Below are 55,479 nucleotides of genomic sequence, written 5' to 3'. Positions count from 1 at the left end.
GGATCTGCACCAGCGCGGTGATCGGCAGGCCGGCCCGGGTGAGGTCGACGTGGGCGTGGTAGCCGGCGATCACCCCGTCGGCCTCCAGCCTCCGGACCCGTTCGGCCACGGCGGGTGCGGAGAGGCTCACCCGGCGCGAGAGTTCGTTGTAGGACAGGCGGGCATCGGCCTGCAGCTCGGCCAGCAGACGGCGGTCGACGGTGTCCACGGCGGGCTCCCGAGGGTGTGTGCGGGTGTCCTCCGGTTGGCCGGATCCCACCGCTTTGCGATCGTGAAGAGGATCAGGAAAACACCTCTTGTACGACAGGCGCGACCGGCGTTGCCGTGCCCGCCGCCCATTCAAATGCGGGACCGGGCCACCGCACAATGGGGCCCCGGCGAGGACCGGGGCGACGGGACCGGATCCCGGGCCCGTCCGGTGGTCCCGCCGCCGGTGACTTCAGGAGGGATCGGTATGGGGCACGACACGGTGGAGAAGCCCAACCTGTCGTTCGGACGGACCGGGGAGCCGGTCCGGGGCACCCCGTACGCGCGCTACGCCCGGCTGGACGAACTGCACAGCCTGCAGCACCCGCTCAGCGAGGCCCCGGCCGAGCTGTCGTTCATCGTCACCACCCAGGTGATGGAGCTGCTGTTCGGCCTGCTGCGGCACGAGTGGACACTCGCCCAGCGGGCGCTGCGCGCGGACGACCTGCCGGGCGCACTGGCCGCGCTGCGCCGGGGCACCCACGTCCAGGACGTGCTGACGGAGTCCTGGGACCTGCTGGCCACGATGACCCCGCAGGAGTTCAACTCCTTCCGCTCGGTGTTCGGCGAGGCCTCGGGCTTCCAGTCCTCGGCCTTCGTGCACCTGGAGTTCCTGCTCGGCAACAAGAACGCCGCGCTGCTGCGGATGTACGACGACAGCCCGGCCGCGCTCGCCGAGCTGACCGAGGTGCTGCGCTCCCCCGGTCTGTACGACGACGCGCTGGCGCTGCTGGCCCGGCGCGGCCTGGAGCTGCCGGACACCGTGTCCGAGCGGCGCCACCAGAGCGACGAGGCCGTGGCGGCGGCCTGGCGGCGGGTCTACGCCGAGGACGGGTACGCCGAGCTGCGGCCGCTGGCCGAGGCACTGCTGGACGTCGCCGAGCGGGTGACCCGCTGGCGCCACCGCCACCTGATGGCGGTCAAGCGGGCGATGGGCGCCAAGCCCGGCTCGGGCGGCTCCAGCGGCCTGAGCTGGCTGCGCCGCTCCGCCGAGCAGGACGTCTTCCCCGAACTCTGGGAGATCCGGGACGGGATGTGACCGGCACCGGCCGGGCAGGAACCGGGGGGACGCCGAACGGCGCGGACCCCCGCGGGCCGCGGACACGGACGAGGAACGGGAAAGGGCAGGGCATGATCACTCGCGAGGAGTGCGCGGCGCTGGACGCCGCCGACCCGCTGGCGGCGTTCCGCGGGGAGTTCTCCCTGCCGCCGGGGGTGATCTACCTGGACGGCAACTCGCTCGGCGCGCTGCCGGTCCGCACCCCCGAGCGGGTGCGGACCGTGGTCGAGGAGGAGTGGGGCCGGGAGCTGATCCGCAGCTGGAACGACGCGGGCTGGTTCGAGCAGCCGTACCGGCTGGGCCGGCGGATCGCCCCGCTGGTCGGCGCCGCGCCCGAGGAGCTGGTGGTCTGCGACACCACCTCGGTGAACCTCTTCAAGGTGCTGGCGGCGGCGCTGCGACTGCGGCCGGGCCGTTCCACCGTGCTCGGCGACCGGGCCGCGTTCCCCACCGACCTCTACATCGCCGAGGGCGTGACCGGGCTGGTCCCCGGCGCCCGCAGCCTGCTGGTCGACCCGGCCGAGCTGGACGCGCACCTGGACGGGGACGTGGCCGCGGTCGTGCTCTCGCACGTCGACTACCGGACCGGTGAACTCCTCGACATGCCCGGGATCACCACCCGGGTGCGGGCCGCCGGGGCGCTGATGATCTGGGACGTCTGCCACTCGGTGGGCGCACTGCCGGTCGAACTCGGCGCGAGCGGGGCGGACTTCGCGGTCGGCTGCACCTACAAGTACCTGAACGGCGGCCCCGGTTCGCCGGCCTTCCTCTACGTCGCCGAGCGGCACCTGGCGGCCGGGCCGCCGCAGCCGCTGAGCGGCTGGTTCGGGCACGCCCGCCCGTTCGCCTTCGAGCCCGGCTACGAGCCCAAGGACGGCATCGGCCGCTTCCTCACCAGCTCGCCGTCGCTGCTCGGCCAGGCCGCGCTGGAGTCCTCGCTCGACATCTGGGAGCGGGCGGACCGGGACGCCGTCCGGGCGAAGAGCCTGGCGCTGACCGATCTGTTCATCGCCCTGGTGGAGGACCTCGAGGGGATCGAGGTGGTCACCCCGCGCGAGCACGGGCGGCGCGGCAGCCAGGTGGCACTGCGGCACGCCGACGGGTACCCGGTGGTGCAGGCGCTGATCGCCCGCGGGGTGATCGGGGACTTCCGCGCGCCGGACCTCATGCGCTTCGGCTTCACCCCGCTCTACCTCTCCCACACGGAGGTGTGGGACGCCGCGCGGCACCTCGCCGAGGTGCTGGCGAGTGGCGAGTGGAAGGACGAGCGCTTCGCCCGCCGCGGCGAGGTGACCTGAGCCGCCGGGGTGACACGCCCCACAGCGCCGGAGCGGTTCGCCCTCGATCCGCCCGGAAAAGATCCTCCTTGACCGATCGTCAGCTCGAAGGAGGTCGCATGGACCTGGAACTCGGACCGCTGAAGCCCGAGCCCGCTGAACTCATCCTGGGACTGGCCTTCTTCTTCCTGGTGCTCCTGACCCTCGGCCGGGTGGTACTGCCGCGGGTCGAGCGGGTGCTCGCCGAGCGGCACGACGCCACCGAGGGCCGGCTGGAGCGGGCGGCCGCCACGGTCGCCGAGGCCGAGCGGACGCTCGACGAGTACCGGCAGGAGCTGGCGGCGGCGCGGCACGAGGCGGCCCGGATCCGGCAGCAGGCCGCCGAGGAAGGCGCGGCGGCCGTCGCGGCGGCCCGTGAAGAGGGCCTGCGCGAGCGCGATCTGCTGCTCGCCGAGGCCGACGCGCGGCTCGCCGTGGACCGGGCGTTCGCGGAAGCGGCGCTCCGGGAGGACGTCGGGCGGCTGGCCACCGAGTTGGCCGGCCGAGTGGTCGGCGAGTCGGTGGCGGCTGTCTCCGCCGAGCGCCGCACGGTGGAACGCTTCTTCGACCGGCCCACCACCGAGGAACGCTGAGCCGACACCGCGGCGGTCCCGCACCCGGGTTCCGGGTGCGGGACCGTTGGCGTCACGGCGCCGTTCGCGTCACAGCGCCGTTCGCGTCACGGGGCCCGTCAGCTCCTGGACCAGCCGCCCGTAGACGGCGAAGGCCGGCTTGGGGGTGTAGTCGTCGCGGAGCAGGCCGAAATGGTGGAACAGGCCCGGCCCCGCGCTGTCCGCGTCGCGCAGGCCGAAGTGGCTGTAGCCGGTGAGGTTCAGCTCCCCGGCGAGCCCGGCCACCGTCCGGACCACCTCCTCGACCACTTCCGCCTGCCGCTGCTCGGGGCGGTCCGGGCCGGTCGGCCAGCCGTGCTCGCACACCCTGACCGGCACCGCCGCCCCGATCCCGGCCCGGACCACGACCTCCCGCCGGAAGCCGGTGAGCACCGCCGCGACCGCCGCCCCGAGCCGCTCGGCCGGGACGAGGCGGAAGACGTCCGGGAAGAAGTCCAGGCCGACGTAGTCCAGCGCGCGGTGGAACCGCTCGTCGGCCAGCTCGCCGAGCGCGGACCAGAACGGCTCGGCCGGGTCCGGGCTGAAGGCCGCGTTGAACCCCACCGCGAGACCCAGGCCGAGGGCGAGCGCCTCCTCCTTGGCCGCGACCACCCCGTCGACCAGCGCCCGCAGGACGCCCGGGGCGGAGCCGTCGAGCACCGGTGAGTCGACGTTCGGCTCCTCGCAGATCTGCAGGGTGCCGATCCGTCCGCCCCCGGCGCGGACCGCGTCCCGGACGAAGTCGGTCCAGCCGTCCGGCCGGTCGCCGGGACCGCGGTACTGGAGCACCAGGTCGAGCCGGCGCCCCTCGCCGAGGTACCGCTCCGGCTCGGCCGGGGTGGGCGGCAGGTCCGGGCCGGGCGGGTACGAGCGGTAGGCGCGGACCAGCAGGGTCGGTGCGGTGCCCTGGAGTTCGCGCAGCGCGGCGGTGATCCGCGCCGGGTCGTCCGGGCTGACGGGGGTGATCACGCCGCTCTCGTCGCCGAGCAGGCCGCCGGGGTAGACGCCGAAGGTGAAGGTCATGGCTCCACCGTAGCCGAAATTATTGGTGTCACTGCAAGTTTGGTGCGGCACTATGATTCCCGTATGGGACTTCGCGAGGAGAAGAAGCGGCAGACCCGGACCCTGCTCGCCGACACCGCGACCGCGCTGTTCGCCGAGCACGGGTTCGAACGGGTCACGGTGGCCGAGGTGGCCCGGGCCGCCGGCGTGGCCGTCAACACGGTCTTCAACTACTTCCCGACCAAGGAGGACCTCTTCTTCGACCGGCAGGAGGAGGTGGTCGCCCGGCTGGCCCTGGTCGTGCGCGAGCGGCCGCCCGGCACCTCCCCCGTGGACGCCGTCCGGGCCGAGCTGCTCGCCGGGCTGGACGCGACCGAGCCCACCTACGGGCTGGACCCGCGGGCCGCGGCGTTCTGGCGGACGATCGAGGACAGTCCGGCGCTGCGGACCCGGCTGCTCGACCTCGGCGAGCGCGCCGAGGAGGCACTGGCCGGGGCGCTGGCCGAGGAGGCCGGCACCCCGCCCGGCGATCCGCTGCCCCGGCTGGTGGCGGGCGCGCTGGCCGGGGCGCACCGGGCGGCGCTGGCGGAGGTCCGCCGGGGCATGGTGGCGGGCGAACCGGTGGACGCCGTCCGGACCCGGGTCGTGGCCGCGGTCACGGCGGCCTTCGGCCTGCTGGCGGCGGGCCTCGACGACTGGCCGGGCCGGGCCGGGGGCCGAACCGCGCGGCACGGGAGCACGCACGGGGCCGCCCGGTCGGAGTGACCGGGCGGCCCGGGAGAGCACCGCGAGGGGTCGCTAGCTGTGGCGGCCGCGGCGACGGGCGGCCAGCACGGCGAGGCCGCCGAGAGCGAGCAGACCCGCGCCGGCCAGACCGAAGACCACCGGGGCGTTGCCCGCGCCGGTGGAGGGCAGCTGGCCGCCCCCGCCGCCGTGGGTGGGCCCGGGGTGGTGACCGGTCGGGCCGTGGCTGCTCGGACCGTGGCTCGACGGGCCGTGGCTGGTGGGCGCCGCACTGGAGGAGCTGGGCGAGGTGGTCGGGGTGGTCGGCACGGCCGAGCTGGTGGTCGGCGTCGGCGAGGTCGGGGTCGGGGTCGGGGACGTCGTGGTGGGCGTCGGCGAGGTCGGCGCCGGGGAGGTGGTGGTCTCGGTCGGGGTCGGCGTCGGGGAGGTCGGCGAGGGCGACGGCGAGGTGGGCGAGGGGCTCGGCGTGACGTCGCACTCCGGCAGGTCGCCGTCGAACGGGTAGCTGTGGAGCTCGTACCCGCCCGTCCCCGTGTGGATCAGGTTGCCCGCGAGGTACACCCGCCCGTTCATGCCCGGCTGGGAGATGGTCGTCGTGCCGCCCGGGTTGCCCGCCAGCACCGAGCCCTGGAACTGCGCGCTGCCGAGGATCTGCGCGTTGGTGGCGGTCGGGAAGTTGTACATCAGCTTCGACCGCATGTCGGTGGTCTGGTCCCCCGCCAGGCCGGTCCCCGTGTAGGTGTTGATGATCGGGCTGTCCCCGAGCATGTTCACCACGACGGTGGCGCCGGCCGGGATGTTGGCGAAGACCAGGCCGATCTGCCCGCCGGTCGGCGAGGCAAGATTCTGGGAGACGTTGAAGACCTGCTTCATGCTGGTCCCGTCACCGGTGAAGGTGGCCTCGCTGGAGGTGACCGCGACGGTGCCGGTGGCGGCGGCCCGCCCGACGCAGTCGGAGACCTCCTCGATCTGGGTCAGCACGGTCTGGTAGGGCGCGGCGGCGTTCGGGTCCGCGATCGACTCACCGGTGGGGTCGATGCTGACGGTGCCGGTGACGGTGCCCGCGTGGCGCAGGTTGCCGAAGGCCGGACCCTTCGAGTCGCTGCCGCCGATCAGGATGCTGTTGCCGGCCACGGCGTCGACGTTGCCGCCGGTGGTGACGAAGTCGCTGCCGTTCGGCGGCACCACGCGCGAGCCGACGCCGACCACGCCCATGTTGTAGATGCCGCCGCCGTTCTTGTCGACGGTCAGGTTCCCGAGCGTGACGATCTTGCCCTCGGCCTCGGCCGCCCGGCCGTTGACGGTGAAGTTGCCGCCCGTGAAGACGTTGATCGTGGCGTCCCGCCCGGTGAAGTCGCCGTTGTTCGGCTCCGGCCAGGTCGCCGGGCAGTCCGGCCCGGTGCAGGCACCCAGCGGCGGGGTCAGCGGCGCAGCCGAACCCACCGTCAGTACCGCCGCCAGCGGCAGTACCGCGACGGCGGTCGCCACCGCGACCCGGACGGTCGTCCGCCCCTGGGGGGACGACTGACGCTTCACGGCGGTTCTCGTGTGTCCCGGCGCACCGGTTCCCTGATCCTGACCCATCGGCACATTCCTCCGCACAGCGAAAAAGGCAGGTGGAGCAGCACCTGCCGGGTTCCAGTTGATCCTGGATCATTCCTGGAGATTTCCAGAGAATCCAGAGATTCGTGATATCCGATACCAAATCGGACTATCCATACCCTACAGACCATCAGCTTCGAGCCGAAAATCCCCCGCCCGGGCGAACCGACCGTGTTCTCCCGGCCCGGGCCCGGCCCCGCTAGGTTGGGGGCATGACTTCCGCGCGCATGACTTCCGACGCGATCGCCACCGTCGCCGCGAGCGCCGACGTGCTGCGCCACCCCGAGGCCGGCGAGCACCTGCTCACCGCCGTCGAGAAGGAGCGCGCCGCCCGCTTCCGGTACGAGTCCGGGCGGGCCGACTTCACCGCCGGGCACGTCCTGGTCCGGCTCTGCGCCGCCCGGCTGCTCGGTGTCCCGGCGGCCTCGCTGACGCTCGCGCAGCACTGCCCCGACTGCGGCAAGGGCGACCACGGCAAGCCCTACCTGCCCGAGCACCCCGGTATCTCGGTCAGCCTCTCGCACACCAAGGGCGTGGTCGCCGCCGCCGCCGCGCACGCCCCGATCGGCGTCGACGTCGAGCTCACCGACCGGGGCGGCACCCTGCTCGACGTCGCCCCCCGGGTGCTCGCCGAGGAGGAGCTGCGGCAGGTCCGGGCGCACAACGACCCGGCGCGCGCCTTCCTGCGCCTCTGGGTCCGCAAGGAGGCCCTGATCAAGGTCGGCCGGACCACCCTGGACGGCCTCGCCGCCGTCGACCTCTCCGGGCTCCCGCTCGACCTGCCCGACGACCGTCCGCTGCTCGGGCGGTTCGAGGACCTGGAGCTGCTCGACTGGGCCGACGAGTCGCACGGCGCGGCCGTCGCGGCGGTCTGCGAGCTGCCGCCGCGGGTGGTGGAGCTGGCCTCGCTGTAGCCGGGAGTGTGGTGGCTGGGAGCGTGGCCGCCGGGGGCCTGGTCGCGGGGGGCGTTGCAGCCGCGACCTGGGTGGATGCCGGTCGGATAAGCGGTGTTAGCGTCCTGGACGGGGCGCTGAGAACCGTCCGCCCCGGCGTGCCCGCGCCGTGACCGCCGCCGGGCCGCCCCGCTGAAAGTCGCAAGGGTGCCCCGCCATGGCCAAGTTCCTGCTGAGCCTGCACGTCCTCGCCTCGGTGCTGTTCATCGGCCCGGTGGCCGTGGCCGTCAGCATGTTCCCGCGCCGGGCGGGCACCGCGCTGGCCGGCGGGCCCGAGCAGGCGGCCGACGCCGGCATGCTGCGGCAGCTGCACCGGATCACCCAGGTCTACGCGCTGCTCGGGATCGCGGTGCCGGTCCTCGGCATCGGGCTCGCCCAGGTGATGGACGTGCTCGGACAGTCCTGGCTGATCGCCTCGATGGTGCTGACCGCCGTCGCCGCCCTCTCGCTGCTGCTGTTCGTGCTGCCCGCGCAGCAGGCCGCGGTCGACGCGCTCGCCCTGGAGTCCGGCTCGGAGGAGCACGGCAAGGCCGTCCGCGGGCTCAAGCTGCTGCCGATGACGGCCGGCGTGTTCAACCTGCTCTGGGCGGTCGTGGTGGTGCTGATGATCGTCCGGCCGGGATCGACCACCGGCGCCTGACGCCCCGGCGCCCGCGGTAGTACTGTCCGGCCATGACGATCATGGCGGGGATGGGGCCCGGCACCGGGACGGGAATAGGGCCGCTGCTGCGCGGCTGGCGCGAACGGCGACGGCTCAGCCAACTGCAGCTCGCCCTGCTGGCCGACTCCTCCGCCCGGCACATCAGCTTCGTCGAGAACGGCCGCTCCCGGCCCAGCCAGGACCTCGTGCTCCGGCTCGCCGAGCACCTCGACGTCCCGGTCCGCGAGCGCAACGCCCTGCTGCTGGCCGCCGGCTACGCACCGCTCTACCCGGAGAAGCGGCTGGACGACCCCTCGATGGCGGCGCTGCGCTCGGGCATGGAGCGGCTGCTCGCCGCGCACGACCCGTACCCGGCGCTGGTCGTCGACGGGACCTTCCAGGTGCTCGCCGCCAACCGCGCGCTCGGGCTGCTGCTGGCCGGGGTCGCGCCGCACCTGCTGGAACCGCCGCTGAACGCGATGCGGATCACCCTGCACCCGGAGGGGCTCGCACCGCGGATCGTGAACCTGCGGCAGTGGCGGCGGCACCTGCTGGAGCGGATGGAGCAGCAGCTCGGACTGGTCCGCTCGGCACCACTGCGGGCCCTGCTGGACGAAGTCAGGGCCTACCCGGAGCCGCCGGGCGCGGCGGAGGAGGCGGCCGAGGACCTCACCGAACTGTTCCCCTTCGCGCTGCCGCTGCGGATCGCGCACGAGGGGCGGGTGCTGTCGTTCCTGTCGACCATCGCGACCTTCAACACGCCGATGGACGTGACCGTCTCCGAGCTGGCCCTGGAGGCGTTCCTCCCGGCCGACGCGGAGACGGTCGCGTACCTCCAGGCCGCCGTGGGGGCGGAGCGGTAGGACCTTCCGGCCGGCGGGGCGACCGGCGGGGCGACCGGTGGGGCGACCGGTGCCGGGCGGTCAGGCCGGGATCCGGCGCAGGGTCGTGAACTGGAGGACGCCGAGGAGCGCGACGGTGCCGGCCTGCAGCGGGATCCAGACGTAGCCCGCGGTGGTCGGCCCGAACCACAGCTCCATCGCCACCAGGCTGAGCACCGTCCAGCCCAGGTTGATGTCGATCACCGCCCGCACCGCGGTCCGCGGCGGCTGCGGACGGGCGGCCAGCAGGCCGACCGCCAGGCCGAACACCGTCAGCACGACGCCGAGTTCCAGCAGGGTCGAGCGTCCCACCCCCAGCAGGTCGCCGAGCGGGCCGGAGAAGGCGAGGTAGGCGAGGCCGTTGCCGCCGCTGACCACGGCGTCGACGGCGAGGAGCCGGCGCAGCGCCGTCCAGGAGGCGGGGGCGGTCCGGCGGGCGGTGGTGACGGTGTGGGCGGACATGGCGGATCGGCCTCCGGCGGTGGGGTGGGATCCCGGTCGGCGCTCCGCCGCCGGGTGGACACCACTGTGCCGGGCGGTCGGACGGCCGTCGATTACCTCCGGGGTCATCCCCCGTCCCCGTCCCCGGCGCCGCGCCCCGGGCCGAGGGCGCGTTCCGGCCGGGGGCGCGCCGGAGGTCGTGCCACGGGTCAGGACCGCAGGTCAGAGCCGCGGGTCAGGGCCGCAGGTCAGGGCCGGAAGGCGCGCGGCCGGGCGGCCTCGGCACCCGGCGGCCGCAGCGGCACGCCCGCGCGCTTGACCGCCCGCGCCACGATCGCCGTCTCGGCGCGGCCCACCCCGAGCGGGCCCAGGGTGTCCGTGACGAACCGGTACAGGCCGCCGTGGTCCGGGCAGAACACCGCGGCCATCAGATTGGCCGGCCCGCTGGTCGCGAAAACCCCGTGCACCTGCGGGTGCCGGCCCAGTGCCGCGCCGACGGCCGCGAGCCGGGCCGGCGGCACGTCCAGCCACAGGTTGGCGTCCACCGCGAGCCCCAACAGCCTCGGGTCGACGGCGACATGGGTGCGCAGCAGCCCGGTCCCGTCCAGCCGGTGCAGCCGGCGCCGGACGGTGGACTCGGGGGTGCCGGCCGCCGCCGCCAGCATCGCGTGCGACTGCCGGGCGTCCTCCCCGAGCCGGGCCAGCAGCTCGCGGTCGAGCGCGTCCAGCGACACGCCCCCGGGAGCGGGGCGGGCGACCGGCGGTTCGGCGAGCGCGGCCGCCTCCGTCTCCTCCAGGTGGCCGGAGCGCCAGTGGCCGGCGTCCGCGAAGGCGTGCAGCACGGCGTGGACGGTGGTCTCGGTGACCGCGGCGGTGGCGGGCAGCTGCCCGTGCAGCAGCCGGTCGCGCGCGCCGGCGCCCGCAAGCATCACCGCGCCGACCTCCTGGCCGCCGAGCATGACATCGACGAAGGGCACGTCCGGCCGTTCGGCCAGCGCCCGGGCGACGGCGTCGCCCTTGCCCTGCAGCACCCGGATCCGCAGCAGCAGCGCGCCGACCGCCGCGTCCTCGACCTCGGGCATCCGGACCACCCGGACCAGGCCGGTCTGCTGGAGCCGGACGAGCCGGCGGGTGACCGTGCGCGGGGAGACGCCGAGCACCTCGGCGATCCTCCCGGCCCCGGCCCGGCCGTTCACCTGGAGCGCGCAGACCAGCCGGCGGTCCAGGGTGTCCAGCACGGTGTCCGGATCAGCAGCAGCGACGTCCATGGTGTCCGATCTCCGTCGTCCTCCCGCACCGGACGTCCCGTCCGGGCGCTCCGACGGTACTCCTTGACCGCACGAGCACGAGCACGAGGAACGGGAGCGGGACGATGGACGACATCGAGGTGCGGGAACTGCGGACGCTGCTGCCGGAGGTGGAGGCGGCGGTCCGGGAGGTCGGCGCGCGGCTGGCCGGACAGCGGCCGGCCGACCCCTGCCCGGAGTCCGGCCTGGCCGGGGCGATGGCGCGGTTCGCCGCGTTCGACGACCCGGCCGCCGCCGAACTCCGCGCGCGGCTGGCCGCGTTGCGCCCGCAGGCGGGTCTGCCGGCGGACGAGTTCGACGGCGCGGTACCGACCGGGGGCGAGTGGTGGCTGTGCGACGCGATGGACGGCGCGGTGCAGTTCCTGCTCGGACTGCCGCACTGGGCGGTGACCGCGACCCTGGTGCGCGACGGCGCGGCGGTGCTGTCCGTGGTGCACGCGCCGCAGCTCGGCGCCCGCACCTACCGCGCCGTGCGCGGCGGCGGGGCGGAGCTGGACGGGCGGTCGATCGCCCCCGTGGAGCGGGAGTTGGCGGCGACGGTGGCCGGGACGAGCCAGCCGCCCGGGGTCGGCGCCGACCCGGTGGCGCTGCGCCGTGCGGGCGCCTCGCTGTCGGCGGTGGCGGGCGCGGTACTGGCCGTCCGGAACCTGGGGCCGACCTCGCTCCAGGTGGCCCAGGTCGGCTCCGGACACCTGGGCCTGTTCTGGGAGTTCGGCGCGGACGCAGCGAATCTGCTGCCCGGCGCACTGATCGCGACGGAGGCGGGCGCGGCCGTCACGGACGCCACCGGGGCCGCCTGGAAGCCCGCCGCGGACGCCTTCCTGGCCGCCGCGCCGGGCCTCCACAGGCTGGCCCTCCCCCTGCTGAACGGTCTTGACTGACCGTCAGAGCCCGAACAGCGCGGCCGCGTTGTGGTGGCAGACGGCGCGCAGCCAGTCCTCTCCCAGTCCGAGCCGTTCCAGCGCGTCGAGTTGGTGCCCGTACCGGTAGGGGATGTTGGGGAAGTCGCTGCCGAGCAGGACCCTGCCCCCGAGGGCACGCAGCCGGGGCAGCTCGGCGGGCGGGAAGGGGGTCTCCCGCTCGGAGAAGTCGGTGAACGCCATGGTGGTGTCCAGCCGGACACCGGGGTACCGCTCGGCGAGGTCGAGGAAGTCGGCGTACTCGGGCAGACCGAGGTGGGCCACCACCAGGACCAGCCGGGGGTGCCGGGCGAGCACCGCGCCGATCGGGCCGGGGCCGGTGTGCTTGCCCGGGACGGGCCCGGAACCGCAGTGGGTGACCACCGGTGTGCCGCTCTCCGCGAGCAGGCCCCAGACCTCGTCGAGTTGTGGGTCCGCCGGGTCGTAGCCGCCGACCTGGAGATGCGCCTTGAACACCCGGGCGCCGTCGGCGAGCGCCCGGGCCACATAACCGGGCGCGCCCGGCTCGGGGTGGAAGGTCGCGGTGTGCAGGCAGTCGGGGGTGCGGGCGGCGAAGTCCGCGGCCCAGGCGTTCAGCCACTCGGCCATCCCCGGCTTGTGCGGGTAGAGCATCGCGGTGAACGCCCGGACGCCGAACTCCCGAAGCCGGGCGACCCGTTGCTCCTCCGCCTCGCGGTAGGCGATCGGCCAGGGGCGGCCGGTCAGCGGACCGGCCGCGTCGAAGTACGCCCACACCTTGTCGAGCACGTTCTTCGGCATGAAGTGCGTGTGGACGTCGATCAGGCCGGGCAGACCGAGGTGCCGCCAGAAGGCGCGCACCCCGGCCGCCTCGGCGGCGGGGTCGGGGGCCGGTCCGGACAGCGGGCCGTTCAGCGGGCCGTTCAGCGGGCCGTTCAGTGGGCCGGGCGCGCTCATGCGGCCGGTACCGGCCGGGCGCGGTCGATGATCGCCGCGACGTCCGGACCGGGCGGCAGGGTGCCGAACGCGGCGCCGTGGTCACCGCCGAGCCGGGAGGCGCAGAACGCGTCGGCGACCGCCGGGTCCCCGTACCGGACCAGCAGCGAGCCCTGGAAGGCCAGCGCCATCGCCTCCACCAGCCGGCGGGTGCGGTACTCCAGCTGGTCCAGGTCGGTGAGCTGCTTGCGCAGCCCGGCGACCGCCGCGTCGAGCCTGCGGTCGGCGCCCGCCGCCGCATCCAGTTCGCCGAGGAAGGCGTCGACGGTCTCCGGGTGCTTGGCCATCGCGCGCAGCGCGTCCAGGGCGGCGACGTTGCCGGAGCCCTCCCAGATCGAGACCAGCGGCGCCTCCCGGTAGAGGCGGGGCATGCCGGACTCCTCGATGTAGCCGTTGCCGCCCAGGCACTCCAGGGCCTCGGCGGCGTGCGCCGGACCGCGCTTGCAGACCCAGTACTTGGCCACGGCCAGGCCGAGCCGGCGGACCAGCGCCTCCTGCCCGTCCCCGGCGAGGGCGGCGTCGGTGGCCTGGGCGAGCCGCATCGCCACCGTGGTGGCCGCCTCGGACTCCACCACGAGGTCGGCGAGCACGTTGCGCATCAGCGGCTGGTCGACCAGCGCCCGGCCGAACGCCCGGCGGTGCAGGGCGTGCTGGACGGCCCGGGTGGCTCCGAGCCGCATCCCGGCGGCGGCCCCGATCGTGCAGTCCAGCCGGGTCGTGTTGACCATCTCGATGATGGTCCGCACCCCGCGCCCCTCCTCGCCGACCAGCAGGCCGTACGCCTCCTCGTACTCGATCTCGGCGGAGGCGTTGGACTTGTTGCCGAGCTTGTCCTTGAGCCGCTGGAGGCGGAGCCGGTTGCGGCTGCCGTCCGGCAGCACGCGCGGCAGCAGGAAGCAGCTGAGCCCGCCCGGCGCCTGGGCGAGGGTGAGGAAGAGGTCGGACATCGGCGCCGAGGTGAACCACTTGTGGCCGGTGAGCCGGTAGCTCCCGTCGGGCTGCGGCACGGCGGTCGTGGTGTTGCTGCGGACGTCCGAACCGCCCTGCTTCTCGGTCATCGACATGCCGGCGATCAGGCCGCGCTTGCCGTGCGGCTCGCGCAGCCCGAAGTCGTACTCGGTGGCGGCGAGCAGCGGTTCGAGCTCGGCGGCCAGCGCGGGGGTCGTGCGCAGCGCGGGAACGGCGGCGTAGGTCATCGAGACGGGGCAGGTGTGGCCGGCCTCGACCTGGCTCCAGACGTGGAACCTGGCGGCGCGGGCGGTGTGCGCGCCGGGCCGGTCGTCCCGCCAGGGGGCGGCGTGCAGACCGTGGCCGACGGCGGTGCGCATCAGCTCGTGCCAGTACGGGTGGAACTCGACCTCGTCGATCCGGTGGCCGAAGCGGTCGTGGGTGCGCAGCACCGGCGGGTGCTCGTTGGCCAGCCGCCCCCACTCGGCGGCCTGCTCGGAGCCGGCCAGCCGGCCGAGGGCGCGCAGTTCGGGCTCGGCCCAGCCGGCGCCGGCCCGGTGCAGGGCGGCGAGCAGCGCGGGGTCGGCGGCGGTGTCGTGCCCGTACGGGAGCGGGGCCTGGTTGGTGACCTCATGCGTCGCTGTCATCGCGTTCTCCAAGCGCTCGGAGGGTGAAGGAGACGAGGGCGGGGACCACGGCGCCGGGGGCCGCCCCGGCACCGTTCGGGGGTACCGCGGCGAGCGGGCCGGTGAGGGCCTCGGCGGTGGCGCCGACGATCGCGGCGGCGGTCAGCTGCGGGTCCTGGGGCGGCAGCCGTCCGGCGGCGAGCGCGGTGGCGATCTCGGCGGCGAGCACGTCGCGGAAGGTGCGGCGGAAGACCAGGCGCTCGGCGTCCACCACGGTGTCGGCCGGTTCGACCAGCAGCGCGTGGGCGAGCCGGGGGGCACGCAGGGCGCGGGCGGCGAAGGTCTCCACGACGGCGGCGATCCGGTCCCTGGGGGTGTCGTGCCGGGCGACGGCCTCGTGCACGGCGGCCACCTCCCGGGTGACCACCCGACGGAACAGCTCGACCGAGAGTTCGGCCTTGTTGGCGAAGTGCCCGTACATCGAGCCGGTGGCGATACCGGCCCGCTCGGCCACCGCGGCCATGCTGCAGCCGCCGTAGCCGCGCTCGGCGAGCAGGCCGACCGCGGCCTGGAGCACCGCCTCGCGCTGGGCGTCCAGTCGGGCTTGCACGGCGGGGGTGCGACGGTAGGCCATGGAAGCATTGAAGCACTGATTCACTGCTTCGGGGAGGGTTCCGCGAGGGTCCGGGCGGGTCCGGGCGGGAACGCGTGTCCGCCCGGGCGCGGGAACGGCGGAGGGCCGCCCGACGGACGGGCGGCCCTCGCTTCGTACGGTCCCTCGCTTCGCACGGTCCCGCGAACGCGGGCGGTCCGGACTACAGCCGGACGCGGTCCTGCTTCAGCCCCTCGATGTCCAGCGGGCCGATCGGCGGCACCTGGTACTGCCCCTTCAGCGCGCGGGCCGAGGCGTCCGGGCCGAGGCCGGCCCACTCCAGCACCTTCGCGGTGGCGGCCGCCGACTCGTCGGCCGGCAGCTTGGCGATGTTGGAGCCGTGGTTGCCCCCCGGCACCGTGTAGACGTAGCTGTCCTCGCTGCCCCACCCGAGACGGAACGGCTCGGCACCCCAGGGGTCGTTCTGGCCGTAGACGTAGATGATCCGCTCGGCCGAGTTCCGCACCCAGCGGTCGATGTCGCGCATCGCGGACGGGTCGAAGCGCATCGGGATGGACCGCGGCACGTAGGTGCGCGGCGCGTACAGCTCCTTGTAGTCGTAGTGCAGCAGGCCCTTGAGAGCCGAGACGTCGAAGGAGGGCGAGCCCAGCTCGGTGCCGGCCTGGTAGTAGTACGCGGTGTACCCGGCGAGCGACTGGTCGCTGTTGCCGGTGATGCCGGACTGGGTGTCGAGCCAGGCGTACAGCGCGTCGTCGGTGCCGGCGGCGCCCGGGACGTTCACGCAGTCGGCCGCCAGGCTGTACTGCCAGAACGCCCAGACCGAGTCCAGCACGGCCAGCTCGTACGCCTTGTCCGCGCTGCCGATGGTGGTGAAGGTGGAGCCGGCGGCGGCGTTGTCCGCGGCGTAGCGGGGCTCCAGCCGGTCGCGGCGGGCCAGCAGTTCACGCTGGGTGGCGGTCAGCGCGGCCCGGCACTCGGGGGTGCCGACGTTGCGGAAGAACTTGCTGTAGGCGGAGTCCTCGCGCTCGTCGACGTCGTTCGGGGCGACGTAGGCGATGGTGCCGGCCACGTCGTCCGGGAAGAAGCGCCGGTGGTAGGTGGAGGACATGCCGCCCTTGGAGGCGCCGGTGGACAGCCACTCCTGGTGGTAGATCCGCTTCAGCGCGGTGATCAGCCGGTGCGCGTCGGTGGCCGCCTGCTTGATGCCGGCCTTGCTCCAGTCGGCGGGCTCGGGGCGGGACGGCGTGAAGTAGCGGTACTCGATGGACACCTGGTTGCCGTCGACCAGCCGGGCCGGCTCGGTGCGCGAGGGGGTGGTGCGCAGCGTGTAGCCGTTGGTGTAGAACACGGTCGGCCGGTCGTAGCCCTTGTGCAGCACGCTCAGCCGCTGCTGGAAGGTGCCCAGCCAGGGGCGGGCGTGGTCGATCGGCTGGGTGTAGGTGAGCAGGAAGTAGCGGTGGCCGGTGGTGGTGGGCTGCTCCTCGGTGACGGTCATCCCGGGGATCCCGGCCAGCCGGGCCTTGATGTCGGCCGACGGGTCGTCGGCGACGGACGCCGCGGCGTCGGCCGGGCCGGTCGCCCCGGCGGACCGGGCCAGCGCGGTCGGGGCCAGGCCGAGGCCCAGCAGCGGTATCAGCAGAACGGCGACCAGCAGCCTTCTGATCTTGGTGGTCATCAACTCTCCATCGGGTCAACGGAACTGTGCGGTGCTCTGGTCCGAACTCTCCGGCAGTCGGCGCGCCGCCGCCGGGCGGACCGGCCGTCCGGTAGACGGCCGAATGGGCCACCCGCCGGTCGCGGATGGCCCATCGGGGAGAAAGTGCCGGTCAGGGGCGCGGCAGGGTGCAGCCGGCCCTGGTGAGGTCGAGCTTGTTGCCGGGCCCGAAGCAGGCGGGGATGATGTACGTCTCCTGGGCGTAGCCGATGCCCCGGCGGACGGTCACCGCGCCGTTCTGGTCCACCTCGCACGGGTTGTTCAGCGTGCAGCGCTGGCCGTCCTCGTTGATGGTGTTGTTCACCGCGACGACCTGCCCGCTGTTGGCGTCGACCACCGGGGAGCCGGAGGTACCGCCGATGACGTTGCAGGTGGAGGTGTAGCGGAGCGAGTCCTTGAAGGTCCAGTCCGCTTCCTTGAGCCGGTAGGCGAAGCCGTCGGCCGAGCAGGAGTAGATCTTCTTCCAGTAGCCGGAGACGACCTTGATCGAGCTGCCCTGGACGGGGTGGGTGGCGGCGACGGTCAGCGGGGCGATCCCGTAGCGCGACTGGATCGCGGCATAGGTGGTGTTCAGCTGGTAGATCGACACATCGGTGTCGGTCATCGTGCCGTAGACCATCTTGCTGGCCTTCACCGTGCCGAGCGAGCCGCCGCTCGCGTTGAGCAGGGTGAAGCTGCGGCTGGAGGTCTGGTTGGTGACCACCTGGCCGGGGCCGGGCATGCCGGTCTCCAGGCAGTGGCCGTTGGAGAGCACCAGGGCCGGGTCGTTGGCGGTCGAGGCGGGGAACCGGACCAGCGAACCGGAGCAGTTGCTCAGCGCCACCGTCCCGGCGAACGTGACGGCGGCGGCCTTCCCGGCCTGCGGCGACGTCACGGTCGTCGTCGTGGTGGCGGTGGACGCGGTCGCGGCGGGGGCGCCCGCCAGGGCGGTCGCCCCGGCGAACAGCAGCGCGGCGGCCGTGCCTATGAGCGGCTTCTTCATGAGAGACCTCTCGGTGTGTCTCGGCGTGGGGGTGCCCCAAAGCTGGCGCGGACATGACGCCCTGTCAAGGGTCCTGTCACCGGCCCCCGGACCACAGGGCCGTGTTCCGGCCGCCGGACCCCGGTACTGTGACCGGGACGGCAGGAAGACCATCTGGGGGGCTGACATGACCGGCGATCACCGCGACCGCGGCGACCACGGCGACCACGGCGACCACCGCACGGACGACGCACGACGCGGACCGACCGGAGGCCGGCTGCTCGCGGTCAGCGACCTGCACGTCTCCTACCAGCAGAACCGTGACCTGGTGGAGCAGTTGCGCCCGGACTCCCCCGACGACTGGCTGATCGTGGCCGGCGACGTGTCCGAGTCCACCACCACCATCCGCTGGGCCCTGGGCCTGCTCGCCGAACGCTTCGCCAAGGTGATCTGGGCCCCCGGCAACCACGAACTGTGGACCCACCCCAACGACCCGGTCCAGGTGCGCGGCGTCGAGCGCTACCAGCACCTGGTGGAGATGTGCCGCGAACTCGGCGTGGTGACCCCCGAGGACCCGTACCCGGTGTGGACCGGCGCCGGCGGCCCGGTCGCGGTCGCCCCGCTGTTCCTGCTGTACGACTACACCTTCCGGGCCCCCGGCACCTCCACCAAGGAGGAGTCACTGGCCGCCGCCTACGAGACCGGCGTGGTCTGCGCGGACGAGCGCTTCCTGCACCCCGACCCGTACCCGGACCGCGACTCCTGGTGCCGCGAGCGGGTCCGGCTGACCGAGAAGCGCCTCGCCGAGCACGACCCCGGACTGCCGCTGGTCCTGGTCAACCACTACCCGCTGGTCCGCCAGCCCACCGAGATCCTCTGGTACCCCGAGTTCGCCCAGTGGTGCGGCACCGAGCTGACCGCGGACTGGCACCGCCGGTTCAACACCGCCACGATGATCTACGGGCACCTGCACATCCCCCGGCGGACCAGCTACGACGGGGTGCCGTTCGAGGAGGTGTCGCTCGGCTACCCGCGCGAGTGGGGCCGGCGCGGCCTGCCGGACCCGCTGCTGCGCGAGGTGTTCCCGGACGCCTGAGGCGCGGTGCGCCGGTGGTGGCCGCTACTCCCCTTCGCGTCCCGCCACCGGCTCCGGCTCCGGGCCCGCGTCCTACACCGGGCCCGCGTCCGCGTCCGCCACCGCGTCGGCCACCGGCTCCGGCTCGGGCTCCGGGTGCCTCGGCGCCACCGTGAGCTTCCCGTCCGACACCTCCGCGACCAGCGTGTCCCCCTCCCGGACCGTGCCGTCCAGCAGCAGGTCGGAGATCCGGTTGTCCAGCTCCTGCTGGATGGTGCGGCGCAGCGGCCGGGCCCCGAACGCCGGCTGGTAGCCGAGGTTCACCAGCAACTCCTTGGCCCCGTCGGTCACCTCCAGGTCGACGTCCTGGGCCTTCAGCCGACGCCGGGTGCGGTCCAGCAGCAGGTCGACCACCTGCAGCAGGTCCTTGCGGGTGAGCGCGTGGAAGACGATCACCTCGTCGATCCGGTTGAGGAACTCCGGCCGGAACTGCGTGCGCAGATCCCGCATCAGATCGTCCCGGATCTCGTCGACATCACCCGCGTGGTCGAGGATCCGCTGCGAACCGATGTTGCTCGTCATGATCAGCACGGTGTTGCGGAAGTCGACCGTACGCCCCTGGGAATCCGTCAGCCGGCCGTCGTCGAGCACCTGGAGCAGCAGGTTGAAGACGTCCGGGTGGGCCTTCTCCACCTCGTCGAAGAGCAGCACGCTGTACGGCTTGCGGCGCACCGCCTCGGTGAGCTGCCCGGCCTCGTCGTAGCCGACGTACCCGGGCGGCGAGCCGACCAGCCGGGAGACGGTGTGCTTCTCCTGGAACTCGCTCATGTCGAAGCGGATCATCCGGTCCGGGTCGCCGAACAGCAGCGCGGCCAGCGCCTTGGCCAGCTCGGTCTTGCCGACACCGGTCGGGCCCAGGAACAGGAAGGAGCCGGTCGGACGGTCCGGATCGCCCATCCCGGCCCGGCCGCGACGGACCGCCTGGGCCACCGCGGTGACCGCCCGGTCCTGCCCGATCACCTTCTCGTGCAGATGCTCCTCGAGCCGGAGCAGCCGCTCCCGCTCGGTCGCGTTCAGCTCGGCCACCGGGATGCCGGTCCGGCCCGAGAGCACCTGCGCGATGTCGTCCGCGGTGACCGCCACGACCTCCTCGCGGGCCTCGGCGACCGCCGCCAGCTCGTCCTCGGTCTGCCGCAGCTCGGTCTTCAGATTGGCGGCCCGGACGAACTCCTCGTCCGCCACCGCCTCCTCCAACTCCCGGCGCAGCTTGGTGATCCGGTCCCGCACCGGCACCGCGGCGGTGGAACCTCCCAGGCTGCGCAGCCGCACCCGCGCGCCCGCCTGGTCCAGCAGGTCGATCGCCTTGTCCGGCAGGAAACGGTCGCTGACATAGCGGTCGGACAGGGTCGCGGCCGCGTCCAGCGCCTCGTCCGTGAACCGCACCTGGTGGTGCGCCTCGTAGGCGTCGCGCAGCCCCCGGAGGATCTCGACCGTCTCCTCCACCGTCGGCTCGGGCACCAGCACCGGCTGGAAGCGGCGCTCCAGCGCGGCGTCCTTCTCCACGTACCGGCGGTACTCGTCCAGGGTGGTCGCGCCGACCACGCTCAACTCACCGCGGGCCAGCGCCGGCTTCAGGATGTTGCCCGCGTCCATCGAGCCCTCTCCCCCACCGCCCGCGCCGACCACGGTGTGCAGCTCGTCGAGGAACAGGATCACGCTCTGCTCGGCCGCCGTGACCTCGTCGATCACGTTCTTCAGCCGCTCCTCGAACTCGCCCCGGTACTTGGAGCCGGCCACCAGCGCGGTGAGGTCGAGCGTGACGACCCGCTTCTCCTTGAGGATCTGCGGCACGTCCCCCGAGACGATCCGCTGCGCCAGCCCCTCCACGATCGCCGTCTTGCCGACCCCCGGCTCACCGATCAGCACCGGATTGTTCTTGGTCCGGCGGGACAGGATCTCGACCGTCTGCTCGATCTCCTCGGCCCGGCCGACGACCGCGTCCAGCCGGCCCGCCCGGGCCTCCTCGGTGAGGTCGCGCCCGTACTCGTCCAGCGTCGGCGTCGCACTCGGCTGCCCGCCACCGCCGCCCCCACCGGCACTGCGCCCGTCCAGCACCGAGCGCAGCGCGTCCTGCGACGGCGCCGCGTTGCGCACCGCCGCCCCCGCCCCCGACCGCTCCTCCTCCAGCAGCGCGCCGAGAATGTGCTCCGGCCCGATGTACGAGGCCCCCGCCGCCTGCGACCGCGCGTGCGCCGCCAGCAGCGCCCGCTTGGCCGCCGGCGTCAGCGCCGGCCGCCCCTCCTCCCCCGCCACCTGCGCCCCGGCCGGCAACGCCTTGTCCAGCTCCCCCGCCAACCGGTCCGGATCCACCCCCGCCCGCTCCAGCATCCGCCGCGACGGATCCACCCGGGTGGCCGCCCACATCAGATGCCCGGTGTCGAGATCACTCCCCCCGCCCTCGGCCGCCCGCCGCGCGGCCGCCGCCAGCAACTCCTGCGCCGACTCGCTCAACAGCCGCCCGATCGGCACCCGTTGCACCGCGGGCGGCGAGGCCAACGGGCTCATCCCGAAGAACCGGCTGAGCAGATCCGAAAACGGGTCGTTCGACCCGAACGGCGGCATGGTCACGGAGGATCACCTCTCCCGAGCGTTGTGCGCCCACCCAAACACACCCCACCCCACCCCGCCTCCCGGTGCCCTTGTGCGGGTGACGACACGACGGAGGCCACGCCAGGAGCAAAAGCTGTCAAAAGTTCACATGCTTCAATCCATTCATTGTCAATCATCTAATACTAACTAGCAATTCTGTCGAATAATCATCAATTATGTTCACTATTAAGATTTTACTGAGCCAATTGCCGTGTTAGCCGTAGCTTCAAGTCGTTGCCGCGCCGCTCAAGTGCGTGGCCGAGCGACTCGGAGGACTACCGTGAGCATCACCGTCGACCCGCTGCGGCTCTCGAAGCCCCAGGACTCCAGCACGTACTTGGCGATCAGGACGACCCAGGGGGGACGCTCCGTCTACACCACCCGCGTTCCGCTGCTGGACCTCCCGACCATCCTTCCCGTGCCCGACCCGAACAACGTCGACAAGGACAACAGGAAGGTGGACCGCCTGCACGCCAAGCAGTTCGGCGAGTATCTCGACGCCAAGCAGGACTGGGTCGCTCCGGCCCTGCTGGCTCGCGACGGCGGCGGCTGCACCTTCGAGAAGGTGGACGAGCACGGAGCGGTCGGCTACCTCACCGTGCCGTGGGCGATCGGCGGCATCTCCTCCCTGCGCACGATCGACGGGCAGCACCGCGTCCTCGGTGTCGCCATCGAGAAGCAGCGCATCACGGACGCCATTTCCGCCATCGACCGCGAGGTGGCCCGCAAGGTCAGCGTCGACAAAGCGGCGAAGCTCGAGGCCGAGCGCATCAAGCTCATCGGCCAGATGAATCGCCTGAAAGCCGAATACATCGGACTGGACATCTACGTCGAGCCCGACCCGATCAAGTCCCAGCAGATGTTCGTCGACGTCGCCGACAACGCCAAGGGCATCAGCAGCGCGGTCCGGGCGCGGTTCGACAGCTACAAGGTGGCCAACCGGACCCTGTCCGACGTCATCGACCATCCGCTGCTCAAGGGCCGGGTCGACGCCGAACAGGACCGGATGACGCTCAAGAACCCGAACTTCATGGGCGCCAAGCACGTTGCCGACATCACGCGGTCCGTCATCGCAGGAGCCGGCGGCCGGATCAGCAAGAAGGCCGAACAGACCGTCACCGACGGCGAGGTCATCGAGCAGGTCAAGGACTTCCTGGACGTGCTCTCCAATGCCTTCACCGACCTCGCGGCCATCACCGAGGAGGACCCCGAGGCGGACCGCAAGCCCGGCGAACTCACCGCGGCCCAGGAGGTGAGGCGCACCTCCCTGCTCGGCTCCGTCGGTATGCTGCGCGTCCTGGGCGGCGTCTTCCACGACCTGCGCGCCGGTGAGAACCCAGCCGAACTGGACGACATCACCGAGTTCTTCAAGCGCCTCGACCCGCACATGGCCGCCCCCGTCCTGGAGACAAGCATCTGGCGCACCACGACCGCCAACGTGGACTTCGAGCCGATGGCTTCCGCCCCGATCATGCGCACCCAGAACATCGTCCACCTGGTAGGCGCCATCGCCGGCTGGTACAGGAAGGCCCCCACCTCCCTGTAACCCCGACGCCACCCCACCGGCCACCCCGGTCTCCCGCCCCCTGGGAACACCGGCCCACGACGAACAGTTCCAGCAGAACGATCAAGGGCCAGTTCGGGAGGATCCTGCCTCCGAACTGGCCCTTCTCTGCTGGTGGGCGCGGACGGTTTCGAACCGCCGACATCTGCTTTGTAAGAGCAGCGTCCGCCTGCTGGCCCCGACCTGCACCTTGCCCACCCTGCCCGCTCCCCAACCAGCACCCCGCCGACACCCACGACGCACCGTCACGTACCGCCCGATCTGGCACGGCGATGGCACGAGATGGCTATGCCTCAACGGGGCACTAGTTGCGAGCCGCCTTCCAGCCAGCCCGACCCCTTTTCTAGATAAATATGGTCATAGTTACCCAAAATATCTACCGAGTGTCGTTCCTTGGCAACTCGGCACATCCTGCCCCCAACACTGGATCTGCACCGACCTGACGCTCGCACAGATCATCCAAATGGAACTTATGTTCCAGTAGTCACCTGCATGTTCATACGATGGCCATCACGGCAGCTGTGAGTGCTAACGTCATACTGCCGAAGTGTCGCCGAGCTGTGCACACAACGACACGTTCCGCATGCGCGGACAGCGAATCCCAGTGGCCGTGCCATGTGGAGCGGAGGATTGAATGGCGACACTTCGAAGCCTACGTGAGCGAACTGTTTCCTTCTTTGAAATTGTCAAGGCGCAATCAGTCGAGCACGAGCGCATGACGCAGATCGATTGGGACACCGCACTGTCCGCCCTTGCCCGTGCCAGCCTGGAGGACAGGAGGGTCGAGAAGGAGCACATCCTCGTCGGCTCGGTGGTGACTGCAAACGACCAGGATCACCTCCTGTTGCACCGCGTCAAGGACAACTCCGAGTGGCTTTCAGTAATGAACTGGAATACAGGCGAGTGGCACGAACTCGAGCAGAATGCAAGTCAGGGGTTCCTTGACACCTCGGCAATCTGCTTCCTCCCCTTTGGAAACATCATAGGGCTGATGCAAGGGGCGACTTCGGCGCCGACTCACAAGGCCTTGGAGCAGTGGCTCAATGAGCTTAAGCTATTTCCTGGTGTAAACCTGGCAATTCGGCCGGTCATGTCGCACGCCGAGATAGATAAGCTGAAAAGCGCCCACGGCGCAAGCAAGATTGAGGTTCGAATTGGAAGCAGTCGAATTTCAGCCTTGAGCAACAAGACCGGCAGGCTCGCCAGCTTCCTTAAGCTCGCTAATGAGTCATATGGTGATATTAAGGTCACTATGATCATCAGCGTTCCGAGGGGGCGCGGGAGGGGCGAAGACCGCCAGGCCCTCCTTGAGGACCTTCGCGACATCGCAGAGGTGGCGCCCAACGCTGCGGAACGTGCGCGCGCCAGTCTCGTCTACGCAGATGCCGACGGCCCCGAGTACACCAGGCTCGTGGAGCTCGTAGAACACCACATTACAGCCAAACGGCGCGTTTCGGCTGTCGACAACGAGGGCAACTCCATTCGGATCTTGTCGGCGGTAGATGCCATCCTGGAGGTAGCAGCAGAACACGAGGACGAGCTGCGCGCGGCCGTGGAGGCCGTGTCGAGTTGACATCGAGGGGTGGATGGCATGAGCGCTCGGCAGTCGCTGGTGGATCGCTGGTCCGAAGCGCCATGGTGGGACTATGCCTTTTCTACTGCCCTAGTTGCCATTCATCTCACAACAGTGCAGGCGCTTCACTGGGGTGATTGGCTTTCCTGGCTTGAAAGCTCTCAGCGAATCACTGTTTACGGGACGGCAGCAAGCATTGTCTCGGCGATTGGCGGACTGAGCGCCATCGCCATCTCAATCTACTCAACCGCTGGCGGGGCTCGGGCGCGATCAATCCGGCAGCATTACCCAATTGAGTTGCGGCGAAACTTCAAAGGCCTACTAGTTGGAATCGCAATAGCGTGCGGCCTCTTCCTGCTAGCCCAAGCACTCGACATTAAATCCGATCCCCGATTTGCTAGGTTCATTTTTGAGTTTGGAACCCTTCTGGCGATCTTTAGATTCATTCGCCTAATTTGGCTCTTCGGAGCCATGATGGAGGTCTCCGACAACGACTTGGCCGATAATTCGTTGACCCCCGCTCCAGCTATTGACCCTTCCTGGCTGAGGGCTCGCAGCACAAACCCAGAGCACTCTCAAGATGATGAGTCGGCCGCAATTTCGTAACCCGGGCGGTGGAGCGGTTTTGGCCGGTGTCCTGTCTGGTCTGGGGTCGAGCATGATCGGGGGGCCGTAAGCTGTTGCGACTCGGTCAGGGCTTTTGGGCCTGACCGCAATTTGGCCGAGTGGCCCCCCGGTCTTGCTCGACGCGGGTCCCGGTCCGGAGAGGTGGGTAAAACCGCGGAGCCGCCCGCCCCAGCCATCGCAGGCTCTGGCCTCAGCCGCCCTGCGCGGCCGGCCGCCGCCGGAGCGGGGCGAAGACAGGAGCGGCGGCGAGCGGCTGGGCCGCGCGCTGGCGCGCTGTGCGCGCCCTTGATGAAGTAGAGAAAGTCGTAACAACTCCCTCCCACACTCCGCCTCGTCGTCAGAATTCTAACGCTCGCCAGGGCTCAGCCTGCGGCCTGTTCACCAAGCAACTGCCGGCCGTCGTGGGTCCGGATGCTCGGGGTTGCGTCGCTCCGGAGGGCGTCCAGCACACGCACGGCGAAGACCTCGCCCATGCGGTCCTCGACCTCGGCCGGGGTGAGCCAGTCGACCGCAGTGGACTCGTCGGAGAGCTGTTCAGTGCCCCCTTCGGGATGGCAGCGGAAGACCAGGGCGACGACGCCGCGCGTCACGTTCTTGTAGACGCCGGTGAGCCGTTCGACGCTCACCTTGATGCCGGTCTCCTCGAAGATCTCGCGGCGCACGCCGTCCTCGACGGTCTCCGTCAGCTCCAGCACTCCGCCCGGTGGCTCCCAGGTGCCGTTGTCTGCACGGCGGATCGCCAGGACCCGGCCGTCCTCGCGCACGACCGCCCCCGCCACGGACACGGAGTGGAGCGGCATTGAAACTTCTCGCGCGGGACTGGTACTCATGTAGAGGAGAATAGGAGTCTTACAGGACCATGGCGAGTGACGACGTGGCCTCCTCGGCCAAGGCGAAGTACCTGCAGATCGCGGACGACCTCGCCGCCCAGATCAAATCGGGGACGCTCGCCCCTGGTGCGGCCGTGCCCAGCGAGGCCGAGCTGATGCAGCGCTACGGCGTCGCCTCCGGCACCGTCCGCAAGGCCATCGCGGAGCTCCGGACCTCACAGCTGATCGAGACGCACCACGGCCGCGGCTCCTTCGTCCGCTCCCGCCCACCGGTCCAGCGCAAGTCCTCAGATCGGTTCCGCCGGGCCCACCGGAACGCCGGCAAGGCGGCCTACCTCGCTGAGGCCGAGGTGTCCGGCGGCGTCCCGTCCGTGACCGTGCTGTTCGTCGGCCCCGCGGAAGCTCCCCCGGAGATCGCCGAGCGCCTGGACGTGCCAGCCGGTGCCCAGGTGCTCGCCCGCAAGCGCCGGTACTTCCGCGACGGGGTGCCGACTGAGGAAGCGACGTCGTACCTGCCGTGGGACGTGGTCAAGGACATCCCCGAGGTCTTCGCCGAGAACCCCGGTGGCGGCGGTATCTACGCCCGGCTTGAGGAGCACGGCCACGTCCTGGCGGAGTTCGTCGAGACGGTGCGGGCCCGGCTCGCAACCAAGCCCGAGACCGCCGCGCTCGCGCTGAGCCCCGGCTCGCCGGTGATCCACCTCGTTCGTGACGCCCTCACCGCAGCCGGCCGCGTCGTCGAGGTCTGCGACACCGTCATGGCCGCTGACCAGTTCGTTCTGGACTACAGGTTCGCCGCGCGCGACTGACACTCGTTCAACTCCCTCAGCCCGTCGCAAGATTCTTTCTCGCGGCGGGTTGACTCATATACAGGAGTGCGCCACTCTTCTACCCATAACTCCTGTACATGAGTGCAGGAGATCACCTCTTCTAGAGGAGAAGCAGCCATGGCTGTGTTCAAGGTCGACACGTCCACCGCGTTCGTGTTCGTCGCCGTCCCGCCGGCGCCGAAGGTGGTGAACCGGCAGACCGGGGAGATCGCGGTCGACAAGGAGACGGGCGCCCGGATGATGACCGTCGGGCTGACGATCGCGGACGACGGTGAGGCCAACCTCTACACCGTGTCCGTGCCGGAGACCGGGATCTCGGACGGGCTGGGCGTCGGTATGCCGGTCGCGCTGACCGGGCTGAAGGCGCGGGACTGGGAGAACGAGTTCAACGGCCAGAAGCGGCACGGGATCTCGTTCCGCGCGGCGGCGGTCACCTCTCTCGTTCCGGTTCAGGGCTGACGGCCGTGTCCTCGGGGGTTCAGTTCCTCACCGAGGTGGCCGCACCGGTCGCCGCTGTCACGGGTGGAGCCGCGCTCGCTCGGACCAAGGCACCGGCGCTGTACTGGTCGGCGATCGGTCTGCCGGTCACCGCGGCACGGCTGTCCGCGACCTACGGCAGCACCATGGACGCCTGCGGGCTGACCGTCCCGCCCTCGCGGCTGCGGGTGCTGGTGACCCGGGCGACCAGCCACCGGGAAATCCGGCCGGTACCGCCGCGCATCCGCCGGGCCACCCCGACCACGACCGGGCTGCGGCTCCGCCTCCGGCTGGCGCCGGGCCAGGAGCCGGCCGACGTCGCCGCCTCGGCGGAACGGCTGCGGCACGCCTGGGGTGTGCACAGTGTGCACGTGATCGTCATCCGGCCGGGTGTGGTGGAGCTTCGGATGACCGGCTTCGACGTGCTCAAGCGGGTGCGGATGCCGCGCCGTCGACCGGCCGGGGCGCTGGCCGTGCCGGTGGCGATGAGGGAGGACGGGACGGCGTTCGTCCGCGACTACCTGGCCGTGCCGCACGCGCTCACGCTGGGTACCACGCTGTCCGGCAAGTCCGTCTACATGCGCAACCTGATCAGCGGACTCGCCCGGCTGAACGTGGCGCTGGTCGGGATCGACTGCAAGCGCGGTGTCGAACAGGCCCCGTTCGCTCCGCGGCTGTCGGCGCTCGCCACCGATCCGCAATCGGCCGGCGGTCTGCTCGACGCGATGGTGGAGGTGATGGAGGAGCGCTACGACCTGCTCCGCGACCACCAAGGGATCGCCGGGCCGGTGGCCTCGCACGAGATCACCTCGGACATCTGGGGCCTGCCGCCGAAGCTGCGGCCGGTGCCGGTGGTCCTCCTCGTGGACGAGGTGGCGGAGTTGTTCATGGTCGCCACGCGCAAGGACGAGGAGCGGCGGGACCACATGGTCACCCAGCTGATCCGGCTGGCCCAACTCGGCCGGGGCGCCGGGATCTTCGTGGAGGCGTGCGGTCAGCGCTTCGGCTCGGAACTGGGCAAGGGCGCGACCATGCTCCGCGCCCAGCTGTCGGGCCGGGTGGTCCACCGGGTCAACGACCGCCCGACGGCCGAGATGGGCCTCGCGGACGTCTCGCCGGAGGCGGTGCTGGCCGCAACTCAGATCGCGCCGGACATGCCGGGTGTCGCGGTCGCCGGGGACTCCTCGGGCGGCTGGTCCCGGATCCGCACGCCGCACCTGTCGCTCGCCCGCGCGGCCGGGATCTGCCGCGCCAACGCGCACCGCACTCCGATGCTGGCGGGCCTGGAGCGATTCCGGCCGACGGTCGTGCCGGTCCTGGCCGTCCCGCCGATGCCGTCGACGCCGCCGCGCTTCACCACGGCCCCGATCTCCGAGTAGTAGCTGCTCCCCCCGGCCAGCGCGACCGTCCCCGCGCCAATTCCCTACCCCGCCATGCCCCGAGTGCTCAGAAGGAGCCTGCCATGGGCCTGTTCAGCCGCAAGAGCCCCGAGCCCCCGTCCGACCGTCACCGCGACTCCCTGACCGAGCGGGGGTTGGCCGCACACAAGGTCTACGAGACCGCTCACGGCAAGCGGAACAACGCAGCCGCGGACCTCACCCACGCGCTCGACCACGGCACCGCCCAGGACATCGAGCGGACCAACGCGGCGTTCGTGCGGGCCGACGACGCCATGTGGAAGGCGCTCGCCGACTCCACCTTCTGGCACGACCGCCGCTCCGCGAGCTGACGCCCCACGCCGGAGCGGGCGGTAGCTCGACGCCCGGTCCGGCCCGATCCCTGGAGGAGGAGCAACGATGCGCTTGCCCCGCCCCGACGCCGTACTGATCCAAGCCGCCATCGCCGGCGCCCTCTCCTTCGCCCACCTGCACGACCTGGCCGCAGCGGCCGGGCAACACGACTGGAAGGCGTGGGCCTATCCGGTCTCCGTCGATCTGCTGCTGGTCGCCGCGTGGCGCAGGATGCGGATGCTCCGCACCGCCGGCGAACCGGCCCGTGCCGCCTGGATCTGGTTCGCCATCGCCTTGGCTGCCTCGCTCGGCGCGAACGTGGCCACCGCCGGACTGCTCGACCTCGGGCACGTCCCGACCTGGCTGAGGATCCTCGTCGCCGGGTGGCCCGCCCTCGCGTTCTTCGGCGGCACCCTGCTGGCCCACAGCAGCGGGGAGCCTGCCTCCGCCCCGGCCGTCGTCGATGACGCACCACCGCCGGTCTACGAAGAGCCGGCCGCCGTCGCGGAGCCGGAGACCGTATCCGTCCCCGAGCCGCTGCCCGTCGCCGAGGAACTGCCCAGCCTTCCCCCGACTCCGGCTCCGGTGCCTGCTCCACCTGCCCCCGCCCTCCCCGCCGCGCTGGTCGACCACGCCCGAAAGGTCGCCGACGACCACCGCGCCCGCACCGGCGAGCCGATCGACACCGACACCCTCGGCTCCCGCCTCGGCGTCCCGCCGCAGCTCGCTTCCGCCATCGCCGTCCAGCTCGCCTGATCCGACAGGAGGCCCGAATGCCCCGCCCGATCCGCCCCCGCAACGTGATCCGCATCGGCCCGGTCCACGTCGCCACCTTCTACGACGGCCGTGGCCGGGAGCGGCACAGCGCCGTCTGCACCGCCCCGCGCTGCGGCTTCTCCGCCGAGTACGACTCGCGCGCCGCCGCCGAGATCGCTGCCCGTACCCACCGTTGCACCGTCCGCTGACAGGAGCCCCTGCCATGTCCGTCACCCTGCCCGTGGTCCTCGTTCTCGGCATCGCCGCGTGGGCCGCGATCCGCTTCCTCGGCGTCCGGCTCTGGGTCGCCGTCGTGATCGGCCTCTTCGGTTTCTACCTCGCCGACACCTTCGTCGCCCCGCTGATCGACGGCACCGCCCGCACCGGTGTCCAGGTCGTCAACGACACCCAGCGGCACACGCCGTGAGCACCACCCTCCTGCTGCCGCGGTCCCTCGCGCTCACGCCCGAGGGCGCCGCCCTGGTCGCCGAGATCGAGCGCTACCTCGCCCAGCTGGCCACCACCGCACCGCCGGCCGTTCCGTACGTGTGCCCGCTCGGCTCCACGGTCCAGCCCTGGAACTCCGGCTTCCCCGTGCCCCGCCCGACCCTGCTGGACCGCCTCGCCCACCGCCCCGCCCGCCCGGTACCGGTGACCGTGGCCGACCACCTCCGGCTCGCCTCCCGCTACATCTCCGCCTTCGGCTGGCTCCAGGGCGCGCTGTGGGACTCCGCCGGCCGGGTCTGTCTCCTCGGCGCCCAAGCCGCCGTCCTCGTCCACGGCTACGGCACCCCGGACACCGCAGCCTGGGCCCGCACCCAGGTCATGGAAGTCCTGCACGCCACCGGACGCCCGGTCAGCTCGCCGGATCAGTACAACGACCGACCCAGCACCCGGCAGGCGGATGTCCACCTCCTGCTCGAGCGGGCCGCCGCCCGCGCACAGTCCCTCAGCCTCTGACCGGTCCCGGGGCGAACAAAGCCGCCAAGCATCCCACCGCCCCGGGGTCCGCAACCCGCACCGGAAGGATCCCGCACATGGACCTCGCCCCGATCCTCGCCGTGGCCGGCGTCCCGCTCGTCGGCTGGAGCGCCCACGGCACCTGGCTCCACCGCCGACTCGCCAACGCCCGCCGCGACCCGCTGACCGGCCTGCTCACCCGCGACGGCTTCACCGCCCGCGCCGAACGGCTGATCCGCTCGCACGCCGAGCACGTGACCGTCCTCCTGGTCGACCTGGACGACTTCAAGGCGGTCAACGACAACCACGGCCACGCCGCCGGGGACGCCGTCCTCGCCGCCACCGCCGACCGGCTCACCCGCTGGTGCGGCTCCCACGGCCTGGCCGCCCGCCTCGGCGGGGACGAGTTCGCCGCCGTCGTCCTCGACTCCGTCCACCGCCTGGACGACCTGCGCGCCGCGCTGCGCGAACCGGTCCCGTTCGCCGGCGCCCTGCTCCCGGTCGGGGCCTCCGTCGGCGCCTCGCACCCGGCCGCGCTCCTGCTCACCGAAGCGCTGTCCGCGGCCGACCGCGACATGTACGCCCGCAAGTCCGACGGCCGTACCGCGCGCCGCCGCTGACCGGCCCCGGGGCAGCAAAAGCCGCCAAGCATCCCGCCGCCCCGGAGCCGCAACCCCTTCCCGAACCGAAGCCCACGAAGGAGAGCACCATCATGCCCCAGCACCACCACGCCCCGGCCCGGATCACCCGCATCTGCCCCGACTGCAACGGCTTCGCCCGCGCCGCTGTCGACACCGGCACCCGCCTCGCGGACGGCACCCGCGCCACCCTCCACACCTCCTGCCGCACCTGCGAGGGCGCCGGCACCGTCACCCGCCGCACCGCCGCCGCGGCTCAGCTCTGAGGTGACCCGCTTGCCCATCACCACCCAGGTCGTCCCGGACCGGCTCGCTCTGGCAGACCTCGCCAGACTCGCCGCACGGGGCGACTTGCCCCAGCTGACCGAGCAGATCCGCCGCACCGGAGGCTGTGCCAACCCCATCCACCTCCAGGGCTTCCGCACCCTCACCCACGGCCCGACCGGCGCCGTCTGGCACCGCTACTCGACCGACCACGAACCCGGCCACCGGCTCAAGGTCGCCTGCGGCAACCGCCGGGCCTCCCGCTGCCCGTCCTGCGCCCGCACCTACGCCGCGGACACCTACCACCTCATCCGCGCCGGACTCGCCGGGGACAAGACCAAGGGAGTGCCGGCCACCGTCGGCTCGCACCCCCGGGTCTTCGCGACCCTCACCGCGCCGTCCTTCGGCCCGGTCCACAACCGCCCGGACTCCGGGGACTGCCGCTGCGGCACCGCCCACCCCACCGGGTCACCGCTCCTGGGCACCCCGCTCAACCCCGACACCTACGACTACGCTCACGCCGTCCTCTGGAACAACCACGCCCCGGACCTGTGGCGACGCTTCACCATCTACCTGTTCCGCACCATGGCCAAGCTCTCCGGCCTCACCCAACGGGACTTCAAGGAACGCGCGAAGATCTCCTTCGGCAAGGTCGCCGAGTACCAGCGCCGCGGCGCCGTCCACTTCCACGCCGTCATCCGCGTCGACGGCCCCGACGGCCCCGGAACCCCGCCGCCCTCCTGGGCCACCCTCGCTCTGCTCAACGCCTCGATCCGCGCCGCTGCCCGCCGCGCCGGCATCCCGCTCGCCGACGCCGGGGGCCAACCCGCCCGCGTCCTCCAGTGGGGCACCCAGGTCGACGTCCGGCCCATCGGCGCGTTCGCCGCCGGTGAGATCAGCGAACAGGCCGTGGCCTCCTACGTCGCCAAGTACGCCACCAAGTCCGCCGAGAGCACCGAATCGGTGGACCGCCGGATCCTGGAGCGCCACGAACTTGACCTCCACGACCTCCCGGCTCACACCCGCCGCCTGATCGAAGCCTGCTGGGACCTCGACCCGCACTACCCGGACCGCCTCCTCGCCCACTGGTCCCACATGCTCGGCTTCCGCGGCCACTTCTCCTCCAAGTCGCCCACCTACTCGACCACCCTCGGCGCCCTCCGCCAGGTCCGCACCGACCACCGCGCCGAACAGGCCCGCCAGGAACTGCGCGAGCAGCTGCTCGCCGCCGGCCTTCCGGACCTCGACGACCTGGCCGACGCCGAAACCCTCGTCCTCGCCCACTGGACCTACGCCGGTTCCGGCAACACCCCCGGCGAGTCCATGCTCGCCGCCGCAGTCGCCCGCGAACTGCACGAACGCCACACCGCCGACCGCCAGGAGCTGCGCGCCCAACTCGCGCGGGAAGAGGGGGACACCGCATGAACCGCCTGCTGACGGTCAAGGAAGCCGCCGAAATGCTCGGCACCTGGGAGACCAGCGGGGAGCGCTTCCCCCGCCGCCTGGTCGCCGAGCGCCGGATCGCCTTCGTCAAGGTCGGCCGCCACGTCCGCATCCCCGAGGATGCGCTCGCCGCCTACGTCGCCGAGCGCACCGTCCAGCCGGTCAGCCGGACCCGTCGGCTGCGGAGGGCCGCCTGATGGCCAACAGCAAGGGAAACCGCCGGCGCTTCGGGTCGCTCCGCCAACTGCCCTCCGGGCGCTGGCAGATCCGCTACCCGGACCCGGTCACCGGGCTGACGCGCAAGGGTGAGGAGACCTACCCGACCAAGACCGATGCCGAGATCGCGCTCACGCTCATCGAGGCGGACATCAAGCGCGACAAGTGGACCGACCCCGACGCCGGAAAGGCCAAGCTCGGCGACTTCGCCGCCACCTGGCTGCGGGACCGCAAGCTGGAGGAGAGCACCCGCGAGCGGTACGCCATCACGCTCCGCCAGTACATCCAGCCCGGCCTGGGCCACCGGACGCTCGCCGAGATCACCCCGGCGCGGGTGCGCTCCTGGCGGTCCGCGCTGCTGGAGGGCGGGGTTGGCGAACCATCGGTGGTTAAGGCGTACCAACTGCTGCGGGCCATCATGAACACCGCCCTCGACGACGAGTTGATCCAGCGCAACCCGTGCCGGATCAAGGGCGCCGACATCTACGACGTGCCGGAGCGGCCCGTCCTCTCCGTCACCGAGGTGTTCGCCGTCGCCGACGCGATCGGACCGCGCTGGCGGGCCCTGGTCCTGCTGACCGCCTTCACCACGCTCCGCTTCGGCGAGCTGGCCGCGCTCCGCCGACGGGACATCGACCTGGCGAACCGGCTCGTCCGGGTGCAACGCAACCAGGCGGAGCTGAACAGCGGGCGGCTGTACGACAAGGCGCCGAAGAGCCGCGCGGGCTTCCGGCCGGTGGCCTTCCCCGCCGAGATCATCGACGACCTGGCCCACCACCTCGACCGCTACGCCGGCCCCGGCCCGGATGGGCACCTGTTCATCGGCCCCCGCGGCGGCAAGCTCCGCCGCAGCAACTTCCGGGACGACTGGATCCGAGCCCGCACCGCGGCCGGGGTGAGTGAGGATGCCCACTTCCACGACCTGCGGCACACCGGGAACACCCTCGCCTCGCAGAACGGAGCCAGCACCCGGGAACTCATGACCAGGATGGGCCACAGCAGCACTCGGGCCGCGCTCATCTACCAGCACATGACCAGCGACCGGGACCGGGCCATCGCCGATCGGATGGGGGCCGCGGTCAGGGAGGCACTGGGCCAGGACATATCTGGCACGCCCGTGGCACGGGAGGAGTAGCACTCCATAAACGATCAAGGGCCAGTTCGGGAGGATCCTGCCTCCGAACTGGCCCTTCTCTGCTGTGGGCGCGGACGGTTTCGAACCGCCGACATCTGCTTTGTAAGAGCAGCGCTCTACCACTGAGCTACGCGCCCCCGGTCGGGCGGGTCCCGGGGTGGGGCGCACGACGAGTGCCTAGGGTACCTGGTCCCGGGGGTGGTGTGGTGCAGGTGGTGGGGCGGTGGGGCGGGTGGGGTGCCGGGTCCGGGGGGTGATCGGGAAGAATGGGTGGTGGATCAGCGGTCGGGAACCAGGGAGCGCGCAGTGAGGGTGGCCGGCGGAGGCGGGCGGGGGCGACGGCGGGGGCCGGTGAGCGCGGTGGCCGAGGCGCTGGTGCTGCCGGTGGTGGTCGCCGGGGCGTTGGGGGCCGCGGGGGCGGCGTCGTTCGGGGCCGGTGGCGGCTGGTGGGGGCGGCGCGGCGGTGACGGGATGCGGGCGGACGCGCGGGCGGCCAGGGACGCGGCGCAGCAGGCGTTCTACGACGTGGACTCGACCCAGCGCGAGGTGCGGCTGGCGGTGGAGACGGTGCGTTCCGTCGGGGACAGTGCGACGTCCCGGCGGGCGGTCGCGGACTTCGAGGCGATCTCGGGCCGGGTCGACCAGGTGACCGTGAACTATCTGTCCGCGCTGGACGCGCACGACCTGGACGCGGAGGAGCTGGAGTCCGGCGCGGCCGCGCGGGCCAAGCACCAGTTGGACGACGTGAAGGGCCAGCTCGGTTCGGCGTTGGCGGAGCTGAACGACTTCCTGCGCCGGCTGCAGCCGACGCTGGAGCGGGCCGAGTCGCAGCTGATGCGGGTGGCGCCGGCGGTGGAGCAGGCCAAGCGGGCGCTGCTGGAGGCCAGCAACGCGCTGGACTCGGCGCGTGGTGCCGGACTGCGGGCGGACGGGCCGGCGGCGCGGCTGGCCGAGCTGGCGCCGGAGCTGGGGCGGCTGAACGAGGGGGTGGGCCGGCACGGGGTGCCGGACACGCTGGAGCGCGCGGAGCGGGTGAAGGAGCGCGCGGAGGCGATCGCGACGGAGGTCGGGCAGCTGCCGGAGCGGGCCCGGGAGATCGACCGGCGGGTGGCCAGTCTGCGGACCAGGATCCAGGCGCTGGAGACCAAGGCCGGCACGGTGCCGCCGGCGCTGAGCGAGTTGCGGCGGCGGTTCTCGGCCGCGTGCTGGCAGGACCTCCAGCGGGTGCCGGACCAGGTGGCGGAGGCCGGGCGGGCCGCCGAGGAGAAGCTGGCGGAGGCGGCGCGGGCCCGGGACGAGCAGCGGTGGGCGGACGCCACCGGGGCGCTGGGCACGGTGCGGGCGCTGCTGGACACGGCGGACGGGTCGGTGGTCGCGGTGAACGAGCGGCTGCGGCAGCTGAACGAGGTGCAGATCGACCCGAACAAGGAGGTCGAGCGGGCCCGGTTCGCGCTGCGGGACGCCCAGCGGCTGGCGATGGCCGGACGGCAGGCGCCGGATCCGCGGCACGCCGCGCCGCTGGACGCGGCGGTGGCCCGGCTGGACCGCGCGGTGGCCGAGCTGGAGGCGGCCGGGCGGCACCCGGACTACTGGCGGTTCCTGACCGAGCTGGCGGCGGTGCGGGAGTCCGCGGCGCACGTGGTGGAGCTGATCCGCGGCGAGCTCGGCGGGCAGAAGTAAGCGGAAGTAGGGAGAAGCAGGCGGAAGGGGGCGGAAGCGGGCCCCGGAGGGCAGCGGCCGAGGGGGTTCGGCCCGGGGCGGCGCGGATACCCTGACGGTATGCCTCGTTATGACTTCCGCTGCCGCTCCTGCGGCGCCACGTTCGAGCTCCGCCGTGCGATGGCGCAGGCCAACGACCCCGCCGTCTGCCCGCAGGGGCACCAGGACACCGTGAAGCTGCTGTCGACCGTCGCCGTCACCGGCGGCGCGGCCTCCGCCGGCGCCGCCCCGCAGCAGGCCCCGTCGGCCGGCGGCGGCGGGGGTTGCTGCGGGGGCGGCTGCTGCGGCTAGCCGACGACCGCCGCCCCGGCGGCCGGGACACCGGCCCCGCCCCGGACCCGGGACAGGAAGCGGCGGGCGATCTCCTCGCCCGCCGCGACGCCGATCTCGTCGAGGGCGGTGACGCCCGGCGCCGTCCAGCCGGTGTCGGCCAGTTCGCCGTGGCCGGGGCGCCAGGCGGCGTCGGCGGCGAGCAGCAGGTCGGCGTCGAGCAGCGAGTCGCCGGCCGACAGCACGGTGGACGGGCCGACCCGGCGGACGACCTCCGCCAGCGCCGCGCTCTTGCTGAGCGGCGCCGGCACCGCGTACACCTTGCGGCCCTGGAGCGACACGTTCCAGCCGCGTTCGGCGCACCAGCCGGTGAGTTCGGCGATCCAGCCCGCCGGCAGTTCGGCGCGCTCGACGACCAGGTAGGCGAACAGCTCGTCGGCCACCCGCCGCTTGTGGGTCCACTCGGGGTCGGCGCAGAGGGCCAGGTGTTCGACCACCTCCGCCAGCGGCGCCGCCCCCTCGGCCAGCCGGCCGGCCATCTCGGTCTGCCAGTCCTCGTCCGGCACGCCGTCGACGAGCAACCGGCCGCCGTTGGCGCAGATCGCGTAGGGCGGGACCCAACCAGGTGTCGGGCCGGGCAGGTTGACCCGCTCGTACTGGGCCCGGGTGCGGGTGGTGGCGGGGACGAGCACGGCCTCGGCGGCGAGTTCGACGAGCAGTGCGGCGGCCTGCTCGGTCATGAAGGACAGCGCCTTGCCGTCGTGCACCTCGACCGAGAGCAGGCGCGGCGCGAGCCGGTCCGGCACGTCCAGGGCGAGGGCCCGGTTGGAGTAGATCAGGGTGCGGTCGAGGTCGCTCGCGACGACGAAGCGCGGTTCGGCCGGGCCCGGTGCGTCGGGACGAGGACGAGGTTCGACGAGAGGAGCTTCGACGGGACGCGGTGCGTCGGCGGAGCCGCCGTCCGGGTGTGCGGGACCACTCATCGGGCTCAGGACTCCTTGCTGAGGACGGCCGTCCCGGAGGCGCCGGTCGCCCCACGGGTGTAGCGGGGGTGGATGAGGCCGACGCAGGAGTACGGCAGGTCGTCCACCTCCTCGACCGGCACTCCCCGCTGGGCGGCGAGCAGCCGGACGTGGTCGAGGTCGGCGCCCGCGCCGCGGCGGGCGAGCACCCGCCAGGGGACGCGGCGCAGCATGACCCGGGTGGTCTCCCCGACGCCGGGCTTGACCAGGTTGACGCTGTCGATGCCGTACTCGGCGCTGATCCGCTCGACCGCGGCCCAGCCCGCCCAGTCGGGGGCGCGCTCGTCGGCGTGCTCGGGGGCGAGGAACCGTTCGGCCGCCGCGAGGGCCTCGGCCCGGACGTCGGCGAAGTGGTCGGCGACGGTGTCCAGGAAGGCGCCGGAGACGTCGGCGCCGGCCAGCTCGGTGTAGTGCTTGGCGCCGTGGAAGTCGTCGGGGCCGATCAGGTCGGCGCGCAGCACGGTGCGCGAGACCAGGCCGGAGACGGTCGAGTTGAGACAGGCGGAGGGGATCAGGAAGTCGTCCCGGGTGCCGAAGGTGCGCACGCAGCGACCGGGGTCGGCGAGGACGGCGAGGTCGGGGTCGAAGCCGGTCCCGGCGAGGGCCTCGGCGAGTTCGCGGGTGATCGCGCCCTTGCCGGTCCAGCCGTCGACGAACACCACGTCGGCGGCCCGGTGGTGCGCGTCGAGGTAGCGCAGGGCGGCCGGGTCGATGCCGCGGCCGCGGACGATCGAGACGGCGTAGTGCGGGGCGTCGAGTCCGTGTCCGGCGGCGAGCCAGCGGCGGATCAGGATGCCGACCGGCGTCCCGGCCCGGGCCAGCGAGGCGAGCACCAGACCGGGGCCGCGCTCGCGCAGCAGGGTCTCGGCGACGGTGCCGACGGCGAGCGCGATCCGCCGGGCCGAGACCCGCAGCGCCTGGTGGAACAGCTCCTGGTACTCGGGGCTCGGCTGGTACTCGACCGGCAGCGACTCGGCGTAGTGGGCGCCGCCGCTCTGCACGGCCTCCTCCCGCTCCTCGGTGGGTGCCTCCAGGTCGACGCCGGTGAGGTCCTTGAGCAGCCAGGCCACTTCGTCGGCGCGGTAGGAGGAGAACTCGGGGCCGTACAGCGGGCGGGCCGGAGCCGCCGGGCCGACGGGGGCGGTCGGCCGGTGGGACGGCAGGACGGCGAGCACCACCCGGTCGGTGACCCGGCGCAGCTGGGCTAGCAGGGCCCGCTCGCCCTCGTGCAGGGCGGGGGTGTCGGCGGTGTCGTCGACCACCAGCACCACCGTGCCGAAGCGGCGGGCCGGGTCGGCTCCGGGGGCGACGTTGTAGGCGTAGCGCTCGCGGGAGGAGTCGTCGGCCGGGTCGTCGTGGGCGGGGAAGGCCAGCCGGGTGCGGATGGCGTAGCCGGGGTCGTCGACGGCGAGGACGGGCGAGCGGGTGGTGGTGGAGTAGCGGACGCGGTCGGTGCCACCGGGCAGCCGCTCGGCGAGGGCACCGGCCAGCCGCAGCGGCGCGTACATCAGCTCCTCGAAGCCGAGCACCAGCACCCGCGAACGGTCGGCATCGGCATCGGAACCGACACCGGCACCGACACCAACACCGGCGTCGGAACCGGCACCGGCACCGGCAGAACCACCGGAACCACCGGAACCACCGGGAGCACCGACACCGACCGCGGCCGCCAGCTGCTCGGCCAGGCCGGGCAGCGCCGCCTCCAGCCGGGCCCGGTGCTCCCGGGTGAACCCGTGCCGCCCGCCGTCGGGCAGCCCGGCCGGCCAGTCCAGGCCGACCCGGACCAGCGGGGCGGCCGGGGCGGCCGGCGGCTCGGGCGCGGGACCGACCTCGGCGATCAGCCGCTCGGCCCGGTCCAGGACGTCGGCGGGCAGCTCGACGCCGCCGTCCGCCAGCGCCACCAGGTCCAGCCGGACGCCGAGTTCGGCCGCGGTGTCGGCGAGCCGCCGCCGGTCGGCCGGGCCGCGCAGGTCGACCAGTGCGACCACCACGTAGTGCTCGCGCGGGTGGTTGGCGTGCAGTTCGCGGATGGTGTTGAGGACGGTGGTACCGGTGGAGAACTCGTCGTCCACCAGCACCAGCGGGCCGTCACCGGTGAGCAGCCCGGGGTCCGCGGGCAGCAGCAGGTGGGAGGTGGCGTGCGAGTGCTCCTCCTCGAAGCCGCCGACCGGGGTGAGGCCGGCCACGGGGCGGCGGGTGGAGTGCAGGTAGGCGGCGTCCAGGCCGTCGGCGACGCTGTGGCCGAGGCCGGTGGCGGTCTCCGCGTAGCCGAGGACGACGGCGCGGTCGACGCTCTCCCCCGGGAGCGACGTCAGCAGGTCGCGGACCCGGCGCCCGAGCTCCAGTCCGGCGCCGTGCACCACCTCGGGCCGCTGCGGGACGTGCTTGCCGAGCACCGTGGAGACCAGCAGGTGGGCCCGCTTGCGGTTCTCCCGCAGCGCCAGGCCGACCAGTTCGGGCAGGCGCTCGGAGCCGGTCAGTGTGACGCCCGCCCGCTCGGCCACCCAGCGCCCGGTCCACTCCCCGGATCCCGCGGGCCCCTCGGCACTCGCTCCGGAGGAGCCGGCACCCCCGAGGGTCCCGCCGGCTCCAGTGGTCCGATCCTGCTGCGCTGCTGTCACTACGGGTCCTGCCTTCGGTCTTCGGGTGGTGCGGTGGTAAGAGGGGCGGGCTTTCGGGCCGGCCGTCCGGCTCGGCGACAGAGGCCGGCCGTCCGGCTCGGCGACGGAGGTGGGCCGACCGACTCCGCGACGGAGGCAGGCCGGCCGGCTCAGCGGCAGAGGCAGGCCGAGAGCAGCTCCGCGAAGCTGACGTCCTCCCGGGCCACCCCGAACACCTCGGCGCGCAGCAACACCCGCTCCGCCCAGGCCCGGTGGGGCTTCGCCTCGTTCATCTTGTTGGTGTACGCCGAACGCAGCACCCCGCCCCCGCCGCGCTCCTGCTGGAGGATGTCGTGGGCGTCGCTGTACTCCTCGTGCGTGACGACGGAGAGCGCGTGGACGGCCGGCACATGGCTGGGGTGGATGCAGGTCTTGCCCAACAGGCCGTTGGCGCGGTCGAGTTCTATCTCGCGGATGAGCCCGTCCAGGTCGTGCTCGATGATCCGGCGGCGGACGGCCTCGCGCGAGGGCTCGGCCTCCGCGAACGGGGTGCGGCGCAGCTGCGGCTTGAACATCCGCTCCTGGACCGGGAAGTACTCCCAGACCGGGCCGGTGACGGTGAACCCGGTGCCGTCGGCGCGGCCGAGCACGTTCACCACGTCGCCGATCACCGAGGCGACCAGCGCCACGTCGTACGCGGTCAGGTCGGGCGAGCGGCGCAGGCCGTACGCGGAGCAGAGGTCGGTGACGCCGAGGCGGACGGCGAGGACCCGCTCGCGGTGCTTGTCGAGCAGCCTGGCTATGCCGAAGAGCTGGTCGCGGCGGGTCTCCAGGTGGGCGAGTTCGGGCGATTCCAGTACCGGCATCGCGAACAGCCGGCGCCCGGTGGCGGCCTCGGCGGCGGCGAGCGCCTCCAGGAAGTCGCCGCCGGTGTCCTCGGTGAACTTCGGCAGGACGAAGCCGGTGAGCAGTCCGATCGCGGGTCCGAGCCGGCCCGCGAGGTCGGTCAGCTGCGCGGGGGTCCGCACCCGGACGAAGAGAAGGGGAAGATCCTGTGTGCAACCGGTGGAGATTCCGTCCGGACCGACACCCTCCGTCACGGTGGTCCCGACACCCTCCGTGACGCCGGATCCGCCACTCTCCGTGACCTCCGCCCAGAGCTCGCCGAGCCGGGCCACCAGGTTGGCCTCGGCGTCCGGGACCTCGTGGTCCGCGATGGCGTCCTCCAGGCAGAGCACCATCGAGACGACGCCCTGCCCGGCCTGCTTGCGGATGTCCGTGCGCAGGGTGGGCCGGGTGGCCGGGCTGTAGAGCGTGGCACCCAGCGCGGTGGCGAGCACGGCCGCCGCGCTGTCGGCGGTGAACTCCCCGGGAGCGCTGAGAAAGAGCCGGTCGCGGACGTCGTCCGCGAGGTGGCCGAAGTGGCGCAAGGTGCTCTCCTCAGGAGGTTCGGCCGCCGGTCCGGCGGAGGCGGGGAAGTACGGGGAACAACGGGGAAGGGCGGTGTCGACACCCGGCCCGGCCCCCCGGTTCAACCCGCTCGACGGCCGTGGTGGTTCCCGGTCCGGCCCCGTCCGGTCACCCTCGTCCGGCCAGGAGCCCCCCGCCCACCCATCGTACGGACGGTGCCGGGCCGTGGAGGGTTCCGAAACATCGAATTCTCGGAAGGTTACCGTCCACTTCACAAAGCGCAAGCATTGGCAAAGTCCCACCACAACGCCTCCTCCGGTCACGTTGTCCGAAGGGGTGGCGAACAGGCAGGATGGTCGGCTATGACGCACGTGATGGCCAAGGGCGCCAACATCGCACTGCCGGTGGCGGCTGTCCGCGCCGTGCTGCGCTGGAGCGCCACGCCCGGTGCGCCGGACGTGGACGCCTCCGCGCTGCTGCTCGGAACCGGCGGCAAGGTCCGCTCGGACGCCGACTTCGTCTTCTACAACCAGCCGCGCCACCCGTCCGGCCTGGTGCGCCACCTGCCCAAGCAGCAGACCTCCGGCGGCGGTGAGATCACCGACACCGTCGAGGCCGAGCTCGGGAAGCTGCCGGCCGAGGTGGACCGGGTGGTGCTGGCCGGCTCCTCCGAGGGCGGCACGTTCCGGTCGGTGAGCGGGCTGCGCCTGCTGCTGTTCGACGCCGCGGCCGGGGACGGCGCGCCCGCGCTGGCCGAGTTCGCGATGGCCGACGGGGACGAGGTGACCGCGCTCGTCGCGGGCGAGCTCTACCGCCGGGCCGGCGCCTGGAAGTTCCGCGCGGTCGGCCAGGGCTACGCGTCCGGGCTGATCGGGCTGGCCACCGACTTCGGCATCACCGTCGAGGACGAGGGCGACACCCGGGCCGGGGCCGCCGCCGGCCCGCCCGCGGGCGACCCCCGGGCCGCCGTGCCCGACCCCCGGCCGGCCGGCCGCCCCGAGCCGGGCACCTTCACCCTGGCCCCGGCCGTCCCGCAGCCCCCCGTCCCGCAGGCACCGGCGACCACCCCGGCCGCCGCGCAGGCCGGTGGCGCGCAGGCACCGGCCGGCGTCCCGGCCGGCACGCCCCCGCCGCCGCCCAAGCCGCCGACGGTGCCGCCGAACCTCCCGCCCGCTCCGACCGCGCCGCCGGCCGGGCGCCCCGGTTACGGCTACCCGCCCCCGAACACCGCGCCGCAGTCACCGCAGCAGGGCGGCTACGGCTACCCGCCGCCGGCCCCGCGCCCGGGCTACGGCTACCCCCAGCAGCAGCCACCGGCACCCGCCCCCGGCTACGGCTACCCCCAACAGCAGCAGCCCCAGCAGCAGCCGGGCTACGGCTACCCGCCGCCGAACACCGCGCCGCAGTCGCCGCAGCAGGGCCACCAGGGCCGGCAGGCCGCCCAGCCTCCCGTCCCGCAGCAGCCGGCCCCGCCCGCCGAGGAGTTCGCGCTGCCCCCGCAGGGCCCGCAGTTCCAGCCGCGCTGAAGCCGCCCAGTCCCGCCCCGCCCCGCTCCGCCCCGCGCGACAGCGAGAACCACGCCCCCGGAGGCGTCCGCCCCGGTCTCACTCCGACTTGTACCCGCGCTGCCACTGCATCCCGAAGCCGTACAGCCGGTCGATGTCCGCCTGGAACCCGTTCACGTACCGCACCTCGCGCCGCACCGTGAGGGTGTTGTCACCGGTGTTCTCGATCAGCACCACCGCACAGGAGCGGGCCGCCGGCGCCCGCTCCTCCAGGTGGACCTCGATCCGCGGCCCGGACTGCGGCACGATCGTCACCACCGCGTTGGTCTGCTCGAAGGCCGGCGTGCCGTCGTAGATGTACACGAAGATCAGCAGCCGCTTGAACTGGTCCTTCTTCTCCAGGTTGACGTACATCGTCTCGCCGGACGGCGCCCCGTACTGGTCGTCACCGCTGAGCTTGATGTACGGCGGGTTCCGGAGGTCACCGAAGAAGCCGCCCAGCGGCTGCACCACGCCCCGCTTGCCGTCGGTCAGCTCGTACATGCAGGCCAGGTCGAGGTCCACGTTGACCTGGGCGTTCTGACTGGAGTCCGGCTCCATCGGGCTGAGGATGCGGGGGCTGAACACCCGCCGCAGGGAGTCCCTGGCGCTCGCCCTCGGGGCTCCTATCCGGGTGGTCCAGTGCAGGTTGACGTAGAGGTAGCCGGTGGTCGCCGCCGCACCGGTGATCGCGTGGTGCGGCGAGGACTTGGTCAGGGTGACCTTGAACTGGCCACCCGGGTCGAGCGTGTTCCGCTCTCCGCGCAGGTACTCCCAAATCGAGGCCATGCCGTCCTCCCCCAGCCGCGCCAGCCGATCTGACGGTCCGCCGCTCCATGATCGGGCATCAGCCCGCCCGCGGGTACCCGAAGTCCCCTACCCGCAGCCGCCCTCCGGACACCGGCCGGACACCGGCGGGTCGATTGGCGGGGCGAAGCTCACCTCCCGTACCATGCGGCCACTTCGGACGCGATATCGTCTAGCCGCACAGGTGTCCCGCCCGCCCGCCCGGGTGCGTCGGCGCACCCGTCCGACGACGACGCTTAGTCAGGCCCGGTCCCGGGGACGGATCCTGATCATCGTGTCGCACTTGAGACCTTTGTCCCCTGCGGAAACCCGAGGCCCGACCCGCAATGAACCTGACCTCCATACAGCTGGTCTGGACCGTCATCGGCGGTGTAGCCCTGCTGTTCACCGCCATCCTGGTGGCGACGCTGCGCTTCAAGAACAACAACCGGAAGGACGAATCCAGCGACTCCTGGGAGCGCAGCGAGGAACGCCGCCGACGCAAGGAGATGGTCTACGGGATCTCCTCCTACGTCCTGCTGTTCTGCTGCGCCGGCGTCGCGGCCGCGCTCTCCTTCCACGGCCTGGTCGGTTTCGGCAAGGAGAACCTCGGCCTCTCCAACGGCTGGGAGTACCTCGTCCCGTTCGGCCTGGACGGCGCCGCGATGTTCTGCTCGGTGCTCGCCGTCCGCGAGGCCAGCCACGGTGACGCGGCCCTCGGCTCCCGCCTGCTGGTCTGGGTGTTCGCGGTCGCCTCGGCCTGGTTCAACTGGGTGCACGCCCCGCGCGGCATGTCCCACGACGGCGCCCCCGAGTTCTTCTCCGGCATGTCGATCTCGGCCGCGATCCTCTTCGACCGCGCGCTGAAGCAGACCCGCAAGGCCGCGCTGCGCGAGCAGGGCCTCGTCCCCCGCCCGCTGCCGCAGATCCGCATCGTCCGCTGGCTGCGCGCACCCCGCGAGACCTACGCCGCCTGGTCGCTGATGCTGCTGGAGAACGTCCGCAGCCTGGACGAGGCCGTCGACGAGGTGCGCGAGGAGCGTCAGGCGAAGCTGGACGCCAAGGTGCGTGCCCGCAGCGCCGACCGCCGCGAGCGTGCCGAGCTGAAGGCGATCTCCCGCCAGTCCGGCGGCATGCTGTCGCGCAACCGCGCCGGCCGCCAGGTCCCCGCCCTCGCCGCTGCCGGAGACGGCCCGAGCGCTTCGGAGCCTGCCCTAGCCGTTGAGGCCGACGCCTTCTCCTCCCGCACCACCGGCTCGCTGCTGGACTCCGCCCCGCTGAGCGCCTTGGAGACCCGTCGCTCGCGCGGCTCCGAGTCGGCCTCGGGCTCGTTCTCCTCGTCGGGCTCGTCCTCGAGGCTCTCGTCCTCGACGACGGCCTCGTCCTCGTCGTCCTCCTCGTCCGCCTACCGCTCGACGGTGGACCTGACGCCGGACGACGACACCCTGTCGATGCCGAAGCTCGACTCCCTGGAGCGCAAGCTGCGCGCCATCGAGCAGCAGCTCGGCTGAGCAGCGGCGACCGCCGCACGCAGAACGCGGACACCGGGAGAACACGGACACCGGAACGCGGACACCGGAAACGCCGAACGGCCGTTCCCCACTCGGGAGGAACGGCCGTTCGGCGTTTGCCGGGAGACCGGCGGGACGGGCTGGACGGGCGGAACCGGCAGGACGGGCCCTAGCTGTCGCTGCCCACCAGTTCCCGGTCCCCGCCGTCGGCACCCTCCCGGCGGTTGCGCAGGACCGACGAGCCGAGCGCGAGGCCGATGAAGGCGACGCCGATCAGGCCGGTGACGATCTCCGGGATGTGGTACTCGATGCCGACCAGCAGGATCACCGCGAGCGCGCCGATCGCGTAGTGCGCGCCGTGCTCCAGGTAGACGTAGTCGTCCAGGGTGCCCTTGCGGACCAGGAAGACGGTCAGCGAGCGGATGTACATCGCGCCGATGCCGAGGCCCAGGGTGATCTGGAAGATGTCGCTGGAGATGGCGAACGCGCCGACGACACCGTCGAAGGAGAACGAGGCGTCGAGCACCTCGAGGTACATGAAGAGGAAGAACGCGGCCTTGCCGCCCACCTGCACGATGGACTTGCCGGACTTCTCCTGCGCCTCCTCCTTCTCGGCCTCCTCCTCCAGGCCCGCCTCGAACACCGAGGAGAGGCCGTTCACCGAGAGGTAGGTGACGAGACCGAGCACGCCTGCGAGCAGGACCGTCTCGGCGTGGTCACCGGCGAAGAAGTTGGCCGCCAGCAGCAGGGTGACCAGGGCGACGACGGTGGAGAAGGCCTCCAGCTTGCCGACCTTCTCCAGCGGGCGCTCGATCCAGGCCAGCCAGTTGTAGTCCTTCTCCTCGAAGATGAAGTCGAGGAAGATCATCAGCAGGAAGACGCCGCCGAAGGCCGCGATGGCCGGGTTGGCCGCTTCCAGGTACTGGCCGTAGGTGAGGCCCTCGTAGGTCTTGTCGCTGTGCAGCGCGAGGTCGACGACCGTGGCCGGGTTGAGGTGCGCGGTGAGGCCGACGACCAGCAGCGGGAAGATCAGCCGCATACCGAACACGGCGATCAGCACGCCGACGGTGAGGAAGATCTTCTGCCAGTACGGGTTCATCCGCTTCAACACCGTGGCGTTGACCACCGCGTTGTCGAACGAGAGGGAGATCTCCAGGATGGAGAGGATCAGCACGATGCCGAATCCCTCGGCTCCCCAGAGCAGGCCGGCGGCGATCAGCCCGAGAATGGTGATCGCGAATGACCAGCCGAATGTGCGGAGGAACACGGGACTTGGTTACCTTTCGGGTTCATGGCGTCGACGAGGGTCGACGTTCGCCGGGACGCGTCCGGCCGCGCCGGGGCGCCGAACGGGACGATCGCGGCGGTGAGGGCCTTTACTGTACGTTTACGCCGAAATCGAGGGCAATGCCCCGCAGGCCCGAGGCATAACCCTGGCCCACCGCGCGGAACTTCCACTCACCGGCGTACCGGTACAGCTCGCCGAAGATCATCGCGGTCTCGCTGGACGCGTCCTCGGTGAGGTCGTAGCGGGCGATCTCCTGACCGTCCACCGAGTTGACCACCCGGATGTAGGCGTTGCGGACCTGGCCGAAGTTCTGCCCCCGGTTCTCGGCGTCGTAGATCGACACCGGGAAGACCACCTTGTCGACCTGCGGCGGCACCAGGTCCAGGTTGACCAGGACGACCTCGTCGTCCCCGTCGCCGTCACCGGTGAGGTTGTCGCCGGTGTGCTCGACCGAGCCCTCGGGGCTCTTGAGGTTGTTGTAGAAGACGAAGTACTCGTCGCCCAGCACCCTGCCGCCGGAGCACAGCAGCGCGCTCGCGTCGAGGTCGAAGGGCGCGCCGGTCGTCGACCGGGCGTCCCAGCCGAGACCGATCTGCACCTGCGTCAGATTCGGCGCGGCCTTGGTGAGCGAGACATTGCCACCCTTGGCGAGCGTGACACTCATTGGCGGTCCTTCCTCCCTTGCCTCCCGGGGCGCATCTCAGGTCTATTCCCCCGCGACCCCGGCCGGCCCCTTCCGGCCGGCTGAACTTTCCTGAACTCCCATCCTTCCAGTGCGGCCGAGCGGGTCGTAGCCCGGGCACGGCAAACCCCGCGCCGACACAAGGCGAACGGCCGGGGCGGCCGCCGACGCTCTCGCGTCCGCGGCCGCCCCGGCCGTGGTTCACCAGGGGGCCGTCACCGGCCCCGCCCCGTCTCAGACGTTGACGCCGAAGTCCTGGGCGATGCCGCGCAGGCCGGAGGCGTAGCCCTGGCCGATCGCGCGGAACTTCCACTCGGCACCGTTGCGGTACAGCTCGCCGAAGACCATCGCCGTCTCGGTGGAGGCGTCCTCGGTGAGGTCGTACCGGGCCAGCTCCTTGTTGTCCGCCTGGTTCACCACGCGGATGAACGCGTTGCGGACCTGGCCGAAGTTCTGCGAGCGGTTCTCGGCGTCGTAGATCGACACCGGGAAGACGATCTTCTGCACATCGGCCGGCACGGTCGCCAGGTTGACCTTGATCGCCTCGTCGTCGCCCTCGCCCTCACCGGTGAGGTTGTCACCGGTGTGCTCGACCGAGCCGTCGGGGCTCTTCAGGTTGTTGAAGAAGACGAAGTTGCCGTCCGCGCCGACCTTGCCCTGGTCGTTGCAGAGCAGAGCGCTGGCGTCCAGGTCGAAATCCGTGCCCGTGGTGGTGCGGACGTCCCAGCCGAGGCCGACCAGTACGGCGGTCAGGCCGGGGGCCTCCTTGGTGAGCGAGACATTGCCGCCCTTGCTCAGGCTGACACCCACTTGTCCTCCAAGATTCGGGAGGCACTCCTCGGTGCCCCCGTGGTGCGGTCCGAAGCTCCGGCGGCGAACCGTCCCGAGCCTCTGACCAGCCAACGGACCGATCGTAGTGCGGGGTTCCCGTCCGCGCCGGGGAACCGTGCGGTCCCGGTGCCCCGCGATGCTCCCGAGCGCGCCGGGGAACCCTGCGGTCCCGGTGCCCCGCGATGCTCCCGAGCAGGCCGGGGAAGCCGGCGGGCCGGGTGCCCGCAGGGCTCAGAGCGCGCCGAGGGCCGCCAGGTACTCCTGCTCGTCACGGGCGTCCGGCAGGCCGTTCACGACGCTCCAGCGGACCACACCGGCCTTGTCGATCACGAAGGTGCCACGCACGGCGCAGCCCTTGGTCGCGTCGAAGACGCCGTAGGCGCGGGAGACCTCGCCGTGCGGCCAGAAGTCGGAGAGCAGCGGGAAGTCCAGGCCCTCCTGCTCGGCGAAGATCCGCTGGCTGAACGGCGAGTCGTTGGACACGCCCAGCACCTGGACCTCGTCGTTCTGCAGCCGCGGCAGCTCCTTCTGGATCGCGCAGACCTCACCGGTGCAGACACCGGTGAACGCGAACGGGTAGAAGACCACGACGACGTTCTTTGCGCCCCGGAAGTCGGAGAGCCGGACCAGCTCGCCGTGCTGGTTCTTGAGCTCGAAGTCCGGAGCCTCGGTGCCGATCTCGATGGCCATGCGGTGACCTTTCCCACTCGACGCGACTGGGCCGCGCGGGTGACGCGGCGAGCGCCATCCTCGCATTCGCCGAGGTCGGTTGAGCCGGACGGGTGAGGGCTGCGCCGTCCGGGGCCACCGCTTTCGCCCTGGGCGAACGGTTCGGCCGTCCGGGTTCCGGCGCCCTCCGGACGGCCGTCCGGGAAAACGGACCGGGCCCCGCCGGAGGGAGGCTCCGGCGGGGCCCGGTGGGGCCGTCCCTGGCAGGACTCAGCGCTTGGCCGGCTTGGCCGTCGACTTGGTCGCCAGGCGGGTGGCGGCCCAGTCCTTGGCGATCGCGATCGAGCTGGTCTGGGAGAGGCCCGCGGTCTTCGCGGCATCGGCGATGTCCGAGGCCTCGATGTGGCCGTCACGGCCGGTCTTGGGCGTCAGCAGCCAGATCAGGCCGCCCTCCGCCAGGTATTCCAGGGCGTCGACGAGGGAGTCGGTGAGGTCTCCGTCGTCGTCGCGGTGCCACAGCAGGACGGCGTCTGCGACGTCGTCGTAGTCCTCGTCGACAAGATCGGTCCCGGTGATCTCCTCGATGCCCTCGCGGAGGTCCTGGTCACTGTCTTCGTCGTACCCCAGCTCCTGGATGATCTGGCCCTCGTCGAAGCCGAGACGGGCTGCCGGGTTGGACTTGTCCGCGGGGTCCGCGGTCGCGCTCACGGGAATAACCTCCAGTATTCGGCCCGGCGTCCATGCCGGGGCTGTGGCCGTAGTCCACACGGGCGCGGCGGTTCGCGCAAGTACCCGACCCCCGATCCCCTCCAAAGGTTGACGTGTCGCAGGGGGACACGCCGGGCGACGTGTCGGGAATCACACCGATTTGCCCTTCTCTGCACAAGACAAGGATGCTTCGGGAGGTCCCGGTCCACAGGCCGTACGCACGCCCGAGATGCGAACAGCATTCGGGTCCGCGCGTACGCGGGCGTAGAGTCTCCTGTTGGCCCTCACCCCGCCCGTCCGCCATCGGACGGACGGGAAACCAGGTCGGACCACCTCTGTTCGTAACACCCGGGGGTGTGCGGCACGGACGACGCTGTCCGAACCGCACATCGCCAGACCGTTCCTTCTGTTGGGCGGAACGGTTACCGATCGGTAGAGATGACGGATCTCCGAGCGCGGTAGCACGATGGAGGCGGCGCGACACACCTCAGTTTCGACCGACAGTGAAGGAACAGCGTGGCTTCCGGATCCGATCGCAACCCGATCATCATTGGCGGCCTTCCGAGTCAGGTCCCGGACTTCGATCCCGAGGAGACCGCGGAATGGCTGGAGTCGCTCGATGCGGCCATCGACGAGCGGGGGCGCGAGCGTGCCCGTTACCTGATGCTGCGGCTGATCGAGCGCGCCCGCGAGAAGCGTGTCGCCGTGCCCGAGATGCGCAGCACGGACTACGTCAACACCATCGCCACCAAGGACGAGCCGTTCTTCCCCGGTAACGAGGAGATCGAGCGCAAGATCCTGAACGCGACCCGCTGGAACGCCGCGGTGATGGTCTCCCGGGCGCAGCGCCCCGGGATCGGGGTGGGTGGCCACATCGCCACCTTCGCCTCCTCCGCGTCGCTCTACGACGTCGGCTTCAACTACTTCTTCCGGGGCAAGGACGCCGAGGGCGAGTCCGGCGACCAGATCTTCTTCCAGGGTCACGCCTCCCCCGGCATCTACGCCCGCGCGTTCCTGCTGGACCGGCTCACCGAGCAGCAGCTCGACGCCTTCCGCCAGGAGAAGTCGAAGGCCCCCTACGGCCTCTCCAGCTACCCGCACCCGCGGCTGATGCCGGACTTCTGGGAGTTCCCGACCGTCTCGATGGGCCTCGGCCCGCTCGGCGCGATCTACCAGGCCCGGATGAACCGCTACCTGGAGCACCGGGGCATCAAGGACACCTCCGACTCGCAGGTCTACGCCTTCCTCGGCGACGGCGAGATGGACGAGCCCGAGTCGCTCGGCCAGCTGTCCCTGGCCGCCCGCGAGGGCCTGGACAACCTCACCTTCGTGGTCAACTGCAACCTGCAGCGCCTCGACGGCCCGGTCCGCGGCAACGGCAAGATCATCCAGGAGCTGGAGTCGCAGTTCCGCGGCGCCGGCTGGAACGTCATCAAGCTGGTCTGGGACCGCAGCTGGGACCCGCTGCTCGCCCAGGACCGCGACGGCGTCCTGGTGAACAAGCTGAACACCACGGTCGACGGCCAGTTCCAGACCTACGCGACCGAGACCGGCGCGTACATCCGCGAGAACTTCTTCGGCGGCGACCTGCGGCTGCGCAAGATGGTCGAGAACATGACCGACCAGCAGATCCAGCACCTGGGTCGCGGCGGCCACGACCACGCCAAGGTCTACGCGGCGTTCAAGGCGGCCCGCGAGCACAAGGGCCAGCCGACGGTCATCCTGGCCCAGACGGTCAAGGGCTGGACGCTCGGCCCCAACTTCGAGGGCCGCAACGCGACCCACCAGATGAAGAAGCTGACGGTCGAGGACCTGAAGCGCTTCCGCGACCGCCTGCACCTCCCGATCACGGACAAGCAGCTGGAGGAGGGCTACCCGCCCTACTACCACCCGGGCCGTGACTCGGAGGAGATCCAGTACATGCACGACCGCCGCAAGGAGCTGGGCGGCTACGTGCCGACCCGCAAGGTGCGGCCGCGGCAGCTGGAGCTCCCGGGCGACGACGCGTACAAGGCGGTCAAGAAGGGCTCCGGCAACCAGACCATCGCCACCACCATGGCGTTCGTCCGGGTGCTCAAGGACCTCATGCGGGACAAGGGCATCGGCAACCGCTTCGTGCCGATCGCGCCCGACGAGTACCGCACCTTCGGCATGGACTCGCTGTTCCCGTCGGCGAAGATCTACAACCCGCTGGGCCAGACCTACGAGTCGGTCGACCGCGACCTGCTGCTGGCCTACAAGGAGTCGCCGACCGGCCAGATGCTGCACGACGGCATCTCCGAGGCGGGCTGCACCGCCTCGCTGATCGCCGCCGGCTCGTCCTACGCCACCCACGGCGAGCCGCTGATCCCGGTCTACGTCTTCTACTCGATGTTCGGGTTCCAGCGCACCGGCGACCAGTTCTGGCAGATGGCCGACCAGCTGGCCCGCGGCTTCGTGATCGGCGCCACCGCCGGCCGCACCACGCTGACCGGTGAGGGCCTGCAGCACGCCGACGGCCACTCGCACCTGCTGGCCTCGACCAACCCCGGTGTCGTCGCGTACGACCCGGCGTACGGCTTCGAGATCGCGCACATCGTGCAGGACGGTCTGCGCCGGATGTACGGCTCCAGCGCCGAGCACCCGCACGGCGAGGACGTGTTCTACTACATGACCGTCTACAACGAGCCGATCAAGATGCCGGCCGAGCCGGAGAACGTGGACGTCGAGGGCATCCTCAAGGGTCTGCACCGGTACGCCCCCGGCACCGCCGGCCAGATCCCGGCCCAGATCCTCGCCTCCGGCGTGGCCGTGCCGTGGGCCCTGGAGGCGCAGCGGATCCTGGCCGAGGAGTGGAACGTCAAGGCCGACGTCTGGTCCGCGACCTCCTGGAACGAGCTGCGTCGCGACGCGGTGGAGGCCGAGGAGTTCAACCTGCTGCACCCCGAGGAGCAGCAGCGCGTCCCGTACGTGACCAGCAAGCTCCAGGGCGCCGAGGGCCCGTTCGTCGCCGTGTCCGACTGGATGCGCGCGGTGCCGGACCAGATCGCCCGCTGGGTGCCGGGGCAGTACCAGTCGCTGGGTGCCGACGGTTTCGGCTTCGCCGACACCCGCGGCGCGGCCCGTCGCTTCTTCCACATCGACGCGCAGTCGGTCGTGCTGGGTGTGCTCACCGAGCTCGCCAAGGAGGGCAAGATCGACCGCAGCGCGCTGAAGGACGCGATCGACCGCTACCAGCTGCTCGACGTGGCGGCGGCCGACCCGGGCGCCGCGGGCGGCGAGGCCTGAGCGCCCCGCTGATCCCCTGAGGGGCCGGTCCCCCCGCCGTGTGCGGGGGGACCGGCCCCTCGCCGTTCCCCGGAGCGCTCCGGCTGCCTCTTAACCTTCCCGAGAGTCACCCTTAAGGTGTCCCCGAGGGGGCGAGGGGAGGGGGCCGGGTACCGTGCGCGCACCGAGGACGGGGGCCTTCCCCCTGGCGTTGCTGGTCGGAGTGACGACCGGCGCACTGCTGTCCCAGCTGCTGCCCGCGCCGGAGGAGATCGGCGGGCCGTCGGTGGCCCTGCCGGCCGCCTCGGACCGGGCCGTGGTCGAACTGGTGCCGGTACCGGTGCCGGCGGCGCCGGGAACCGTGCCCGGACCGGCCGAGCCCTCCGGGTCCGCCGCTCCCGGCGGACCGGCGGGTCCCGAGGCGACCGCGACCGACCCGGCCGCGCCGCGGACCGCCCCGGACGGCGCCGGACCGGCCGCGTCCTCTCCCGGCTCTCCGGGCACTCCCGCCGCCCCCGGCACCCCGGCCGGGCCGCCGGCGCTCGGGCTGGTCGCCGCCGAGGTCCCGGCGGGAAGCTCCGGCCCGGCCGCGTCGGCACCGCCGTCGGCGCAGTCCCCGGACCGGTCCGGGCCGACCGCCCCGGCCACCGCGCCGTCCGCGCCGTCCACCCGCCCGCCCGCGACCACCGCCCCGCCGACCGCGGGAAGCACCGCCGGAACCGCCGCCGGAACCGGTGACGCCGGGGCCGCCACCACGGTCCCCGCCCCGACCCGGCCGCCGACCGCCCCGCCGGCCGGTGGCAGCGGCGGGGGCGGCGGCCATTTCGGCCCCAGCCAGGTGCTGCCCGCGCCCAGCCCGTCCGCCACCCTCTCCGAGGAGGAGTACTGGCGGCGGGCCGAAGCCTGCTGGGCCGCCGCCGAGACCGACCCGACGCTGGACTGCCCCACCTCCTGACGCCGCACGGCCGCTCCCCAGACCCGGAAGGCCACGGGCCCCGACCCGGTAGGCCACCGGCCCCGGAACGCCACCGGCCCCGGACCGTGGGAACGGTCCGGGGCCGGCGCCCGGCGGGGGCGGGGGCTGCTCAGATGTGGACGGCGGGCCCGGCCTCGGTGGTGCCGCGGCGGGTCAGCAGTCCGAGCACGGCGGCGGCGAACGCGACCACCGAGGCGACCGCGAACGCCAGCGACATGCCGCTGACGAAGGAGTCGTGGACGGCGCCGGCCATCGCGTCGACCACCTGCTGCGGGGTCCCGGCCGGGGCGGGCGGGGCGAAGCCGAGCTGGGCGGCCTGGTTGAGTCCCTCGGCCTGGGCCGGCTCGACCGGGGGCAGCCCGGCCTTCGCCCAGTTGCCGGGCAGCACGTCGGTGACCTTGGCGGCCATCAGCGCGCCCAGCACGGCGGTGCCGAGGCTGCCGCCGACCTGCATCGCGGCCTGCTGGAGGCCGCCGGCGACACCGGACAGCTCCAGCGGGGCGTTTCCGACGATGACCTCGGTGGCGCCGACCATGACCGGGCTGATGCCCAGGCCCATCAGCACGAACCAGAGCGCCATCACGCCGTTGCCCGACCCGGAGTCCAGGGTGGACATGCCGAACATCGCGGCGGTGGTGATCAGCATGCCGGCCACGATCGGGATCCGCGGGCCCAGCTTGCCGATCGCGATACCCGCCACCGGCGAGCCGATGATCATCATGCCGGTCATCGGCAGCAGGTGGACGCCCGCCTGGACCGGCGTCATGGCGTGCACGTTCTGCAGGTAGAAAGTCACGAAGAAGATCGCGCCGAAGAAGGCGAAGGCCATCAGGGCCATCAGCAGGACGCCCGCCGACAGCGGCACCGAGCGGAACAGCGCGAGCGGGACCAGCGGCTCGCGGGCCTTGCCCTGCCAGAGCGCGAAGAGCACCATCAGCACCACCGCGCCGCCCAGCAGGAGCAGCGTGGAGGCGTCGCCCCAGCCCCACTCGGGGGCCTTGATGATGCCGAAGACCAGCGCGAACATCGCCACCGAGAGCAGCACGATGCCCGGGATGTCAAAGGACCTGGCGGCGTTCTCGGCCCGCACGTCCTTGAGGATCCACAGGCCGAGGCCGAGCGCCAGCAGGCCGACCGGGATGTTGATGAAGAACACCGACTCCCAGTTGACGTGCTCGACCAGCAGGCCGCCGACGATCGGGCCGGCCGCGGTCGAGGCGCCGATCACGCCGCCCCAGATGCCGATCGCCATGTTGAGCTTCTCGGCCGGGAAGGCCCCGCGGAGCAGGCCGAGCGCGGCCGGCTGGAGCAGCGCGCCGAACAGGCCCTGGAGCACGCGGCAGGCGATCACGGTCTGGATGTTGCCGGCGAAGCCGATCGCGGCCGAGGTGGCGGCGAAACCGACCGCGCCGACCAGGAAGGTGCTCTTGTGGCCGAACCGGTCACCGATCTTGCCGGCCGTGATCAGGAAGACCGCGAGGGCCAGCAGGTAACCGCTGGTCACCCACTGGATCTCGGAGGGCGCGGCGTTGAGGTCGGCCTGGATCACCGGGTTGGCGATGGCGACGATCGTCCCGTCCAGGGCGACCATCATCACGCCGACGGCGACGGTGAGCAGGGTCAGCCAGGGGTGTCCCTGGAGGCTCCTCCCACCCGGTGAAGTGCCGGACGGCGGCGTGTCCGCCTCGGCGCTCTTGGTGAGGGACTGACTCATCTGGGCCCTCCGGGGCTGACTGCGGACGGACGTGGTCGTGGCGCCCCGGCCCACCCGTCCCCACGAGTACCCGGCCCGACGGGCGCCACTCCGGCAGATTATGTCAGCAGCTGACATTCGGCAAACACTGTCTTCTGCCACTGCCTGCCATTTGTCAGAGGGCTACAGTAGCCTCCGGAACACCAGCCGAATCACCC

At 72.2% G+C, this 55,479-nt stretch carries 52 protein-coding genes, 1 tRNA gene and 1 pseudogene (1 of these 54 only partly in view); 31 read left to right on the top strand and 23 right to left on the bottom strand.

Going from position 1 to position 55,479, the window contains the following annotated elements; translation table 11 throughout:
• Positions 1-208, bottom strand: the 5' portion of a protein-coding gene (locus tag ACIPYS_RS01305; protein ID WP_093862215.1) for an Lrp/AsnC family transcriptional regulator. The gene continues 227 nt to the left of window position 1, outside the view; only the first 208 of its 435 coding nucleotides appear in the window; it begins with the start codon at positions 206-208; its stop codon lies beyond the left edge, outside the window.
• A gap of 246 nt (positions 209-454) precedes the next feature.
• Here ACIPYS_RS01305 and ACIPYS_RS01300 point away from each other — a divergent pair, with 246 nt between their 5' ends.
• The 3 genes from ACIPYS_RS01300 to ACIPYS_RS01290 all read left to right on the top strand — a co-directional run bounded on the left by ACIPYS_RS01300 (position 455) and on the right by ACIPYS_RS01290 (position 3,215).
• The gene (locus ACIPYS_RS01300; protein ID WP_093862214.1) at positions 455-1,285 is read left to right on the top strand and encodes a tryptophan 2,3-dioxygenase; all 831 of its coding nucleotides are present in this window, start codon (positions 455-457) and stop codon (positions 1,283-1,285) included.
• Between the two features lie 92 nt (positions 1,286-1,377).
• Positions 1,378-2,604, top strand: coding sequence for a kynureninase (kynU, locus tag ACIPYS_RS01295; RefSeq protein ID WP_400741710.1), 1,227 nt, complete (start codon positions 1,378-1,380; stop codon positions 2,602-2,604).
• Positions 2,605-2,702: 98 nt separating this feature from the next.
• The gene (locus ACIPYS_RS01290; RefSeq protein ID WP_400741707.1) at positions 2,703-3,215 is read left to right on the top strand and encodes a hypothetical protein; all 513 of its coding nucleotides are present in this window, start codon (positions 2,703-2,705) and stop codon (positions 3,213-3,215) included.
• Positions 3,216-3,284: 69 nt separating this feature from the next.
• On the opposite strand, the gene ACIPYS_RS01285 is transcribed toward ACIPYS_RS01290, so the two are convergent.
• Complete coding sequence (locus tag ACIPYS_RS01285) at positions 3,285-4,256, bottom strand: hypothetical protein (RefSeq protein ID WP_400741704.1); 972 nt, start codon at positions 4,254-4,256, stop codon at positions 3,285-3,287.
• 63 nt (positions 4,257-4,319) lie between these two features.
• Here ACIPYS_RS01285 and ACIPYS_RS01280 point away from each other — a divergent pair, with 63 nt between their 5' ends.
• Positions 4,320-5,000, top strand: a complete 681-nt coding sequence (locus ACIPYS_RS01280) for a TetR/AcrR family transcriptional regulator (protein WP_400741701.1) — start codon at positions 4,320-4,322, stop codon at positions 4,998-5,000.
• Positions 5,001-5,033: 33 nt separating this feature from the next.
• Here ACIPYS_RS01280 and ACIPYS_RS01275 read toward each other — a convergent pair whose 3' ends face one another.
• Positions 5,034-6,515, bottom strand: coding sequence for a choice-of-anchor A family protein (locus ACIPYS_RS01275; protein ID WP_400741698.1), 1,482 nt, complete (start codon positions 6,513-6,515; stop codon positions 5,034-5,036).
• A gap of 278 nt (positions 6,516-6,793) precedes the next feature.
• On the opposite strand from ACIPYS_RS01275, the gene ACIPYS_RS01270 reads away from it, so the two are divergent.
• The 3 genes from ACIPYS_RS01270 (at position 6,794) to ACIPYS_RS01260 (ending at position 9,037) form a co-directional block, all read left to right on the top strand.
• The gene (locus ACIPYS_RS01270) at positions 6,794-7,495 is read left to right on the top strand and encodes a 4'-phosphopantetheinyl transferase family protein (protein ID WP_400741695.1); all 702 of its coding nucleotides are present in this window, start codon (positions 6,794-6,796) and stop codon (positions 7,493-7,495) included.
• A 196-nt stretch (positions 7,496-7,691) separates the two neighbouring features.
• A complete protein-coding gene (locus ACIPYS_RS01265; protein WP_400741692.1) occupies positions 7,692-8,174 on the top strand; it encodes a DUF2269 family protein in 483 nt (160 codons plus the stop codon).
• A gap of 32 nt (positions 8,175-8,206) precedes the next feature.
• Complete coding sequence (locus ACIPYS_RS01260; RefSeq protein WP_400741689.1) at positions 8,207-9,037, top strand: helix-turn-helix domain-containing protein; 831 nt, start codon at positions 8,207-8,209, stop codon at positions 9,035-9,037.
• A 60-nt stretch (positions 9,038-9,097) separates the two neighbouring features.
• On the opposite strand, the gene ACIPYS_RS01255 is transcribed toward ACIPYS_RS01260, so the two are convergent.
• Positions 9,098-9,517, bottom strand: a complete 420-nt coding sequence (locus ACIPYS_RS01255; protein ID WP_093862205.1) for a hypothetical protein — start codon at positions 9,515-9,517, stop codon at positions 9,098-9,100.
• A 227-nt stretch (positions 9,518-9,744) separates the two neighbouring features.
• Positions 9,745-10,764, bottom strand: a complete 1,020-nt coding sequence (locus ACIPYS_RS01250; protein WP_093862204.1) for an Lrp/AsnC family transcriptional regulator — start codon at positions 10,762-10,764, stop codon at positions 9,745-9,747.
• 104 nt (positions 10,765-10,868) lie between these two features.
• Here ACIPYS_RS01250 and ACIPYS_RS01245 point away from each other — a divergent pair, with 104 nt between their 5' ends.
• A complete protein-coding gene (locus tag ACIPYS_RS01245; protein ID WP_400741684.1) occupies positions 10,869-11,684 on the top strand; it encodes an inositol monophosphatase family protein in 816 nt (271 codons plus the stop codon).
• 3 nt (positions 11,685-11,687) lie between these two features.
• Here the strand turns inward: ACIPYS_RS01245 and ACIPYS_RS01240 are convergent, their stop codons facing one another.
• The 5 genes from ACIPYS_RS01240 to ACIPYS_RS01220 all read right to left on the bottom strand — a co-directional run bounded on the left by ACIPYS_RS01240 (position 11,688) and on the right by ACIPYS_RS01220 (position 17,560).
• Positions 11,688-12,638, bottom strand: coding sequence for an amidohydrolase family protein (locus tag ACIPYS_RS01240; protein ID WP_093862202.1), 951 nt, complete (start codon positions 12,636-12,638; stop codon positions 11,688-11,690).
• On the bottom strand, positions 12,635-14,272 hold the full coding sequence (locus ACIPYS_RS01235) for an acyl-CoA dehydrogenase family protein (RefSeq protein ID WP_400741677.1): 1,638 nt from the start codon (positions 14,270-14,272) through the stop codon (positions 12,635-12,637). Before ACIPYS_RS01235 ends, ACIPYS_RS01240 begins: the two co-directional genes overlap by 4 nt.
• The gene (locus ACIPYS_RS01230) at positions 14,256-14,885 is read right to left on the bottom strand and encodes a TetR/AcrR family transcriptional regulator (protein ID WP_093862200.1); all 630 of its coding nucleotides are present in this window, start codon (positions 14,883-14,885) and stop codon (positions 14,256-14,258) included. The genes ACIPYS_RS01235 and ACIPYS_RS01230 overlap by 17 nt, the downstream gene beginning before the upstream one ends.
• Before the next feature lie 181 nt (positions 14,886-15,066).
• On the bottom strand, positions 15,067-16,539 hold the full coding sequence (locus ACIPYS_RS01225) for a S28 family serine protease (RefSeq protein WP_093862199.1): 1,473 nt from the start codon (positions 16,537-16,539) through the stop codon (positions 15,067-15,069).
• A 151-nt stretch (positions 16,540-16,690) separates the two neighbouring features.
• Complete coding sequence (locus ACIPYS_RS01220) at positions 16,691-17,560, bottom strand: serine protease (protein WP_400741673.1); 870 nt, start codon at positions 17,558-17,560, stop codon at positions 16,691-16,693.
• 166 nt (positions 17,561-17,726) lie between these two features.
• Between ACIPYS_RS01220 and ACIPYS_RS01215 the strand changes: the two genes are divergently transcribed.
• A complete protein-coding gene (locus ACIPYS_RS01215; RefSeq protein WP_400741670.1) occupies positions 17,727-18,635 on the top strand; it encodes a metallophosphoesterase family protein in 909 nt (302 codons plus the stop codon).
• 72 nt (positions 18,636-18,707) lie between these two features.
• On the opposite strand, the gene ACIPYS_RS01210 is transcribed toward ACIPYS_RS01215, so the two are convergent.
• Positions 18,708-21,236: an ATP-dependent Clp protease ATP-binding subunit gene (locus ACIPYS_RS01210; RefSeq protein WP_400742816.1), complete on the bottom strand. Its 2,529-nt coding sequence runs from the start codon at positions 21,234-21,236 to the stop codon at positions 18,708-18,710.
• 307 nt (positions 21,237-21,543) lie between these two features.
• Between ACIPYS_RS01210 and ACIPYS_RS01205 the strand changes: the two genes are divergently transcribed.
• The 3 genes from ACIPYS_RS01205 to ACIPYS_RS01195 all read left to right on the top strand — a co-directional run bounded on the left by ACIPYS_RS01205 (position 21,544) and on the right by ACIPYS_RS01195 (position 25,006).
• Positions 21,544-22,809: a DNA sulfur modification protein DndB gene (locus ACIPYS_RS01205; protein WP_400741668.1), complete on the top strand. Its 1,266-nt coding sequence runs from the start codon at positions 21,544-21,546 to the stop codon at positions 22,807-22,809.
• Between the two features lie 733 nt (positions 22,810-23,542).
• Positions 23,543-24,400 (top strand): hypothetical protein, encoded by an 858-nt coding sequence (locus tag ACIPYS_RS01200; RefSeq protein ID WP_400741665.1) that lies wholly within the window; start codon positions 23,543-23,545, stop codon positions 24,398-24,400.
• Positions 24,401-24,418: 18 nt separating this feature from the next.
• Entirely contained in the window at positions 24,419-25,006 is a 588-nt protein-coding gene (locus ACIPYS_RS01195; RefSeq protein WP_400741662.1) for a hypothetical protein, read from the top strand.
• Positions 25,007-25,389: 383 nt separating this feature from the next.
• Here the strand turns inward: ACIPYS_RS01195 and ACIPYS_RS01190 are convergent, their stop codons facing one another.
• Positions 25,390-25,869, bottom strand: coding sequence for an NUDIX hydrolase (locus ACIPYS_RS01190; RefSeq protein ID WP_400742813.1), 480 nt, complete (start codon positions 25,867-25,869; stop codon positions 25,390-25,392).
• A gap of 17 nt (positions 25,870-25,886) precedes the next feature.
• Between ACIPYS_RS01190 and ACIPYS_RS01185 the strand changes: the two genes are divergently transcribed.
• The 13 genes from ACIPYS_RS01185 (at position 25,887) to ACIPYS_RS01125 (ending at position 34,306) form a co-directional block, all read left to right on the top strand.
• Positions 25,887-26,666, top strand: coding sequence for a GntR family transcriptional regulator (locus tag ACIPYS_RS01185; RefSeq protein ID WP_400741660.1), 780 nt, complete (start codon positions 25,887-25,889; stop codon positions 26,664-26,666).
• 138 nt (positions 26,667-26,804) lie between these two features.
• Positions 26,805-27,146 carry a hypothetical protein gene (locus tag ACIPYS_RS01180; RefSeq protein WP_391497346.1) on the top strand — a complete coding sequence of 114 codons (342 nt, stop codon included), beginning with the start codon at positions 26,805-26,807 and terminating at the stop codon, positions 27,144-27,146.
• A 5-nt stretch (positions 27,147-27,151) separates the two neighbouring features.
• A complete protein-coding gene (locus ACIPYS_RS01175) occupies positions 27,152-28,543 on the top strand; it encodes an FtsK/SpoIIIE domain-containing protein (protein ID WP_400741656.1) in 1,392 nt (463 codons plus the stop codon).
• A gap of 83 nt (positions 28,544-28,626) precedes the next feature.
• Positions 28,627-28,893 carry a hypothetical protein gene (locus tag ACIPYS_RS01170; RefSeq protein ID WP_400741654.1) on the top strand — a complete coding sequence of 89 codons (267 nt, stop codon included), beginning with the start codon at positions 28,627-28,629 and terminating at the stop codon, positions 28,891-28,893.
• Positions 28,894-28,960: 67 nt separating this feature from the next.
• Positions 28,961-29,650: a DUF2637 domain-containing protein gene (locus tag ACIPYS_RS01165; protein WP_400741652.1), complete on the top strand. Its 690-nt coding sequence runs from the start codon at positions 28,961-28,963 to the stop codon at positions 29,648-29,650.
• Between the two features lie 17 nt (positions 29,651-29,667).
• On the top strand, positions 29,668-29,859 hold the full coding sequence (locus ACIPYS_RS01160; RefSeq protein ID WP_400741649.1) for a mobile element transfer protein: 192 nt from the start codon (positions 29,668-29,670) through the stop codon (positions 29,857-29,859).
• Between the two features lie 14 nt (positions 29,860-29,873).
• On the top strand, positions 29,874-30,077 hold the full coding sequence (locus ACIPYS_RS01155) for a hypothetical protein (protein WP_400741646.1): 204 nt from the start codon (positions 29,874-29,876) through the stop codon (positions 30,075-30,077).
• The gene (locus tag ACIPYS_RS01150; RefSeq protein ID WP_400741643.1) at positions 30,074-30,610 is read left to right on the top strand and encodes a hypothetical protein; all 537 of its coding nucleotides are present in this window, start codon (positions 30,074-30,076) and stop codon (positions 30,608-30,610) included. The genes ACIPYS_RS01155 and ACIPYS_RS01150 overlap by 4 nt, the downstream gene beginning before the upstream one ends.
• A 77-nt stretch (positions 30,611-30,687) precedes the next feature.
• Positions 30,688-31,230 carry a GGDEF domain-containing protein gene (locus ACIPYS_RS01145; RefSeq protein WP_400741640.1) on the top strand — a complete coding sequence of 181 codons (543 nt, stop codon included), beginning with the start codon at positions 30,688-30,690 and terminating at the stop codon, positions 31,228-31,230.
• Between the two features lie 92 nt (positions 31,231-31,322).
• On the top strand, positions 31,323-31,514 hold the full coding sequence (locus tag ACIPYS_RS01140) for a hypothetical protein (RefSeq protein WP_400741638.1): 192 nt from the start codon (positions 31,323-31,325) through the stop codon (positions 31,512-31,514).
• A 10-nt stretch (positions 31,515-31,524) separates the two neighbouring features.
• Positions 31,525-32,937 carry a replication initiator protein RepSA gene (gene repSA / locus ACIPYS_RS01135; RefSeq protein WP_400741636.1) on the top strand — a complete coding sequence of 471 codons (1,413 nt, stop codon included), beginning with the start codon at positions 31,525-31,527 and terminating at the stop codon, positions 32,935-32,937.
• On the top strand, positions 32,934-33,152 hold the full coding sequence (locus ACIPYS_RS01130; protein ID WP_400741634.1) for an excisionase family DNA-binding protein: 219 nt from the start codon (positions 32,934-32,936) through the stop codon (positions 33,150-33,152). Before repSA ends, ACIPYS_RS01130 begins: the two co-directional genes overlap by 4 nt.
• Positions 33,152-34,306, top strand: a complete 1,155-nt coding sequence (locus ACIPYS_RS01125) for a tyrosine-type recombinase/integrase (protein ID WP_400741632.1) — start codon at positions 33,152-33,154, stop codon at positions 34,304-34,306. The genes ACIPYS_RS01130 and ACIPYS_RS01125 overlap by 1 nt, the downstream gene beginning before the upstream one ends.
• 65 nt (positions 34,307-34,371) lie before the next feature.
• Here the strand turns inward: ACIPYS_RS01125 and ACIPYS_RS01120 are convergent.
• Positions 34,372-34,443: transfer RNA gene (locus ACIPYS_RS01120), tRNA-Val, on the bottom strand.
• Positions 34,444-34,657: 214 nt separating this feature from the next.
• Here ACIPYS_RS01120 and ACIPYS_RS01115 point away from each other — a divergent pair.
• Positions 34,658-35,986, top strand: coding sequence for a hypothetical protein (locus ACIPYS_RS01115; RefSeq protein ID WP_231977790.1), 1,329 nt, complete (start codon positions 34,658-34,660; stop codon positions 35,984-35,986).
• Between the two features lie 99 nt (positions 35,987-36,085).
• The gene (locus ACIPYS_RS01110; RefSeq protein ID WP_093862177.1) at positions 36,086-36,316 is read left to right on the top strand and encodes a zinc ribbon domain-containing protein; all 231 of its coding nucleotides are present in this window, start codon (positions 36,086-36,088) and stop codon (positions 36,314-36,316) included.
• Here the strand turns inward: ACIPYS_RS01110 and ACIPYS_RS01105 are convergent.
• From ACIPYS_RS01105 to ACIPYS_RS01095, 3 genes are all read right to left on the bottom strand, one after another.
• Entirely contained in the window at positions 36,313-37,278 is a 966-nt protein-coding gene (locus tag ACIPYS_RS01105; RefSeq protein WP_231977789.1) for an HAD family hydrolase, read from the bottom strand. The two genes, ACIPYS_RS01110 and ACIPYS_RS01105, sit on opposite strands and share 4 nt — an antisense overlap.
• A 5-nt stretch (positions 37,279-37,283) precedes the next feature.
• The gene (locus ACIPYS_RS01100) at positions 37,284-39,821 is read right to left on the bottom strand and encodes a phosphoribosyltransferase (RefSeq protein ID WP_400741628.1); all 2,538 of its coding nucleotides are present in this window, start codon (positions 39,819-39,821) and stop codon (positions 37,284-37,286) included.
• A 266-nt stretch (positions 39,822-40,087) separates the two neighbouring features.
• Positions 40,088-41,347, bottom strand: a complete 1,260-nt coding sequence (locus tag ACIPYS_RS01095) for an HpcH/HpaI aldolase/citrate lyase family protein (RefSeq protein WP_093862175.1) — start codon at positions 41,345-41,347, stop codon at positions 40,088-40,090.
• A gap of 342 nt (positions 41,348-41,689) precedes the next feature.
• Here ACIPYS_RS01095 and ACIPYS_RS01090 point away from each other — a divergent pair, with 342 nt between their 5' ends.
• Complete coding sequence (locus ACIPYS_RS01090) at positions 41,690-42,853, top strand: TerD family protein (RefSeq protein WP_400741624.1); 1,164 nt, start codon at positions 41,690-41,692, stop codon at positions 42,851-42,853.
• Positions 42,854-42,931: 78 nt separating this feature from the next.
• Here the strand turns inward: ACIPYS_RS01090 and ACIPYS_RS01085 are convergent, their stop codons facing one another.
• Positions 42,932-43,660 carry a Tellurium resistance gene (locus tag ACIPYS_RS01085; RefSeq protein WP_173862128.1) on the bottom strand — a complete coding sequence of 243 codons (729 nt, stop codon included), beginning with the start codon at positions 43,658-43,660 and terminating at the stop codon, positions 42,932-42,934.
• A gap of 344 nt (positions 43,661-44,004) precedes the next feature.
• Here ACIPYS_RS01085 and ACIPYS_RS01080 point away from each other — a divergent pair, with 344 nt between their 5' ends.
• Positions 44,005-45,168, top strand: a complete 1,164-nt coding sequence (locus tag ACIPYS_RS01080; protein WP_400741621.1) for a DUF2637 domain-containing protein — start codon at positions 44,005-44,007, stop codon at positions 45,166-45,168.
• Positions 45,169-45,337: 169 nt separating this feature from the next.
• Here ACIPYS_RS01080 and ACIPYS_RS01075 read toward each other — a convergent pair whose 3' ends face one another.
• From ACIPYS_RS01075 to ACIPYS_RS01055, 5 genes are all read right to left on the bottom strand, one after another.
• Positions 45,338-46,435 carry a DUF475 domain-containing protein gene (locus tag ACIPYS_RS01075; protein WP_093862172.1) on the bottom strand — a complete coding sequence of 366 codons (1,098 nt, stop codon included), beginning with the start codon at positions 46,433-46,435 and terminating at the stop codon, positions 45,338-45,340.
• A gap of 109 nt (positions 46,436-46,544) precedes the next feature.
• Positions 46,545-47,120: a TerD family protein gene (locus ACIPYS_RS01070; RefSeq protein ID WP_093862171.1), complete on the bottom strand. Its 576-nt coding sequence runs from the start codon at positions 47,118-47,120 to the stop codon at positions 46,545-46,547.
• 252 nt (positions 47,121-47,372) lie between these two features.
• Complete coding sequence (locus ACIPYS_RS01065; RefSeq protein ID WP_030395854.1) at positions 47,373-47,948, bottom strand: TerD family protein; 576 nt, start codon at positions 47,946-47,948, stop codon at positions 47,373-47,375.
• A gap of 252 nt (positions 47,949-48,200) precedes the next feature.
• Complete coding sequence (locus tag ACIPYS_RS01060) at positions 48,201-48,659, bottom strand: peroxiredoxin (protein WP_093862170.1); 459 nt, start codon at positions 48,657-48,659, stop codon at positions 48,201-48,203.
• Between the two features lie 249 nt (positions 48,660-48,908).
• On the bottom strand, positions 48,909-49,346 hold the full coding sequence (locus ACIPYS_RS01055; RefSeq protein WP_030395852.1) for a DUF3052 domain-containing protein: 438 nt from the start codon (positions 49,344-49,346) through the stop codon (positions 48,909-48,911).
• Between the two features lie 516 nt (positions 49,347-49,862).
• On the opposite strand from ACIPYS_RS01055, the gene aceE reads away from it, so the two are divergent.
• Positions 49,863-52,613 carry a pyruvate dehydrogenase (acetyl-transferring), homodimeric type gene (gene aceE, locus ACIPYS_RS01050; protein WP_093862169.1) on the top strand — a complete coding sequence of 917 codons (2,751 nt, stop codon included), beginning with the start codon at positions 49,863-49,865 and terminating at the stop codon, positions 52,611-52,613.
• A gap of 154 nt (positions 52,614-52,767) precedes the next feature.
• Positions 52,768-53,547, top strand: a complete 780-nt coding sequence (locus ACIPYS_RS01045; protein ID WP_159425001.1) for a hypothetical protein — start codon at positions 52,768-52,770, stop codon at positions 53,545-53,547.
• A 96-nt stretch (positions 53,548-53,643) separates the two neighbouring features.
• Here ACIPYS_RS01045 and ACIPYS_RS01040 read toward each other — a convergent pair.
• Positions 53,644-55,282 (bottom strand): annotated as a pseudogene (locus ACIPYS_RS01040) (MFS transporter); the annotation flags it as partial.
• Positions 55,283-55,479: the final 197 nt, after the last annotated feature.

Source organism: Kitasatospora sp. NPDC089913, assembly GCF_044748625.1.
GTDB lineage: Bacteria > Actinomycetota > Actinomycetes > Streptomycetales > Streptomycetaceae > Kitasatospora.
Note: the sequence above shows the minus strand (reverse complement) of the source record. Positions and strands in the feature narration are given on the sequence as shown.

Excerpts from the sequence above, each read along its gene's own strand:
- ACIPYS_RS01300 (WP_093862214.1), top strand. The coding sequence starts at position 455 with ATGGGGCACGACACGGTGGAGAAGCCCAACCTGTCGTTCGGACGGACC.
- kynU (WP_400741710.1), top strand. The coding sequence starts at position 1,378 with ATGATCACTCGCGAGGAGTGCGCGGCGCTGGACGCCGCCGACCCGCTG.
- ACIPYS_RS01290 (WP_400741707.1), top strand. The coding sequence starts at position 2,703 with ATGGACCTGGAACTCGGACCGCTGAAGCCCGAGCCCGCTGAACTCATC.
- ACIPYS_RS01285 (WP_400741704.1), bottom strand. The coding sequence starts at position 4,256 with ATGACCTTCACCTTCGGCGTCTACCCCGGCGGCCTGCTCGGCGACGAG.
- ACIPYS_RS01280 (WP_400741701.1), top strand. The coding sequence starts at position 4,320 with ATGGGACTTCGCGAGGAGAAGAAGCGGCAGACCCGGACCCTGCTCGCC.
- ACIPYS_RS01270 (WP_400741695.1), top strand. The coding sequence starts at position 6,794 with ATGACTTCCGCGCGCATGACTTCCGACGCGATCGCCACCGTCGCCGCG.
- ACIPYS_RS01265 (WP_400741692.1), top strand. The coding sequence starts at position 7,692 with ATGGCCAAGTTCCTGCTGAGCCTGCACGTCCTCGCCTCGGTGCTGTTC.
- ACIPYS_RS01260 (WP_400741689.1), top strand. The coding sequence starts at position 8,207 with ATGACGATCATGGCGGGGATGGGGCCCGGCACCGGGACGGGAATAGGG.
- ACIPYS_RS01255 (WP_093862205.1), bottom strand. The coding sequence starts at position 9,517 with ATGTCCGCCCACACCGTCACCACCGCCCGCCGGACCGCCCCCGCCTCC.
- ACIPYS_RS01250 (WP_093862204.1), bottom strand. The coding sequence starts at position 10,764 with ATGGACGTCGCTGCTGCTGATCCGGACACCGTGCTGGACACCCTGGAC.
- ACIPYS_RS01245 (WP_400741684.1), top strand. The coding sequence starts at position 10,869 with ATGGACGACATCGAGGTGCGGGAACTGCGGACGCTGCTGCCGGAGGTG.
- ACIPYS_RS01240 (WP_093862202.1), bottom strand. The coding sequence starts at position 12,638 with ATGAGCGCGCCCGGCCCACTGAACGGCCCGCTGAACGGCCCGCTGAAC.
- ACIPYS_RS01235 (WP_400741677.1), bottom strand. The coding sequence starts at position 14,272 with ATGACAGCGACGCATGAGGTCACCAACCAGGCCCCGCTCCCGTACGGG.
- ACIPYS_RS01230 (WP_093862200.1), bottom strand. The coding sequence starts at position 14,885 with ATGGCCTACCGTCGCACCCCCGCCGTGCAAGCCCGACTGGACGCCCAG.
- ACIPYS_RS01225 (WP_093862199.1), bottom strand. The coding sequence starts at position 16,539 with ATGACCACCAAGATCAGAAGGCTGCTGGTCGCCGTTCTGCTGATACCG.
- ACIPYS_RS01220 (WP_400741673.1), bottom strand. The coding sequence starts at position 17,560 with ATGAAGAAGCCGCTCATAGGCACGGCCGCCGCGCTGCTGTTCGCCGGG.
- ACIPYS_RS01215 (WP_400741670.1), top strand. The coding sequence starts at position 17,727 with ATGACCGGCGATCACCGCGACCGCGGCGACCACGGCGACCACGGCGAC.
- ACIPYS_RS01210 (WP_400742816.1), bottom strand. The coding sequence starts at position 21,236 with ATGCCGCCGTTCGGGTCGAACGACCCGTTTTCGGATCTGCTCAGCCGG.
- ACIPYS_RS01200 (WP_400741665.1), top strand. The coding sequence starts at position 23,543 with ATGACGCAGATCGATTGGGACACCGCACTGTCCGCCCTTGCCCGTGCC.
- ACIPYS_RS01195 (WP_400741662.1), top strand. The coding sequence starts at position 24,419 with ATGAGCGCTCGGCAGTCGCTGGTGGATCGCTGGTCCGAAGCGCCATGG.
- ACIPYS_RS01185 (WP_400741660.1), top strand. The coding sequence starts at position 25,887 with ATGGCGAGTGACGACGTGGCCTCCTCGGCCAAGGCGAAGTACCTGCAG.
- ACIPYS_RS01180 (WP_391497346.1), top strand. The coding sequence starts at position 26,805 with ATGGCTGTGTTCAAGGTCGACACGTCCACCGCGTTCGTGTTCGTCGCC.
- ACIPYS_RS01170 (WP_400741654.1), top strand. The coding sequence starts at position 28,627 with ATGGGCCTGTTCAGCCGCAAGAGCCCCGAGCCCCCGTCCGACCGTCAC.
- ACIPYS_RS01165 (WP_400741652.1), top strand. The coding sequence starts at position 28,961 with ATGCGCTTGCCCCGCCCCGACGCCGTACTGATCCAAGCCGCCATCGCC.
- ACIPYS_RS01160 (WP_400741649.1), top strand. The coding sequence starts at position 29,668 with ATGCCCCGCCCGATCCGCCCCCGCAACGTGATCCGCATCGGCCCGGTC.
- ACIPYS_RS01155 (WP_400741646.1), top strand. The coding sequence starts at position 29,874 with ATGTCCGTCACCCTGCCCGTGGTCCTCGTTCTCGGCATCGCCGCGTGG.
- ACIPYS_RS01145 (WP_400741640.1), top strand. The coding sequence starts at position 30,688 with ATGGACCTCGCCCCGATCCTCGCCGTGGCCGGCGTCCCGCTCGTCGGC.
- ACIPYS_RS01140 (WP_400741638.1), top strand. The coding sequence starts at position 31,323 with ATGCCCCAGCACCACCACGCCCCGGCCCGGATCACCCGCATCTGCCCC.
- ACIPYS_RS01130 (WP_400741634.1), top strand. The coding sequence starts at position 32,934 with ATGAACCGCCTGCTGACGGTCAAGGAAGCCGCCGAAATGCTCGGCACC.
- ACIPYS_RS01125 (WP_400741632.1), top strand. The coding sequence starts at position 33,152 with ATGGCCAACAGCAAGGGAAACCGCCGGCGCTTCGGGTCGCTCCGCCAA.
- ACIPYS_RS01110 (WP_093862177.1), top strand. The coding sequence starts at position 36,086 with ATGCCTCGTTATGACTTCCGCTGCCGCTCCTGCGGCGCCACGTTCGAG.
- ACIPYS_RS01105 (WP_231977789.1), bottom strand. The coding sequence starts at position 37,278 with ATGAGTGGTCCCGCACACCCGGACGGCGGCTCCGCCGACGCACCGCGT.
- ACIPYS_RS01090 (WP_400741624.1), top strand. The coding sequence starts at position 41,690 with ATGACGCACGTGATGGCCAAGGGCGCCAACATCGCACTGCCGGTGGCG.
- ACIPYS_RS01085 (WP_173862128.1), bottom strand. The coding sequence starts at position 43,660 with ATGGCCTCGATTTGGGAGTACCTGCGCGGAGAGCGGAACACGCTCGAC.
- ACIPYS_RS01080 (WP_400741621.1), top strand. The coding sequence starts at position 44,005 with ATGAACCTGACCTCCATACAGCTGGTCTGGACCGTCATCGGCGGTGTA.
- ACIPYS_RS01070 (WP_093862171.1), bottom strand. The coding sequence starts at position 47,120 with ATGAGTGTCACGCTCGCCAAGGGTGGCAATGTCTCGCTCACCAAGGCC.
- ACIPYS_RS01060 (WP_093862170.1), bottom strand. The coding sequence starts at position 48,659 with ATGGCCATCGAGATCGGCACCGAGGCTCCGGACTTCGAGCTCAAGAAC.